This window comes from Ensifer sp. 1H6 (genome assembly GCF_001976035.1).
In the GTDB taxonomy this organism is placed as follows: Bacteria; Pseudomonadota; Alphaproteobacteria; order Rhizobiales; family Rhizobiaceae; genus Ensifer; species Ensifer canadensis.
The window spans coordinates 1-43899 of the sequence record NZ_MOAI01000043.1 but is presented as its reverse complement, the minus strand read 5'-3'; the positions used below and the strand labels follow the sequence as shown (position 1 = coordinate 43899).

Below are 43899 nucleotides of genomic sequence, written 5' to 3'. Positions count from 1 at the left end.
GGCCGAGGATCGCCGGGAACAGACCTTCGGGGTCGGCGCCGGAAAGCGTGAAATCGTCGGTGTGGCAGATGCCGGTCGCCTTGACCTCGATCAGCACCTCGCCGGCCCGCGGGCCTTCGAGCTGAACAGTCATCACTTCCAGCGGCTTACCTGCCTGAACGGCGACGGCGGCGCGTACATCCATAGACATTTCTCTTTCCTTTTAAGGATTTCGCCCGCTTCAGGCGGTAGGCCTATCGGGGCAGGTAGCGCGTAAGATGGGCTTCCAGGAGCCGTACGAGCGTGATCAGCACCAGATTGATCAGGAGATAGAGCACACCGGCGATGGCGAATATTTCGAGGATTGCATAGGTCTGGCTCATCAGCCGCTTTGCATGGCCGGTGATTTCGAGGACGGTGATGGTGGAGGCAAGGCTCGTTCCCTTGACGACGAGCACAAGCTCGTTGCCGTAGGCCGGCAGCGCTTGCCTGATGGCGAGGGGAAACGTGATCCGGCGAAAGCGCAGGAGCCGCGACATGCCGCAGGCCTGAGCGGCTTCGACGAGCCCTCCGGGAATGGACATGAGGCCGCCGCGCAGGATTTCTGACGTATAGGCCGCCGTGTTGAGTGCCAGCGCCATAACAGCGCAATGGGCGCCATCGCCGACGATCCACCAGAGCATGGGGTTGTCGCGCACGAAGGAAAGCTGGCCGAGGCCGTAGTAGAAGAGAAAGAGCTGGACCAGCAGCGGCGTGCCGCGGAAAACGGTGCTGTAGCTTTTGGCAAAACTGCTCAGAGCCGTGTTTTTCGACAGGCGCATGACCGCAAGCGCCAGACCGAGATTGAAGCCGATGACGATCGAAGTGACCGTCAGGACAGCGGTGAGCCACAGCCCCTTGGCAAGGGTCGGAACTGCGAGGCGAACGAGTTCGAAATCCATGGCCTATTTCCTCGTACGGGGACGCAGAAGGCGTTCGATCCAATCGAAACCACCCTGGCTGATCAGCGTGATTGCGAGGTAGACGACAGCGGCGATGAGATAAAAGATGAAGGGATGGCGGGTCGAACCCGCCCCGACGAAGGCCGCGCGCATCAGTTCCTGCAAACCGACCACGGAGACAAGCGCGGTGTCTTTGATCGTGGTCTGCCAGACATTGTTCATACCCGGTACCGCGATCCGCAGCATCTGTGGGGCGATAATGCGGCGGAAGATGCGCCTGCCTGGAATCCCAAGCGCCCGCGCCGCTTCGATATGTCCGGCCGGTATGGCAGCCAGAGCCCCCCGCACGACCTCCGTCGAATAGGCCCCCGATATGGCTGCGATTGCAACGACTGCGATGGTGAAGGCGTAGCCGTTGCCAGCCAGACCTTCATAGCCAAACGCCGCGGCGACCTGGGCTACGAATTCCACGGAGGAAAAGAAGAGGAGATAGATGATCAGGAGTTCCGGGACGCCGCGCACGATCGACGTGTAGACGTCCACGACAAGCGTGAGCGGAAACAGCCGCGCCCATTTCATCAGGCCGCAGGCAACGCCGATGACGATGCCGAAGGCCATGCTCGTGACCCCAAGGGCGACGGTGATCGCCGCGCCGCGCAGGATTGCGGAGATCCAGCCGCCGTCCCATACCTGCCATAATCCAAGTTCCATCGAACCCGCCCAACCTTCGCATTGTCCTGTCGGATGAAGCCCCCCGAAGAAGGATCGACCTGACGGCCTTTCCTCACCCGGGAGACGTCGTGTTGGTGTTACTGGCAGGGACGGGAGATGTCCGTCTTGAACCAGGTCTGGCTCGTATTGCCGATCGAGCCGTCAGCGACCAACTCGCAGAGCGCCTCGTCGATGCGGGCCTTCAGCTCGGTATTCTCCTGCGAAATGCCGACGCCGATGCCTTCGCCAAGCGTCGGATCGAAAGTGCTGAGCACCTTCACATCGACGAACTGGAAGTCCTTGCCATCCGGGCGCGCCAGGAAATCCTGAAGGGCGGAGGCATCGGCGAAGGCGGCCTCGACGCGGCCGCTGGCGAGATCGATCTGCATCTGGTCGAGCGTGTCGTAGGTCTTCAGGACGGCGGAGGAGGCGCGCTTTTCCACGAAATGGGCATGGGTCGTGCCGGCCTGGACGCCGACCGTGCGGCCGTCGAGCGATTTCAGCAGCGCATCGATGTCCTTGATGCCGGCGAGATCGGAATCCTTCTTCACCACGAACATGTTTGCGAGTTCCGCATAGCCGACCGAGAAGTTGATCTGCTTCTTGCGTTCAGCCGTGATCGACATGCCGGAAATGATGATGTCGAAACGTTTGGCTTTGAGCGCCGGAATGAGACCGTCAAAGGCCTGCACGACGAAATGGCACTTCATCTTCAGCTTGGCGCAGAGCAGGGTCCCGACATCGGCGTCGAAACCCGTCACGTTACCGGCGGAGTCTGCCATGCTCCATGGCGGATACTCGCCTTCCGTCCCGATCGACAATTCGCCCTCGGCGGCCTGGGCCGCGGCGAGACCGGCGGCGAAGAACGTGGCGAGCAATAGACTTTTGAGCTTCATGTTTTGGTTCCCCATGTTGAGCTTTCTTGTTGGGTCTCGTCCGGAGAGATCCCCGGACGGGTGATGGCGCAGGAATGTCAGAGCGTACGGGCCAGGAACTGGCGCATGCGTTCGGAGCGCGGGTTGGTGAAGACCTCCGCCGGGGCACCCTCCTCCTCCACCTTTCCCTGATGGAGGAAGAGGATCTTGTGCGAGACCTCGCGCGCGAACTGCATTTCGTGCGTCACGAGGATCATCGTATTTCCTTCTTCGGCCAGTTGCCGGATCACGCGCAGCACCTCGCCGACAAGCTCGGGATCGAGCGCGGAGGTCGGCTCGTCGAGGAGGATGAGCTTGGGGCGCATGGCGAGCGTTCGGGCGATGGCGGCGCGCTGCTGCTGACCGCCCGACAGCTGGCCTGGATACTGGTCGTGCTTGTCGGAGAGGCCGACTTTCTTCAGGAGCGCATGGGCATGGTCGACAGCCGCCTGCCGCTCTTCCTTCAGGACATGCCGCGGCGCCTCGATGATGTTTTCGAGAACTGTCATGTGCGGCCAGAGATTGAAGTTCTGGAACACCATGCCGACGCGCGAGCGGATGCGCTCGACCTGCCGCATGTCGGCCGGCGCGGCGCTGCCGTCCGGCGTCTTCTTCATGCGGATTTCCTCGCCATCGATAACGATGCGTCCGTCGTTTGGCTGTTCGAGCAAATTGATGCAGCGCAGGAACGTGCTCTTTCCCGAACCGGAGGAGCCGATCATGGACACGACCTCGCCCGGTTGCGCGGAGATGTTGACGCCGTTGAGCACGGGGAGGGGACCGAAGCGCTTGTGGATGTCGTGCACTTCGATCGCCGCCCTTTCGTCAAGCCTTGGACCGCAAGCTTCCGGGTGGGCGACGACTGTGACGGCCGGCGCCGCAGGAACTGGCTTTTCGGCACCTGCGCCGCCGACCGACTTGAGGTCTGCGAAGGCACGGTCGAAATGGCGCAGCGAAGCGGCAAGACAAGTGCGTTGCCAGTCAGCGTCCTCCGGAATGAAGGCGGCGCGCAAGGTCTCCTTGATCCTGCTGCCGAGCGGGGTATCGATCTTGCCGAACAAATGAAGCCAGTTGTCCGCCTGAACCGCATCCGCGACCGTGGCACCGTCGAGGGTTCCGCATTCGACAACCAGTGGCAGGACGCGCGCCTTCGGCAGCGCGTCTCGCACCGCGGCCGAGACATAGCCGGTGGCCGTCGCGGCAATGCCGGTGTCTGTACTTGCATTCTCGCCGGTGACGACGACCGAGAGCGTCGGACCGAAGATGCGCCGCCCCCAATCCAAACCGTCGTGCTCGTTCTCAGCAACGGAGAGGAGAGCAGGATAGCCGTAAGGGCCTGCGCCCGTGTGCAGGTCGAAGACGACGACCTCAGTGGCCTGTTGCGCGAATGTCGACAGGATCTCGATGAGGGTGCGGTTGGACCAGACAGGACCGTCGCCGCCATAGAACAGGCCATTCGGAAAGTCGTACTGGCCGGCTTCAACGATCGGGGCGATGCCGGCATAGCCGCCGAGCCGTTGTTTCGCGGTCTCGTAGGCGTCCGCTGCGGCATCACGCTCTGGCCCCTCCCAGGCGCGACAGACGAGGGCATCGTGCAGGGCGGCATAGCGTTCGTTTTTCGGCGGGCTCTTCAGCCAGTCGATGAAGTTGCGGTTTAGGTCGACGTTGTCTTCGTTCACCCGGCGCGTCCAGGCCGTGCCCCAAGGGTTGATGAGGTGGATGGCTAGGACCGCGGTGTCGTCGGGGAGCTGCCAGGGCGAATTTTGTGAAAGCCAGGCAGTCTGGCAGGCCGAGCCGAAAGGACCCTCGACGCCATGGGTGCCGGAGATCAACACCAGGAGCTTCTTGGCATCATCGCGTCCAAGATAGGCAACGTCGGTCGCCAGACGCTCGCCGTTCGGTCCGTGCAGCGGATGCAGGTATTCGACGACACTAGCCCCAGCGGTGCGCGCGGCGGAGAGAAACCGGGCGCGCAGGGCCGAGAAATCGCCGGCGAAAAGACCGGATGGCGTTGAAGGGCACATGCGAGGGGGCTCCCGGTTTGCTTTGTGCTGACCTGCGTTTGCGCTCATTGTTCGTTCCCGTGGGGTCGTGGCCCGACCCCTTGTTGTGTGTTGGATTGGAGAGGACGTCGCAGGCGTCTCCTCATCCTTCACGCTTTGCGAGGGCGCGGAGCGCGTCGAGAAAGCGGTCGTTTTCCGAGGGCGTGCCGATCGTCACACGGATGAAGGTCTCGTAACCCTCTTCTTTCCACGGCTTGACGATGATGGCCTTCGACAGGAAGTGATTCAGCGCCGACCGGCTGTCCCGGCCGACGTCGATGAACAGGAAGTTCGTCTGCGATCGGGCCGCCGAAAGCCCCATCGCGGCAACGGCCTCGGACACACGTGCCCGCTCGCGTTTCAATGCGGCAACCGAAGAGCGCATCCATGCCTCGTCCGCCAGTGCGGCGACGGCTGCGACCTGCGCGGCAGCATTGACGTTGAACGGTGTCTTGGCCGCGGTCACGGCGCGCGCGAGCCGCGCATCGGACATCACGGCATAACCGACACGCAGGCCGGCAAGGCCGTAGGCCTTGGAAAAGGTTCGCAATACGACCCAGGACAGGTCCGTGGCCGAGAGCGCGGCGAGGCCGTCAGGCATGTCTTCGTCCGTGAACTCGAAATAGGCCTCGTCTAGAACGAGAAGCGTCTGCGGCGTGACCGCCGCGAGAATGCGCTCCAGGCTTTCGCGGTCGAGCGCCGGGCCGACCGGATTGGAGGGGGAGGAGAGGAAGAAAATCACCGGCGCCCGCTCGAGCATGGCGACGATCGCCGGTATGTCGAAGTTCAGATCTGTCCGCATGCCGACCTTCTCGACCTTGGCGCCATTGGCCAGCGCCTCGATCTCGTGCAGCCCAAAACCGGGACAGACTGTCGCCGCGAGGGCACCGGGACGCAGTACGGCGCGACAGACCGCGGCGATCATCTCCTCCGAGCCGTTACCGGCCACGATACGTTCGGCGGGAACGCCGAGCTTTTGGCTGAGCACCGCCCGCAGCACCGTGCAGGCCGGGTCGCTGTAGCGCGACGGATTGAGGTTGGCGAGCGCCGCCGCGACATCCGGCGAACAGCCATCCGGGTTTTCATTGCTGGCAAGGGCAGCGATGTCCTGCCGACCGCTGTGCTTTTGTGCGGCGGCGATGCTCATGCCGGCATTGTACGGCGGCAGGCCTGCTACATGCGGATTGAGCGGGATTTCGGTATGGAGCGGTTTCGTCACGGATCCTCCTTCGGGGATTGGACACCCTGGTTCAGGCCGCAGCCTCTTGTTCTGAGCGCGTCAGAGATCGAGCACGATCGAGGATTTCGGCCTAGTGCAGCACAACAGCACCCGGCCGTCCGGCATCGCGTCGAGCGGCTCCTCGAAATAGTCGACCTCGCCTGAGACGAGACCCTGTTCGCAAGTCCCGCAGACCCCCGCCCTGCAGGAGAATTCAGGCTCGATGCCCTGTGCCTCCAGGAAGGCAAGGATGGATTCGCTCGTCCCGTCCCAGGCAAGGCTGCGCCCCGACTTCTGGAGAACGATGCGTGGGCCGTCCCCCTCGGTGGCTGGCTCGGCGGCGCGCGCCATCGCGGGCCGCGCCGTCAACTGCCCGGCCTCCGACAACAGGCTCGCCGGCCCGAAGAATTCGTAGGCAATGCGTTCCTTCCGCACTCCGAGACCAGTCAGAATGCCGTAGATGGCCCGCATGAAGGGCGGTGGCCCGCACATGTAGATGTCGTAGTCGTCGAGCGGCAGAAGGCTCTGAAGCGTGGTGCGCGTCAGGAAACCCGTCGAGTGGCACCGGGCGACCGCGAGATCGCCGGTCTCGGCGAAACGGTAGCAGAAGTGTACGGCGATGCCGGACCGCTGGGCGGCGAGATGCTCGACTTCCTCTCGCAACGCATGAACGGCCGCGCTGTCGCAGGCGTGGATGAACCAGACGGGGCGGTCGCTTTCCCTTGCCAGCACATTCAGCATCGAGACCGTCGGCGTCAGCCCGACGCCGCCAGAAAGAAGCACCACGGGCCCCGAACTCGCGCTGTCGAGCTTGAAGGCACCGCGCGGCGGGTCAATCTCGACGACGGCGCCGGGCTCGATCTCGTCATGGAGCCAGCAGGAGCTCAGGCCATCCGGCACGTCCTGCGACGGTGCGGCTTCACGCTTCACGGTTATCCGGTACGTGCCTTCCTCGCGCGGGGACGAGGAGACCGTATAGTTGCGCAGGACATGGCCACCCTTGCGGTCGGGAACGCGCATCGTCAGGAACTGTCCCGCCTCGAACGGCCGCCAGTGCTGCCGTTCGAGAGGGGCAAGGCGGAAAGACGTGATCGTGGTGCTTTCGCGCACCTTCGAGACAACTTCGAAGGGGCGAAAGCGCGCGGCCGCGGCATCGAGCATCCGGATTGATCCTTATTCAGCGGCTTCGCTGGTCGTGCCGGCTTTCGCCTCGGCGGCAATCAGTTGGGCGAGCTTGCGGCGAAAGCGCATCGGGCCGACGTCGATCTTCAGGTCGAGGTTCGGTGTCTGCATGTTGGCCATTGCGTGATGGACCGCCTCCAGCACGACGCGATCCTCTTCGAAGGCGCCTCGTACGGATTTTGCGAAACTCTCGGAAACCTTGGCGTCGTCCGGCGCGAAGTTGCGCATCTGGAACCAATAGTATTTGGTCCGGTTTTCATCGACCGGCGTCATGAAGTTGTAGCTGTCCATGAGGAAGGTGTTTTCTGGCAGGACGCGGCCTTCCCCGCCGGTGTGGGCCGGCGCGAAGATGGCCTTAATGATCGCGTTGCTCGGATAGCGCACCTCGTAGTGCTGCTTGCGGTCGGTGTTGCCCTCGAATTGCAGGAAGGGCGCGTAGAACGGGGCCGGTTCGGAATCGATCATCCAGCGCCAGACGGTGACGCCGTCGTCCTTCACGGTCGTCTCGAGCGGCGTTTCCTCACAGGCCGAGCTTGCGAAGGATGACTGATGGACCCAGGCGACATGGGACGGGTCGAGCAGGTTGTCCGTCATGTAGAGGTAATTGCAGTTGAGCGTCATGGACTCGCCGCGATTGATTCCCCAGGCGGGATTGCCGAAATACTCGACTTCGAAGATTTCCTTCGGATCCGCCTTCTCTGCATCGCCCATCCAGATCCAAAGCAGGCCGTAGCGCTCGTGGACTGGGTAAGATCGCACCTTGGCGACATGCGGAATGCGCTCGGCGCCCGGAACCCGCGTGCAGGAGCCCGAACAATCGAAGGTCAGGCCGTGATAACCGCATTCCACGTCGTCACCTTTGATGCGGCCCATGGACAGCGGCAGCTTCCGATGGGGACAGGCATCCTCGAGCGCGGCGGCATGGCCGTCCTGCTTGCGGTAAAGAACGATGTGTTCGCCGAGGATCGTGACGGATTTCAGCTCGCGGCCGACCTCTTGATCCCAGGCTGCGACATACCAGGCATTCTTGAGAAACATTTCGCTCTCCTTGCGTTTTGTTAAGCGAATGTCCGCCGTTTTTTTTTGTGCCAACAAGTTGCCAGCTCCTGCGTTCTTTTTTAGATTTTCTAAATTGAGCGACCTGTCCGAGGAGTGCCTAACGATGTCGAACCCGTCCTTGCGCGGCCTGCAAGCCTTTGAGGCGATCGGACGATGTGGCTCGGTCAGCGCCGCTGCGGAGGATCTCGGTGTAACGCCCGGCGCCGTCAGCCAACTGGTACGAAACCTGGAGCAATGTCTTGGGCTCACGCTTTTGGAGCGACGTGGGCGGCGGGTCGAATTGTCGTCATGGGGTCGGCTGTATTACCGGGAAGTCGCGAAAGGCTTTCAGCAGCTCTCCCATGCCGCCAATATTCTCACGCGCGCCAGGAACGAGACCGGGATCGTCCTCAGTGCCTTGACCTCGGTCGCCAACAGGTGGGTCGGTCGCAAGATTTTCGACTGGCAGTCCCTCTGTCCGGAATCCAGTGTGCGCATTCTCGGCCAGGAGCAAGAGCCCCGCATCGGTATCGAGCAGGTGGACTTCCGCATTACCTACGGCCGGCGCGCCTATGCGCACGAGCATGTCGCAAATCTGTTCACCGACTGGGTCGTACCGGTCTGTTCGCCCGCGTTGATCGCCAACCGTGTCCTCGACAGTCCGCAGGCCATTCTCAAATTCCCGCTGCTAAACGTGGAATGGGAGGCGGATTACAAGGCTTCGCCGCAATGGAGGGACTGGGCCTCCTTGGTGCATGCCGATGGCCGCCAAACGTTCTCTGGCCTTTCCTTTGCCTTGTCGAGCAGTGCCATTGACGCGGCGGTGAACGGTAGGGGATTCGTTCTCGCACAGGTTTCGATGGTACTGGATGAGGTTGCCTCCGGCGCCTTGATGGTTCCCTTCGACATTCGCATGCAACTGTCCGAAAGCTACTACTTAGCCTGGGACCGGACGGCTCTCGAAAAGCCGTTCGGGCAAAAATTTCACAAATGGCTAATCGGGGTAGCGAGACAACAGGAGCTGCTGTCCGCTCCGGCTAAAGGCGCAGCCACCTGACGTGAAGTATTGTCACGGCTGCTATACGCGGGCTTGCCCGCCATCAATCGACGAGCCGCATCACTTGAATGCTCCTTGGATCTCACCCGACGGGGACTTCCCGAGGCGCAAGTTCAATGGGGAGGCTTCAACGAGAGTGTCGGTTTCTATCAGGGGACGACTTTCTCAAGCACCGCGCAAAGCTGATCGATGCGGTGACTACGACTACTCCAAACCAAACAACTCGACGGAGAGCAGCCGTATAAAGCTCCGCTTCGCGGTGCGCTACCAGATTGGCTTCCCTGGACCGGACGACCCCGGGGAAATTGGTATCCATCGTCGCCTTTGAGATCCGCTATCAGATCGTCGACGTTCTCTACCGTCAGGCCAACGTTAGCCTTGGCAGCTTTCCCACAGCCAATAAGTGTTACCGCCTTGAGGCGCTTTCCCGACCTGAGGCGTGACCTGCAGCAGAATAGGTAACGACGGTCACCGAGCAGTGCCGACTTTCTTAGCCGGCTTGAAAAGCGGTTGACAAAGCGCGACCATGTATACTTTATAAATACAAGAAGTATGCAGTAGGAGGAGGCGTGCGATGTCATCGACCGGGGAGCCACGAAACCAACCGCTCTGGGCGGAGAAAATAACAGGATTGTCCCAGGCGCTCCTGCGCGGTGAGAAGTTCCTGGCCGGGATTTTCATAACGGTGCTGCTGGCGCTGATTTTGGTGAATGTCGTCACCCGATTCGCCAAGGTGCCAATCTACTGGATCGACGAGGCCTCGATCTTCTCCATGATCTGGCTTGGCTTTATCGGGGCTTCGGTCATGACGCGGCTGCGGATCGATTTCGCCGTCACGCTTCTGTCGGATCAACTGTCACCCAAATGGGTCGCGCGGCTGCGCGCCTTTTCCACCGCAATATCGCTGACTTTTGCGACCGGCTTTGCGGTGGTGTGCTGGATCTGGCTGGATCCGCTGGGCATCGCTTCCCACGGTTTCGACGCTCAGGCTTTTGCCGCCGAAACGTTCAACTTCCTCTACACCGAGCGAACCCAGACGCTGGAATGGCCGACCTGGATCGTCAACCTGATTCTGCCGATCTTCGCTCTCACGCTCATCGTCCACAATGCTGCAAACCTGCTTGAAGACCTCGGCATCGCGCGCAAACGCGTACAGGTCTCGCTGACGACTGCAGAAGGAGCCGCCTGATGTTTACCTTCGGCGCATTCGTTGCCCTCATGCTAGTCGGCCTGCCGATCTCCATTGTGCTTTGCCTCACGGCGGCGGCGTATATCTGGCAAAGCGACAATACGGTCCTGTTCGTCTCCTTTCCCACCCAAATGTTCATGGGTCTCGACAGCTACGGCTTGATCGCCATTCCGCTGTTCATTCTCATCGGCGAGATCATGAACGGCGGCGGCATCACGCGGCGTATCATCGACATGGCCATGGCATTCGTCGGCGCGCTCAAGGGCGGCCTTGCCTATGTGAACCTGCTCGCAAACATGTTCGTGGCGTCCATTCTCGGCTCGGCCGCGGCCCAGGTTGCGCTGATGTCGCAGATGATCGTCCCGGAAATGGAAAAGAAGGGCTATGACAAGACCTTCGCTGCCGGTCTGACAGCCTATGCCGGCATGCTGGGGCCGATCATTCCGCCTTCCATCATGTTCGTTGTCTACAGCGTCATCGCGCAGGTTCCCGTCGGAACCATGCTGGCCGCCGGCATCATTCCCGGCATCATCCTTACCATCTCCTTCTGCGTGGTCATCGCGCTCATGGGATACGTCTACAACTACCCGCGCGGCACCAGCCTGCCGATGCGCGAGCGTGTGACCATCACGTTGAAGGCCGCGCCGACACTGATCATCCCGCTGATCATCGTGGGATCGATCGTGACCGGGCTCGCCAATCCGACCGAAGCCGCGGCCATGGGCGTGGTTGCCGCAATCCTCGTCGGGCGTTTCGTGACCGGCGATCTCCGCCTGAAGCAGCTTCCCGAGATGTTCGTCAAGGCAGGGGTCCTGTCGGCCGGCATTCTGTTCCTGATCGCTGCGGCTGCCGTATTTTCCTGGGTTCTCGTCTACGGAATGGTTCCCCAGCACGTGGCGGAATGGATCCAGACGATCGCGAAAGACCCGGTCACGTTTATGCTGCTGGTCAATGTGATCCTGCTCGTCATCGGCACGGTCATCGATGGCGCGCCGGGGCTGATCATGACCGTTCCGATCCTGCTGCCGATTGCGACGGAAGTCTACGGCATCGATCCGGTGCATTTCGGCGTCGTTGCGGTGATCAACCTGGTCCTCGGCTTCCTGTCTCCGCCGGTCGGCTTGAATTTCTTCATTGCCGCTGCAGTAACGGGGGCGAAGCCCGGCAAGATGTTCATCGTAACGCTGCCGTTCTTCCTGATCTGCTGCGTCATCCTCGTGCTGCTTTCGATCTTCCCGGCACTGTCGACCTACTTCTCCTAACCCATAAACTCACAACAGAGGGAACCTGCCATGAACATTACGCGTCGAACTTTGATGAAGAGCGTCTCGCTGGGAGCCGCGGCGGCTGTCTCCGCACCGTCGATCCTGCGTGCACAGACTGCAAAGATCTATCGTCTCGGCATCACCACGCCACCGGGCCACCCCTGGAACCTTGCGGCTGAAGCCGTCGGCAAGCGTCTTTCCGAAGAAACAAACGGGCGCCTCGCGATCCAGGTCTTCCCTTCGAACCAGCTCGGCAACGAAGGCGCCATGCTGCAGCAGATGCAGTCCGGTGCGTTGGATCTCGGCTGGATCATGACCGCGGAACTCGGCTCGCGCATTCCCCAGATCGCGGCCATCAATGCGCCGTGGCTCGTCAAGAGCACCGAGAAGGTCGCTGCGCTCGTTCGTCACCCTGCCGCAATCAAGCTGCTGGACGTACTGCCTGCCCAAACCGGCACGATTGGACTTGGTTACGGCATCACCACCCTGCGCGTCGTCTTCACCGGCCAGGAAACCGGCGGCATTGAAGATATCAAGGGTATGAAGCTGCGTATCAACACGACGCCGGCCTACCGTGACTTCTATCAGCTGCTCGGCGCAGCGCCGACGCCAATCCCGACGCCGCAGGTGTTTGACGCTATGTCCAACGGGCAGGTGGACGGACTTGAAGCCGACCTGGATCTCTCCTGGAACCAGCGATATGACAAGGTCGCCAAGACCATGCTGCGCATGAACGCCATCTTCATGCCCTGTGTCGCGCTGGCTTCCGGCCGCATATGGAAGGGCGTTCCCGAAGCGGATCGCGAACTTATCGCCCGCCTGACCCGCGAGGAGCTCGACAAACAGATCGACGCAACCGTCGCAAAGGAAGCCACCCTCCTGCAGAACTTCAAGAATACCGGTATCAAGATCGTCGATATAGACCTGCAGAACACCGCCGAGATCATCGCCGCCTATGACGAGATCTGGCTGCCGAAGGCGCCGGTTCTGAAGGAGCTGCGGGAAGTCGGCGCAAGCCTCTGACGGAAGCAGTTTCACGTAACAATACGGCTTTCCCTCGGGGGAAAGCCGTATTGGCAAAGTCTGACATACCGCCGCCCTTGAGCACGGAACGCCGGAGGCTGAAGGCGGGGATCACACCATTTGCCTGAGACCGTCGGCAACTTGCCGCACCGAACTCATCCATCGAGCATCGCGCTATATTCCGGATGCTTTACCGCGAAGGCGGCCATGAACGGGCATTTGGCGATAATGCGAGCTTGTCTTTGGCGGAGCGTCTCGAAGACCCCACGCGCCAGCCGTGCGCCGATGCCTTGCCCGGAAAGTGCCTGTGGAACCTCCGTGTGGGTGAGAACGACCCGGCCGTCTTCGTTGTGGTAATAGGCAACGGCAAGCTCATCGCCGACAGCAAGCTCGAAGCGTGATGCCGCGACATTGTCGGTGATCGTGCCGTTCATTGTCTCACTCCAATCGTTCTCTTCGGCGGACGGTCGCCTGGGGCGGATCTCGCTCAATTCAGCGTGCGGCCAAGATGGATCGTCAAACACGACAGGGGAAGGGAATTTTTGCCTTTGCGATCGGCAAAAACTGGCTCCTCGTCGGTCAAATCCTCCACACGCAGGCCGGCGATTTCCGATTGTCTACGTCCACCTGCCTGATCGCGCAGATCAATCAGGCGGTTACTGGCGCAGGTCGCCAGCAACAGGACGAGAGTATCACCCGTAACAGCCTTTTTGCTCTTTCGCTGACGTGGGCGATTGCCGGCTCTCACGGCCAATCTGAGTGCACTTTTAAGCGATGGTGCGTCGAAGTACCCGGTGAGGCCACGCCAGTCCTTCCTTGCCGAGCTCGGCATGCAGTGCTGCGGCTGTTTCAGCCAAGAAAGCATTCTGCGCGGGCGGCCCGACGACGCTGACGCGAGGCAAGGCTGTTGCGGAACCGGCCGAGGTATCCGCACTTACGCAAAGGACTGTCGGCATCGACTTGATTAGCGTAAGCTAACGTTAGGGGTACAGTGATGCACCGCGTGGTCACCATAGCTGTTGCCGCGCTTGCGGCTATCTACATCTGCCCCGCGCAGGCGGAGGTAGTGATCGGGGTTTCGGCCGCGATGACCGGACGGCTCGCGTGGATCGGCGAGCAGGGTCAGCGTGGGGCAGAGATGGCCGTAGCCGACATCAATGCGGCGGGCGGCGTCCTTGGCCAGCAGGTGCGCGTCATCAACGTCGACGATTTCTGCGATCCCGAGCAGGCCGTGGCGGCAGCCAAGAAACTGGTGGCTGACGGAGTGGTGTTCGTCGTCGGACATTACTGCTCCGGCGCCTCGATCCCGGCATCAAAGATCTATGAGGAGGCGGCGGTTCTGCAGATTTCACCAGGATCGACCAATCCGCTGTTGACCGAACAGGGCCGTGACAACGTTTTTCGAGTCATAGGTCGCGACGATAAGCAGGGGATCGTGGCCGGCAACTACCTGGCCGATGAATGGGGCGAAAAGAAAATCGCGATCCTTCACGACGGCACGACCTATGGTATGGGTCTCGCCGGTGAGACAAGAAAGCAGTTGAACAAGCGGGGCGTAACCGAAGCTGTCTACGACGCATACACGCCTGCTAAGAACGACTATTCGGCGGAGATCGCTGCGTTACAGGCCGCTGGTATCGCCGTTTTGTTTGTCGGCGGGTATCATGCCGAGGTTGCGTTGATTGTACGCGCTGCACGCGACCGCGCCTACGCGCTTCAGGTCATCTCCGGCGACGCCCTGGCTACCGAAGAGTTTGCGCTGATCGCCGGCCCGGGAGCCGAGGGGACCCTCTTTACGTTCTCCGCGGACCCGCGGCGAAACCCCGAAGCTGCCCCGGTGGTGGAGCGGTTCCGTGCCGAAAACTTCGAGCCCGCAGGTTACACACTGCTGAGCTACGCTGCCGTCCAACTCTGGGCGCAAGCGGTCGATAAGGCAGCCTCGCTCGAACTGCCGGCGGTCATCGCGACACTGCGCGGACAGGAGTTCGACACTGTGCTCGGCCCGGTCGATTTCGACGACAAGGGCGACCTCACGAACCAAAGCTGGGTGTGGTACGTCTGGCGGGGTGGAGAGTATGTGCCGGTTGAATAGCAGCCCGCCACACGCCGCCGCGTCACTTCAGATTAAGTGTCGCCGCGATGCTTGAACGCCTAGGCATACGCGGCCGCCTGTTGCTGGCTTTCTTCGGCATCAGCACCTTCGCGGTGCTCGCGACGGCAGCTGCTCTTTATGCCTTCCTCCAGGTAGGCGAGGTTGTCGACAGCATAACCAAGGATCGGGTGCCGTCGGCGCTGGCGTCCCTCCAACTGTCGCGTCAAGCCGAGCGGGTCGCGGCAACTGCTCCGTCTGTACTGAATTCAACGAGCAAGGTACGGCACAACGAGGTCTCGGCTGCGATCGGGGTCGAGATGGCGCGCCTAGAGGAACTGCTTGCCGCGCTCAAGGGGGGCACGCTTGGCACGGCGGCGGTGGCCGAGATCGAGGCGGCGGTGCTTGGTCTGCGGCGAAACCTCGACGCACTCGACGACCTTGTCGCCGCCAAGCTCACCGTAGTCGCGCGCAAGGAGGAGTTGTTACGTCGCTTATCGGCTACGACAATTGCAGGCCAACGCCTTCTGGCGGCTGGCATCCTGGTGATGAATTCCAAGCTTGCGCAATGGAGAACTGTCGCGGCCGACGCGTCGCTCGCCTCAGACCGACGTGCGGCGGCGACTTCCGACCTGGTCGAGGCGATTAAGGGCTACATCCCCCAGCAGAGGGCACACCAGGAGATATCCGCCGTCAACGACGCGCTGGTTAAGTTGGCGAACGCGCCGACGCCAGGCGATCTTGCATTGATGCTCTTTCCGCTGCGCCGGTCGCTCGCCGTCCTCGAAACGGTTTCAGCCGAGATCGACGAGAAGCTACGGTCCCGCTTCCAACAGCGGGTGGGCGAGTTCAAGGCGCTGATCGATGGTGGCAACAGCATACCGAAGGCTAGACAGGACGAGTTTGCCGTCCTGGCTGAGGGCGAAAAACTTCTGGCCGAAAACAATCGGCTGTCCCGCAGTCTCACCGCTGCTGTCGATCGCCTTGTCGCTGCGGCAAACCGTGAGATCTCCTCGTCCGGTCTCGAGGCCGCGGTCGTCCAGCGCTACGGCACCGGCGTTGTCCTTGGCTCGGCCGTTCTCAGCCTGTTGAGTTCGATTCTGATTGTCTGGCTCTATGTCGACCGCAGTCTTCTCGCCCGTCTGGGAAGCGTGAGCCAGGGCATGCTCGCGATCGCCGACGGCAATCTTTGTGCGCCATTGCCTGCCGCGGGCCACGACGAAATCGGCCGCATGGCTGAGGCGCTCAGGCTGTTCCGGGACACGGCTGTCGAGATCGAGGAAAAGAATCTGCGCGAGGTTGCTGAAGCACGCCAACGGCTCGTAGATGCCATCGAGAGCATCTCGGAGGGGTTCGCTCTCTATGACGTGGAGGACCGGCTCGTTCTCAGCAACAGCCGCTACCGCGAACTGCTCTACAGCGATGTTGCGATCGAATTGACGCCCGGCACCACATTCGAGCACATCATCCGCCGGTCCGCCGAGCGCGGCTACATCAAGGATGCCGAGGGGCGCCTCGAGGAATGGGTCGCCGAGCGGCTCTCCCGGCACCGCAATCCTGGTGAACCGTGGGTGCAGCGGCGAAGTGACGAGCGATGGATAATGATAGGCGAGCGCCGCATCACAGGCGGCGGCACGGTGGCCGTTTACTCGGACATCACGGAGTTGAAAAAGCGGGAGGAGAACCTCGCGGAGAAATCCGCAGCCCTCGAGGCGCTGTCGAGCAAGCTGGCGAAGTATCTGGCACCACAAGTATACAACTCGATATTCACCGGCCGTCAGGACGTCAGGATCGCCAGCCAGCGGAAGAAGCTGACGATATGCTTCTCGGACATTGCCGGCTTTACCGAGACCACCGACAAGATGGAGTCCGAGGATCTCACCCAGCTCCTCAATCACTACCTGACGGAAATGTCGAAAATTGCTTTGGAACACGGCGCCACCATCGACAAGTATGTCGGCGACGCGATCCTGATGTTTTTCGGGGACCCGGAGACCCGCGGCGTCAAGGAGGACGCGCTCGCCTGTGTTGAGATGGCTCTCGCCATGCAGAAACGGATGAGCGAACTTTCAGAAATCTGGCGCGACATCGGCATTGAAACGCCGCTACGATGCCGCATCGGCATTCATACCGACTACTGCACGGTCGGCAACTTCGGCAGTGAAGATCGGATGGACTACACGATAATCGGCGGCGCCGTGAATCTCGCCTCGCGCCTCGAGCAGGAGGCGCCGGCGGGGGCAGTGCTCATTTCCTATGAGACCTTTGCGCAAGTGAAGGACACAATCGCTTGTGTCGAGCTGGGGCATGTCCAGATCAGGGGTATCGCCTATCCCGTCGCCACATATCGTGTCCTCGATCTGAAGACCAATCTGGTCGCCGCACGCAGCGCCGTTCGAACCGAGCTGCCGCATCTCAGACTAGAAGCGGAACCCGAGTTGATGTCTGCTGGCGAGCGAGATGAAGCCGCGACTGCGCTTCGCGACGTGCTCGATCGACTTTGCCACAAGCCTGGGTAGCGTGGTTCGCTCGCACCCGGATCGACGACTACTACTGCGGTCACTTCGTCGACCAGCAGTGATGTATCGTCCCCATCGGGAGCTGAACTGCCCGGGTCTGCTACAGCCTGAGGCCCCCAGCATCGGCGGCTCCAATTCGGGCAGGATCTGCCATGGCCTCAGACGAGGCCTCGGGGATGCGCACAATCTGTGCTGTTCTAGCGATCTAATGATCGATTTTCATTCCCGGCCCATCTGAAACCGTGATGGTGGAACTCCCGTCCAGCGTTTGAACGTGAGCGTGAAGTGCGCGGAATCACCTTTGATGTGGGCAGAGATAACGAATCCGACCACCGCCTCACCGGAGACGAAGCCAATCTATCGCGTTTTTGAGGCCGCCGGGAATGCTGCGGACATATTATGATCCGGATCTCGGCCGGCACAGTCCCTACATTCCTATCAATTGAGATCACATTCCGACGTGGGCGAACATACGACGGTGTTCGGGAATTGAGAATTGTGATCACGCAATATGCAATAGTAGCGAATGCTAATACAGACTCTCAAAATAATGCTCCTGATGTGGTAAAATCGGCTTTGGGAGCAGCGCCGGCTCGAGGAGATGCCGGACGGCGTTTCAAGTTGTCGCGTGTCTGTTCGCATGGGCGTCGAGCTCGCATCTCCGCCGTACCGGATAGGGTAGGGCCCCCTACGAAAAAGCGGCCTTTGGATATCAACTCGGAATGGGAGGTGTACGATGGTTCGCAAACTGTTTCTCGTCTTAGCTGCCGCGGCGTCCGCGCTGGCGATCAACGGGGTCGCATGGGCCGATTTCACAGTCCTCGTGCCATCGAGCAGCGAGGGTGACGGCCTTAGGGCTGCTGCCGACGACTACTCGAAGATGAAGGGCACGAAGGTGGAGATCGTGCAGGCGCCTTATGCCAATGTGTTCGAACAGGGCGCCAATGCGGGGGCAACCAAATCCGGCGTGTTCGACATCATCTTGATGGATGACCCGTGGATTCCGTTTTTCGCCGAGAACGGACACCTCGAGGATTTGACGCCATACTTCAAGAATGCGGGCATGGAAGGCCCGGACAACGACTTCCTGTCGAAGTCGCTGGCGATCTGTCGCACCCCTTACAATACGGGACCTTATGTGTGCCTGCCGTATGTGGGAAACGCCCAGATGTTCTTCTATGACGCCGCCAAGTACAAGGAAGCTGGCGTCGAGGCTCCCAAGACCTGGGATGACGTATTGAAGGCGAGCCAGACCCTAACCAAGAACGGCGGAGGTCGCTATTTCGGTTATGTCTTCCGGGGCGGCCAGGGTAACCCGGTCGTGGCCGACTTCATGCCGATCTTCTGGTCCTACGGCGCCAATATGTTTAACGAGGATCGCACGAAGGTGACGATCGATACGCCGGAAGGCGCGGCCGCGATGAAGATGTTCATGGCGCTCCGCGACGTTTCTCCAAAGGGGATCGAGAGCTACAATGCCAACGAAGTGGGTACGGCGCTTGCTGCTGGTGCCGCCGCCTCGTCTATCAACTGGCCGAACTGGGTTGCGACCTTTGAGGATCCGAGCCAGTCGAAGATGGTTGGCAAGATTTCCTACGCCCCAATTCCGGCGGGCACGAAACCGGGCAGCTCCGAAATCGGCCATTGGACCATGGGCATCATGTCGGCCTCCAAGAATAAACAGGAGGCCTTCGACTTCATGGTCTGGGCGACCTCGGCTGAGCAGATCAAGATTTCCGCCACCCGCGGCAATCCGCCTGTCCGAGCCTCGGTCTTTGCCGATCCGGAACTGACCTCGCAGGAACAGTTCCGACACTATCCGGTGTTGATGGAGGCGATCCAGGCCTCGACGCCTCGTCCACGCCATCCGAAGTGGCCGGAGATCGAGAATGCCTTCGGTATAGAGCTTTCCAAGGCCGTCGCAGGCACGATTACGCCAGAGGAGGCGCTGAAGAGCTCACAGGCAGCAGTCGAAGAGATTACGGGCCTTAAATAGGCGGCGATGCGATCTGCGCGGAGCGGGGTTTTTGGGCCCCGCTCCCATGGTGGTGACGGCAATTACCCGTAGCGCTCGCGGGGTTTGAGGTGCGTATGGACAAGCTGTTCACGGGAGGGAGATGTTGACGCCCGATCAAGGCACATTGACCACGCCGCTTCGCATGGGCGGCGGTCTGGAGCGTTGGGCAGAGCGCCATTTGCGGATCCTCATGCTTGCGCCAACGGTCCTCATATTGCTCGGGCTGACGATCTTTCCCAGCCTCTATATGTTCTATGCCGCGGTTCACAAAATCAGCCCGAACCCCGATCTGCCCTGGGAGTTCGTCGGCACCGACAATTTTGCTCGACTGCTTTCCGACACGCAATTTCACGTCGCACTCTGGAACACGACTGTCTTTACAGTAGTGGCAGTGACGACCGAATTCCTCCTCGGTCTCGGCCTGGCGCTGCTCCTCGATAAATTCATCCGCCGACTAGCCTTTCTCAAAACCGTCCTGATGATCCCCATGATGCTGCCGCCGGTCGCCGTCGCGATCACCTGGAAGATCATCTACGAGCCACAGTTTGGCGTTCTCAACGAAATCATGTTCCGTCTCGGTCTTCCACTGCAAGCCTGGGCGGGCGACGTGAACCTCGCGATGTTTTCGATCATCGTTGCCGATGTTTGGCAGTGGACGCCCTTCATTTTTCTTCTGATGTTGGCGGGGCTGGCAAGCCTGCCGGTCGAACCCTACGAGGCCGCAGCGCTCGACGGCGCCTCGTCATGGCGGCAGTTCTGGGATCTGACGCTGCCCTTCCTGAAGCCGGTCATCGCCATTGCCTTGCTCCTGCGCGTCATGGATGCGCTGCGCCTTTTCGACCTGGTCTTCATCCTGACGGGGGGAGGTCCGGCAGACCGAACGAAGGTCTTGAGTCTATACATCTATCAGGTCGCCTACCGCTTCGCCGATCCCGGCTACGCTGCGGCGATCTCGCTCTTCGTGCTGTTCGTGACGATCGTGCTGAGCACCTGGTTCATGAAGCGCATGCGGCTGGCGGAGTGAGGCGACGATGGCGACGATAAGAACACGCAGCCGGGTCCGGGAGATGCTTCTCAGACTATCCGCCTATCTGGCGATCCTCATCGCGCTGATCTTGACGCTGTTTCCCGTTTATTGGATCGCGGCGAATTCGTTCAAGTTCGACATCGACATCTTCGCAGTACCGCCCGAATGGCTGCCGCGCAACCCGACATTGAAGCACTACGACGAAGCGTTCATCCAGCGGCCGTTCCTGCGCTACGCATTGAACAGCTTGCTCGTTGCGGCCGGAACCACGATCATTTCCGTAGGCTTTGGCACGATGGCTGGCTATGCCTTGGCGCGCTTCAGCTATCCGTGGCAGTGGCGAAAGCAGATTTCGTTCTGGATCCTCTCGACGCGCATGATGCCTCCTATCGTCAGCATCATTCCGCTGTACCTGTTTTTCAACTACTTCGACATGCTCAACACGAAGTCGGCGCTCATCGTCGCCTATACCGCCTTCAACCTGCCGTTCGCGACGTGGATGATGAAGAGTTATTTCCAGGACCTGCCGGTCGAACTGGAAGAGGCCGCGATCGTCGACGGGGACACGCGCTGGGGCGCATTCCTGCATGTCGCTTTGCCGCTCGCGCGTCCAGGGCTCGCGGCGACGGCCATCTTCTGCCTGATCATCTCGTGGAACGAGTTCCTGCTTTCCCTGATCATCACGCTCACCGAGCAGTCGCAGACGCTTCCGATCGGCATCGCCGGGCGGGTGACGCAGTACAAGACCTATTGGGGGGAAATCAGCGCCGCCGGGTTCATGGCCTGCGTGCCGATCGTCATCTTCGCTTTCATCGTTCAGAAGCATCTTGTCCGGGGGCTGTCTCTCGGGGCCGTCAAGGGGTGAGACCATGGCGTCCGTCACGTTCACCAATGTCTCCAAGAAGTTCGGCGAATTCATCGCGGTCGCCGACTTCAATCTAGAGGTCCGGGACAAGGAGTTTCTCGTCCTGCTCGGCCCCTCCGGTTGCGGCAAGACGACGACGATGCGCATGGTTGCCGGTCTCGAGGAGGCGACATCGGGCGATATCTACATCGATGCGGAACGCATCAATGGCGTCCTTCCAAAATATCGCGACGTCGCGATGGTCTTCCAGTCATATGCCTTGTATCCGCACCTCAGTGTCGAGGACAATATCGGCTATCCACTGAAGATCCGCAAAGTGCCCCCAGCCGAATACAAGCGACGAATAGCCGAGGTCGCGCGGCGCGTTGAACTCGACACGATGTTGTCGCGTCTGCCGAAGGAACTCTCCGGCGGTCAGCGCCAGCGCGTGGCACTCGCCCGCGCCATCGTCCGCACGCCACGTGTTTTTCTGATGGACGAGCCGCTTTCCAATCTCGACGCCAAGCTTCGTACTCAAATGCGCGCCGAGCTGAAGCATCTCCAGCATGAACTGCAGGTCACGACGATCTATGTCACCCACGATCAGATAGAGGCGATGACACTCGCCCACCGCGTGGCCGTGATGAACAAGGGCGTGATCGAGCAGCTCGGAACGCCGAGGGAAATCTACAACGATCCGCGCACCCTCTTCGTTGCCGGATTTATCGGCTCGCCGCCGATGAATCTGATCCCCGGGGAGGTGACAAACGGCGTGTTCGTTAGGGCCGGCCTAAGGGTGGCGGGTCTTGGGCGGGCAAACATCTCTTCCGCCGTTCTCGGTGTGCGTCCAGAGGACGTCCATGCGGCCGGAGCCGAGGATGCCGACGTCAATCTGGTTGCGCCGATCTATTCGGTGGAGCTCACGGGCGAGAACACGCTTGTAAGCCTGCAGTTAGGCGGCCAACTGATGACTTTGCGCGCCGACAAGAACTTCGCTGGCCAGATTGATCAGCGGATCGGCGTGAAGGTTGCGACAGATCGCGTCTTTCTGTTCGATGGAGGGACACAATACCGTGTCGACTTCTGACATCTGGACGGCGGCGATTGCAATCACAGTGGCATTCGCCGCGGCCGCCGCCGATGCCGGTCCCATCGACGGCAATCCGCTGATCGAGATCCCTGCCGGCGCGTTCGTCTTCGGTCGTGACGACGGCCCCGAAAATGAACACCCGCGCCGCGTTCTGTGGGGGCGGGCCTTTGCGATCAACCGTACCGAGATCACGAACCGACAATACGGACGCTTCATCGATCAGACCGGTCACCGCCCCGCCTTCTACGCAAATCACCCGGTTCTGGGATTGGACGACCGGCCGGTCGTCGGGGTGAGTTGGGGAGACGCCGATGCTTTTTGCAGTCACTACGGGTTGGCGCTGCCGTCGGAGCAACAATACGAGAGAGCGGCACGCGGAACGACGGGCAGCGCATTTCCGTGGGGCACGGCCTCTGGGGACTTGGTGCGGGCAAATTCCGGCGCGGATATCTGCTGCTCCGGCGACGCGCGCGACGGTTATCCGATGACCGCGCCAGCAGAGTCCTTCGCCGATGGTGCAAACAGCGATGGCGTCCTCAATCTTGTCGGCAATGTCTGGGAGTGGACCAGCGATGTTTACGCGCCCTATGACGGTGGGGCTGCGGCAAACGTTACGGGGCTATACCGCGTGCTTCGCGGTGGCTCCTGGAACAGCGATGCACGCCACCTTACGACGACCTATCGCCTCGCCTACAATCCGGAATTTCGTTTCTCAGCCAATGGTGGCTTCCGATGCATTCGCTCCGCGGCTTGACAATCGTTGCAAGTCTTCTGTTCCTGGCAGTCGGCGCTAGCGCAGAGCCGGCAGTCGCACCCGGCTACCGGCTAGAGACCGTTAACCTGCCGGGTGCCGCGTTCGCCGGCATGTCCCGCGACGGCGAGGTTCTGCTCGTCACCGATCTGGCCAGCGGCCGTCTTTATCGCCGCGACGCGGAGGGTAAGCTCGTCGCATTCGGTCCGGTCTTTTCGCATGGCCTCGATGTGATCGGCGACCCGACCGGTCCCTACCGTGTCGTGCGTGCCGGTAACGTTCTTGTCGTCGCCCAAGGGTGGACGCCGGCCAACTCCGACGCAGGCCCGTATGATCACGCCCTCATTGCGATCGATGGGGCTGGCGCGGTCCGCGTCATCAGCAGCGATTTCTGGAATCCGTTCGACTTCATCTTGGCGAACGGCGTTTACTACGTGATCGATGCCGCGCGAAACAGCGTCGAACGGGTGCAAACGGACGGGCAGAAGAACACGATCATGACGTTCCGCCGTATGGCCGAGGCGGCGACGGCACTGCAGGATCTTTCGCCGACAGAGTTTGCGACCGGGAACAGCTATGAAGTCGATGCTGTGCCGACAGGGATCGGGCTGCGCGACCGGCGCCTTTATGTCGCGCTGTTCGGCGGCTTTCCCTTCCTTGCCGGTGCTGGAAAGATCGTATCGATCCCCGAAACCGGTGGCGCGTCAAATCCGCGACTTGACGTCGATGGCCTGAATGCGCCCGTTGCTATCGCCTTCGACAATGATGGAGCGATGCTTGTTCTCGAACATGGTATCCACGATCAGCCGGAAGGTTTCCGGAAGGGTAGCGGTCGTTTGCTCAGACTCGACACAATGACGGGCAGCCGAAAGATCATTCTCGACGCTTTGACACGACCGGTGTCCGTCCTCGTCTGGGACGAGCGGCGGCTCGTCGTTTCCGATCTGGGCGGCAACCTCCATTTTCTGACACGTGAATAGGCGCACACCAGTGCGATGGCTTATCGAGTCGAAGACGGTGTCGGGTCGCACTTCAAATGGGCAACGAGTGCTTCACCGCTGACAACTGCGCGAATGCCGCCGCAACCGTAGTGACCGCATATGATGATGTGTTTAACGCCAAGCTGATTGACAGCATATTCCACGACGGACAGCATGGGTCAGTCGGATCGATCAAGTTGGGACGTTGCGGTGCAAGAACACCTCGCCAGACTCGAGGCCGGCGATGACGTCGGCCGGCACGCTGCTATCGGAACACCCGATCCATAGATACTCTGGCCGCGACACCGATGGTAGCGGAGCGTCAGGACATCGGTATCAAAGCGGCGGTTGTGGAACACGTCGAGAATCAACTCTCTCGTTCGCTGCGCTCCGAATCGCCGACGGGGGCGCAGGGGCGGGGGCAACTCTCCGAAGCATGCCGTCCTCTCGTCGTCCTGGTGCTAGTCCTGCTGGGCGCGTGAACTGACCGATGCACCCTGATCGTTCACAAAGATTGTCAATCCTTGTAGGATTGGGTGGCGAAAGGATGCACACATGCATGTCTCTTTGACCGAAAAGCTTGATGAATATGTCCGTGATAAGGTGGCGTCGGGTCTCTACAACAATGCCTCGGAGGTGATCCGCGAAGCGCTGCGTCTCAAGATTGCGGCGGAAGAATCGGATGCGGTGAAGCTGCCGCAACTGCGCGAGGCGCTGGAAACTGCCTGGCGTCAGGCCGACGCGGGCGCTTGTGTCCCCTTTGATCTGACTGCGATTTTCGACGAAATCGACCAAGAATCGGCGCATGCCTGAATTGGCGATCACGCCGCTTGCTCGTGAGGATGTGAAGGAAATCGGCCGCTACAACCAGCGAACTTGGGGAGTGGCGCAGCGCGATGTGTATCTGCGTGGGTTCGCCGCTCTGTTTGAGCGCCTGCGCACCGGCGCGATCGTCGGCCGGTTTGAGCGGCATCTATAGCCTCTCCAATGCGACAGCCGGTCGTAGCCAGGTTAAATGTGAGAATGCGGCTGAACCTCGGTCTGATTGGGGCTGTCTGCGGAGTGGGTCATTCCCTGCCGGCGATATTGTTCCGTGTAAGAAATTGGTGCGGGAAAGGGCAGACGAAGGGGGTGATGCCAACCGGCAGCGATCGCATGAAACGTCCAATGGTTGCCGCCTTCACGATTGTCATACGAAGGACGAGCGCGGCAACCGCCGTTGATGCCGGGGAACCTTACCTGGCCTTTGTCGTTCAGTTCTCAATAGGCTCAACTGAACTCTATTGAGGAGGCGGACATGCAAAAGTCCATTCATAATCTTTTGGCGGCAGGCCTGCTCTCGGTCGGCGCCCTCTCAGCCGTTTCATCCACGTCGTCGGCGCAGTCCCTCGACCTCTACATCGGCCCGGACGGACGTCCTGAGTTGCGCGATAGAGATCTAGACCGTCGATACTACGAGGACGAGTACGAGCGGCCCGGCTGTAGCGAGCGGCAAGCGCTTCGTCGTGCATCGAGACTTGGACTACGTGATCCGGAAATTCAGGCCGTGACACGCAGACAAATCGTCATCGATGGCGAACGGCGCGGGCGGTTCGTGACAGTCGCATTTGCCAACCGGCCCGGCTGTCCGCGCCTCGGCTAAGCGCGCTGCGTCATTGAACAGGCTGGACCGCCGCGAGTGCTCTATCATCGGCCAGTCAGCCAGTTCGTCGCAGGCTTCATCGGCCTGGACCGATGGCATCATGCCCCCGAGCGCAGTCATGTCGTTCACGCAAAGGGCTGAGTTGGGCCGGTGGCGGGTTGCGTGAACCAGCGCGGTCCAGTGTCAGACATGAATATGTGGTCTTCGAGCCGGATACCGAACTGACCTGGTACGACGATCATCGGTTCGTTGGAGAAGCACATGCCGGCACGAAGGCGCGTGTCGTTACCGCGCACGATGTAAGGTTCCTCGTGGATCTCGAGGCCCAGACCATGACCGGCCCGATGGGGTAAGCCCGGTAGTCTATAATCCGGACCAAGGCCTGCGCGCACGAGCACCGCTCGGGCCGCGTCATCCAGCAAGCGGGCTTCCACGCCGATCTGCGCGGCTTCGAAGACCGCCTGTTGTGCCTCACGCTCGATCGACCAGACGCGCGCAAACTCTGCATCCGCCTCGTCCAGCATGTAGGTGCGGGTGAGGTCCGAGTGATAGCCGTCGATGCGTGTGCCCGTATCGACGAGGATCGCCTGTCCCTTCTCAAGCACCTGGTCGCCATCTGCCCCATGAGGCAGGGATGTGGCGGTTCCGAATGATACGATACAAAAGGTCGAGCCACCGGAGGCGCCGAGCGCGCGATGCTGTTCATCGATGTAGCGCACGACATCGGATGCCCGTATGCCAGGCTCCATCATGATGTGCGCGCGTTTGTGAACCTCGAGGGTGAGGTCCATCGCGTACTGGATCAGCGCGATTTCGGCTGCTGACTTGCACAGCCTGAGATCACGGATCAAACGAGCACCATCGCCGATGCGATCAACGCCGAGATCCCTGACGAGTTCATGATAGGCAAACAGCGGCAGCGCATCGTCGAGCGCAAGCTTGTCAGTGGCTGCAAGCAGTGAAGCAATGAGCCGAGCGGGGCTTTCCTCTTCCTCCCAAGTGGCGATTTCGCCAGGCAAGTGCGGCAGTGTTTCCACGCGACTGCGCTCGAAACCCGGAACGATGTACGTAAGTGTCGTGGGTGTCACCAGCGCACCGAGGAGACGTTCGCTTTGATGCCAGAGAAGGCCGGTGAAATAGCGAAGGCTTTCTGTCGCTCCGATCAGAACGGCTGAGAAACCGGCAGCCTCCATGTTTTCGCGCAATCTTCCCAGTCGCGCATGTCTTTCCGTAGCGGAGATCGAGGCAGGGCGGGATGGCAAAGGCATGTCGGCTCCTGTGTCAGAATCTTTGAGGCGTTGCCAATGTACGAGGCTAAAACCCATCTGTCGATTTTATATATTTTATATGTAGGCAATTTGTCGACAAAATTGGCGCGCGACACCCACCAAACGAAGCGAAGGGAACAGTGCAGCCGATGTTCTTGTTCTGTGCTGAAAATTTCGCTGAATGTACAAGGGGAACGCTAGCGTTCGCTTTCATAAGAGCGAAAGAACTCGAGATGCCCGAAGTCTTTTGCGCTCAACCGCAATGCTGTAAGTGTACAGCCATCGACCTAAGCGGGAATCATCGGGGAGAACAGCGCATGGAACTTCTGACGCTTCAAAATTTTGCGGGTTGTGTCGGCCAGGCGTTTGATCTGTCTCTTGGCGAGAGCACCGTGCCGCTGACCTTGGCGGAAGCTTCTCCGGGCACAACACAGATCCTGCCTGGCATGCGGCGCGCGCCTTTTTCCCTGGTGTTCCGCAGCAATTCGGCGATCGTCCTGCCGCAGCAGATCTACCGCCTGAGGAATGCGTCGCTCGGCGCGCTGGAGATCTTCCTCGTACCGGTCGCCAGGGACAAGCAGGGCATCGTCTACCAGGCCGTATTCAATTGATGAGGTGAAAGGCGGTCAGAGACGCCCAGTCTCGGCGAGGTTGCAGCAAGACCATTCCATCTGGACGTGTGAACCACCATTCTCCTCGGCTCGAAAACCAAGACGGTGGTAGAGAGCCTGCGCCCGGAAGTTATGCTGCTCGACATGCAGGACGACGGCCTCGCAATCGGACACCGTCGCCTCGTGCTGGATGGCCGCCAACAGCGTGGTTCCGTGGCCTTGACGGCGCCATTCCGTCAGCAGTCCGATGTCGACGATGAGCCAGCGCTCCTTCGTCGCATCAAGATAGACGCGGCCGACTGGCTCGCCTTCGATCTCGACAACGAGAAAATCTGCATCGGGAAACGTCGCGATGTAGTGGCGATGCTGGAACAGGAACTGCTGTTGGAGAAAGGCGTGTTTCTGTTCGATTGACCAAGGCACCGCCGCCAGTTCGTCCGCTCGAAACGACCGGTAGAGCTGTAGCAGAAACGGAAAATCCTCGGATGTGGCGCGGCGCAGGGCGATGTTTGCCACCGACAGGCGGGAAGGATCGCGCCGCGCCGGAAAGCCAATCTCGGCGATCTCGACGGGCGGCATCATCCGAACGACGGGAAGGCGCCCGCGAGGGAAATGCAGAAATTCACCGCGAGATAGGGCTGTCGATTTTCATGCGGCTGGCCGTTGCCGGCAGAGCCAATCATCGTCGGAGCAAACTGCGCATACGGCTGGGCGTCTATAGCCATAATCTGGCTCTGGGTGGGCAGGGTCAGCGAATTGCCGGCAGAAGGCGTGTTCGCCTTTTTTGAAGTGTCGGGCTGATTGTAGATCGTGAACGCGTGGGAATGTGCCGGCATTTCAGCCGAGTTCAGCGTGACATTGTTTTCGCCGAATGCTTCCCCAATCTCGCGCGCACTCAGGCCGGGTCCTGCGCCCTGGGTGCATGCGGCGCGTCCGGTAAAGTTGGGCAACTGGTAATTGGTGGTGCCATTGCCTCCATAGGTCACACCCAGCAGAGAGAACAGCGCCGGATTCTGCTGGATCGGAAACAGCGCTCCGTTGCAAAATGCCCAACCAGTGGGCGCGAAACCAAAACCGAATAGCTGAATTTCACCCATGAAAGGCTCTGACATTCTTTATTCCCCTTATCGTGAAATGGCGGTTCGGCTCAGCCTTGTGACGGAAAAACGCCGTAGGTGGCGATGCAGAACTGCGCCGTCAACGTCGGCATTGCATTGTCATGGGGCAGGGTGTTGCCTGTAGGCAGGGTGGAGTTCGAAGAGGTCTTGGAACCGACAAGGTTGGACGTATCGGTGGCATATAGCGTATCGCTCGCCACGTCCCGAGTTCGACCGTTGAAGCGACCTTCGTGGCCTCGGCCGTCGCCGTCGTCGCGAACATCGGATGGCTGTGTGACGGCAGCTGCGTGCTTAGAAGGGTCACGCTCTCGGAACCGCCAACTTGGCCGAGAACGCGCGGTGTCAGGCCTTGTCCGTTGCCCCAGTGAAGAGGCACGCGGCCGCGCAGATCCGGCACGGCGAAGGTACTTACCCCGTCCCCGCCATAGGTGGTGCCAATCAGCGTGTACAGTGTCTCATATTCCGCTATCGAAAGCAGTGAGCCGTCGCAGGCCTGCCACCCGGTCGGCACGCGGTGGAAACCGAACATCCGTATTTCCCCGACATAGGGAGTGCTCATTCTTGATCTCCGGCGGCTGGGTTCAATTGCGGGACGGGTAAATGCCCGAAAGCGCAATGAAGAAATTGATGACGTTGTATGGTTGGACGTTGGAATGCGGCTGTCCGCCGCCTGTCGGCACGACACTTTGCGGGGACAGTAGCACCTGCGCTCCACCAGTCTGTGCATAGATCGGCACGGAAGTGGTGCCGAAGAGTTTGCCTTCCGGGTTCCGCTCCTTGCCGTCGGCCGTCGCGCCGTTGCCGATATGCGTGTGGGCCGGAATTTGTTGCGAGTTCAGAGTCACGGTCTCGGTGCCGCCGACCTCGCCGATCCCATAGGCCGGAGGCCGCCAGCTCGGATCGGCCGACTCGCCGAACGCTACCGGCGTACGGCCCTGCAGATTTGGCAGAGCAAATGTGGTGGTACCGTTGCCGCCGTATGCCGTCCCCAACAAGGAGAACAAGGCCTGGTTCTGGTTGATCGCCAGGATCTGACCATTACAAAGCGCAAAAGATCGCGGCGCGAAGCCGAATCCGCCCATCATGATCTGTCCAACAAATGGTTCGGCCATGGTTGTCCCCATCCCAACGAAGCTTGACGACTCTGGATTTATCCCCGCGGGCACTCTCTCCTATAACGGGCATATTAGGAAGGGGGGTCCAAGGGACTTTTTTTTAGACTTCCCGTAGAAGTGGTGCGATTCTGGGTTGTGTGACTCAAAATTACATGTCAGTCAGTCGGCGAGGCGGTGAACGGACTGATCGTGACGATGGACTCCGTCATGTGGCGTGCAGTGCGCACGGGGGCGAGATATGTTTCAGCAGTCGTTTGGTCGGGCAGGCCTGGTGCGCGGTGACCGCGGGCCATTCGCCTTTTTTCTCGGTTTCCTCGTGTTCCTATGCCTGGCGACGCTGTGGCCCGTGTCCGCCGCGCGAGCGGGGGCCTGCGGGACAACCCAGAACATCTCGGTGGTATCGGGCGGGACCAGCATCATTACCTGCTCGGTATGGGGCTTCATTCAGCCCGCAGTGACGCCTCCGGCTCATGGCAGCCTGACATTCGGTATGCCGACGAACACCAATGCTCTCATCTACACCAACAATGGGGATGGGGCGACGTCCGACAGCTTTGTCGTCTACGATGAAAGTGTCACGTCGCCGGTTACCTTTAACGTGACGGTGGCGCCGTCGAGTTCGCCGTTGACGGTAACGCCGGCAAGTCTGCCGACGCCCGCGATCGGTGTCCCCTACAATCAGACGCTGAGCACCACCGGTGGCACCGGCCCCTATACCTATTCTCTGGGTGGCGGGACGGTATTGCCGCCCGGCCTCACGCTCTCGGCGGCCGGTGTTATCTCGGGAACGCCGACCGGCTCTGGAGGCTATAGTTTCACAGTGCATGTGGTCGATTCGACAACCCCCGCGACCAACGCGGTCGACAAGAGCTATAATCCGGCGATTGCAGCGCCGACGATCGTTGTCACTCCGAGCAGCGTGCCAGATGGAGGGGTCAACGTTCCCTACAGCCTGCAGTTTTCTGCTTCCGGCGGCACCGCGCCTTACACCTACACACGCGACAGCGGCACCCTGCCGGCCGGGTTGGGCCTTTCGACCGGCGGGCTGCTGTCCGGTACGCCGACGGCGGCTGGCAGCTCGACGTTCATCTTGAAGACGCAGGATAGCACGACGATCTCGACCGGCGGCGTGCACTTCAAGACACAAAGTATAACGATCACCATCAATGCCTTCCCACCCGTGAGCCTGTCGCCGGCGAGCGGTTCGGCGCTTTCCGGCGGTACGGTGGGCACAGCCTATTCTAACACGTCCATCTCGGCCAGCGGCGGCTCGGGTACGATCACCTATGCGGTGACGGCAGGTTCATTGCCAGCTGGCCTCGCGCTGAGCGGATCGACGGGCGCGATCAGCGGGACGCCGACCGCCGCAGCGACCGGCACGGCGAACTTCACGGTGACAGCGACCGCCGCGACCGCCGGTTCGGCTTCTGCAAATTACTCCATCACGGTGGCCGCGCCGCCGGTGGTGCTGTCACCGGCGAACGGAGCCCTGTCGGCTGGAACGGTCGGCGTTGCCTATGCGAACAGTTCGATTTCGGCCACGGGCGGCGTTGGCGCGATCACCTACGCCTTGACATCCGGTTCGTTGCCGGCGGGCCTCAGCATCAATGCCTCGACTGGCGCCATCACCGGCACGCCGTTGGCCGGCGCGTTCGGAACCGCAAACTTCACGGTGAAGGCCACCGCGGCAACCGTCGGGTCGGATTCGAAGAACTACTCGATCACGATCGCAGAGCCGCCGGTGGTGCTGGCGCCAGCGGGCGGTGCCTTGGCGGGAGGCGTCGTTGACGTGGCCTATCCGGGGGCATCGGTGTCTGCGAGCGGCGGCTTGGGGACGATCACCTATGCGGTGACGGCGGGTGCGCTTCCCAATGGCCTTGTTCTGGACCCCTCGACGGGCACGATTTCCGGCACCCCGACGGCGGCCGGGTATGGCACGGCAAACTTCACGATCAAGGCGACGGCCGCAACCGCAGGCACGGCAGCTGCCAGTTACTCGATCACGATCACGGCACCGCCGATGACGTTGACGCCGGGGGGCGCGTTGACCGGTGCTACCGCAGGTGTCGCCTATTCAGAGACGTCGATCACGGCGACGGACGGACTGGGCACGGTCGTCTATTCGGTAGCGTCCGGAACCTTTCCGCCGGGCTTGACACTGAATGGATCGACCGCTGCGATCAGCGGCACGCCATCGCTTGCGGGTACTTTCAACTTTGCGGTCACAGCGACCGATGCGCATAGCCGGACCGCCACTGAGAGCTACAGCATCACCGTGGCTGCTACGGTTCCTGACGCACCGACCGCCGCTGCGGCGACAGGCGGTGACAGCAGCGCAGATGTGAGCTTTGCTGCACCCGCTTTTAGCGGCGGCACGCCGATCACCAGCTACACCGTAACCTCAAATCCGGACGGCATCACCGGAACGGGACCGTCGAGCCCGATCACGGTGCCCGGCCTTTCCAACGGCACCAGCTATACATTCACTGTGACCGCGACCAACAGCACCGGCACGGGCCTTTCGTCAGGCGCTTCCAACGCGGTTACACCGAAGGCGCCGCAAACCATCACCTTCGCCAATCCGGGCGCACAGAACTTCGGCACAACACCCACATTGACGGCAGCATCGAGTTCCGGACTGACGGTTACCTTTACGTCGTCTTCCGCCGCGGTGTGCGAGGTCAGCCCGGGCGGGCAGTTGACCTTCCACCTCGCCGGTCCTTGCTCCATCAATGCCGACCAGGCGGGCGACGGCAGCCACTTGGCCGCGCCGCAGGTCACACAGACTTTCACCGTCAACGCGGTCGCCCCTGGTGCGCCGACAGGCGCGAGCGCAACGGCCGGTGTCGCGGCCGCCACTGTCTCGTTCACCGCGCCCTCGAACACGGGCGGTGCGACGATTGCCAGCTATACCGTCACCTCAAGTCCGGGCGGCTTCACGGGAACGGGACCGTCGAGCCCGATCACGGTGCCCAGCCTTTCCAACGGCACCAGCTATACATTCACCGTGACCGCGACCAACAGCGCTGGGCCGGGTCCGGCGTCCAGCGCATCCAATGCGGTCACGCCGAGGTCGTCCCAGACGATTGCCTTCGGCAATCCGGGCGCGCAGAACTTCGGCACCGCTCCGACTTTGGCGGCGAACGCGAGTTCCGGTCTGCCCGTTGCCTTTGCGTCCTCGACCACGGGGGTGTGCACGGTTACTCCCGGCGGAACGCTGACCTTCCAGCAGACCGGTATATGCACCATTGAAGCCTCTCAGTCGGGCGATGGCACCTACCTCCCCGCACCGGCGGTCGCACAAAGCTTCGCCGTCAATCCTATCGTGCCGGGTGCACCGACGGCGGCTTCTGCGACCGCCGGCGACACTCAGGCGATGGTATCCTTCGCCGCACCGTTGAGCACGGGCGGTGCGACGATTACCGGTTATACCGTCACGTCAAACCCTGGCGGCATCACGGGGACCGGCGCATCGAGCCCGATTGCCGTGAGCGGCCTTACCAACGGCATCAGCTATACATTCACGGTGACTGCGACCAACAGCGCTGGCACGGGTCCGGCGTCCTCTGCCTCCAACGCGGTCATCCCGAAGGCGTCACAAACCATCACCTTCGCCAATCCCGGCCCGCAGAACTATGCGGCACCCGTGACGCTGAGCGCGAGCGCCGACTCCGGGCTCACCCCAGTCTTCCAATCGCTGACGTCAAGCGTCTGCGTGATCACGCCAGGCGGCGCCTTGACCTTCCGCAATGGCGGCACCTGCACCATCGAAGTATCGCAGCCGGGCAACGGTTCCTATCTGGCTGCCCCGAATGTCAGCCAGTCCTTCCTGGTTTCGGCGCCGATTTTCGCCTTCACGCCGGCCGCCGGCGCATTGCCGGTCGCGACCGTGGCGACGGCCTACACTCAGAGCTTTGGTGTCAGCGGCGGAACGGCGCCCTATAGCTTTGCGATCGCCGGCGGTGCGCTTCCGGGCGGCTTGATGCTCGACACTTCGACCGGTGCGCTTACCGGTACCCCGACGGCTGATGGCGCGTTCAATTTCACGGTGCAGGCGACCGACAGCTACGGCGCGGCCGGGACCAGCAGTTATAGCCTGACCGTTCGCATCCAGGCACCGATCGCGGGTGCCACGACTGCAACGGTTGCGGCCAATTCGTCCGCCAATACTATCACGCCCAATCTTTCCGGCGGCGCAGCCGCGTCTGTCGCTATCGTCGCGGCGCCATCGCATGGTGCAGCTAACGTAACGGGAACCACAATCAGCTATACGCCGGCGACCGGTTACTCGGGCGCCGACAGTTTCACCTACACTGCGACGAACGCAACGGGCACGTCGGCGACGGCGACGGTTACCGTCACGGTGTCGCCGCCGACGCTCGCCTTCACGCCGGCGCCAGGCGCGCTTGCCGGTGCGACGGTCGCGCAATCGTACGATCAGACGATCACGGCTGCGAATGGAACGGCGCCCTATAGCTACGCGATCACTGCCGGAGCGCTTCCCGCGGGCTTGACGCTCGCCGGCGATGGCCGCCTTTCCGGGACGCCGACAGTTGACGGACCGGCGACCTTCACCGTCACGGCGACCGACGCGAACGGCGCCACGGGCGATGCGGCCTACAGTCTGGCCGTGGCCGTTCAGGCACCATCTGCCGGTGCGGTTTCTGTCACCATCGCCGCGAATTCGGAAGCAAACGCCATTACGCCCAATCTTTCCGGCGGAGCGGCTGTGTCCGTCGCGCTTGCGAGCGCGCCGGTCCACGGAGCCGCGTCGGTGTCAGGCACCTCGATCCTTTATACGCCGGCGGCCGGCTACTCGGGCACTGACAGCTTTACCTATATGGCGACGAACGCAACGGGGACGTCTGCGCCCGCGACGATCACAGTGACGGTCTCGCCGCCGGTCCTGGCGTTTTCGCCACCTGGCGGCACACTCGCCAATGCAATCCCCGGCGTTTCCTACAGCCAGAGCATAACGGCGAGCACGGGAACGGCGCCCTACAGCTACACGATCGCGTCCGGTGCTCTGCCGGGGGGGGCTGACGCTGGACGGGTCGAGTGGAACCATTTCCGGACGGCCGACCGGCGATGGCGACTTCCGTTTCACCGTGACGGCGACGGACGCCAACGGCGCGACAGGTCAGGCGAGCTACCAGATCGCCGTCGTCTCCAGCAATTTCGTCTTTAGCCCGTCCGCCGGCGCACTGCCGGATGCGATGGTCGGCGAAGCCTATTCTTCGCGCATTTCGACGACCGGCGGGGTTGGCGCTCTGGTCTACAGCGTCAAGAGCGGCGACCTGCCGAAAGGCATGGTTCTCAACGTCTCCACCGGCGAACTGACCGGGCCGCTCGCCAATGATGCGACGCCCGATACCTATCGTTTCACCATCGGGGTAGCTGACAGCCGTGGTGCCAGCGGATCGGCGGCTTATAGCCTGCAACTGAAGGCCCGCGCCGTCACCGCGCCGGATATCTTCGTCGAGGTCCCTGCCGGCTCGACACCGAATAACGTGTACCTCAACAGCGGCGCCACCGGAGGCCCGTTCATCGGCGCCGCGGTCGCCTCGGTCTCGCCGCCGATCGCCGGCGCGGCCGAGATCATCGAGGGTGAACTCGCCGCTGCCGGCAGCTTCACGCCGGTCGGCTTTTACCTCAAGTTCACGCCGAACCCTTCTTATTCCGGCCCTGCCGTTGTTGGTTACACGCTGCAGAGCGCGATCGGCTCCTCCAATGTCGGGCGTGTCACCTACAAGATCGCGCTCGATCGTGTGGCGGCCGGGGAGGAGATCGACAGCCTCGTGCGCGACTTCGTCCGAAACCGGCAGAACCTGCTGTCGTCAACGGTCAAGGTGCCGGGCCTTCTCGATCGACGCCGGGCTGCGACGAGTACCGATCCGGTGACGACGGCTGTAACGCCCTCGGACAAGGGCGCACGGCTCGGCTTCTCCTCCAGCCTCGCCCAGATCCAGGCAGCGCGTGATGCAGCCGAGGCGGCTGCAGCCGGCCAAACCTTCGTGAAGACTGACCGGCTCTTTGACATCTGGGTGAACGGTAGCTTCCTGTTCCACAAGGACGAAGATGACAAAAGCGACAAATGGGGTAATTTCGCCCTGTTCTCCGCCGGCGCCGATTATCTCCTCAGTGACCGCGCGCTGGTCGGCCTCTCGGTCCACTACGATTACATGACGGATCCGACCGACGAGGACGCTGAACTGACCGGCAACGGTTGGCTCGCCGGTCCCTATGCCTCGTTCGAAATCGGGCAGAATGTTTTTCTCGATGCGAACCTGCTCTACGGCGGCTCGTCGAACGACATCAACACCGGCATTTTCCGTGGCGGCTTCGATACAAGCCGCTGGCTGGCGGATGTGAAGCTCACCGGCGAATGGCAACTCGACGAGATCACCGTTTTGACGCCGAAACTCAGAGCCGTCTATTTCAACGAGGAGACTGACGATTACACCGTGAAGAACGCGATCGGCGAGACGATCGATCTAAAGGGCTTCATCGAGGAACAAGCCCGCTTGAGCATCGGCTTCGATGTCGAGCGGACGCTGGAATTGGAAAACGGGTTGACCCTGTCGCCAACGGTCGGCGCGGATGTCGGCTTTGCCTCGCTCGATGGCGAAGGTCTGTTCGGAAGGGTCTCGGCCGGGCTTGCGCTTTCCAACAACGACAACTGGGACCTCGACTTCTCGCTGCTGTTCAACATCGAAGGTGACGGCTCGCAGTCGGCCGGTGCCAAAATCGGCGCGCGCGTCAGCTTCTGACAAACCGCGCGATGACACGCGATGATCGGTGATAGCGGTCAGCTGGCGGCAATAAGGCGGCGCTGACTAGTGACGGATTGTGCGGCGATTGCTGAGACGATCACGTGGTGAGTGGGCCTGAGGCACTGACGATCGCAAAAGGGCGGGCCACCCCAACCTCGCAGGCGACGCGTTACATCGCCTTATTCCTCAAACCTGTGATTGCTCTTGTTCTGAATACCAGGTCGCATAATGTATCGATCGCATCAATTCTTGGCCGCAGCACTCGATTTCACCGACTGGCAGAACAATACCCAGAAACCGTGGTTCTGCTATTTTCAGCTCCGCCCGCATGCACGTCAACACGAACTTGAAACCCTTGGCAAATCTCGTGCAGGCAATGATGCTGGCTTTTGGTTCAAATCCCCTCACATCAGGATTTTTGTCAATCAGCCGAGCGTCTGCATGGGCGTGGTAAACGATCCTCGGAACAGTATGTGAGGGGTCTACTGCGCCAGATGGCCACACTGGCATCAGACCGTCTCGAGCCGGCCGAACCGAACCGGGATGAATTGCCGCGTCTCGAGTTGTCCCGCCGAATCCTTATCAATGACAGTCAGGAACTGTTGTTCAGAGCCCATAGGAAGAACCAAACGGCCCATTGGCTTGAGCTGCTCAATCAAAGCCGGCGGCGCCTCCTCGGCCGCCGCCGTAACCAGGATCTTGTCGAATGGCGCGCGCTCGGGCCAACCGCCAGACCCATCGCCGATACGAATGCCGACATTTGAGATGCCGAGGCTTCGGAGGAGAGCCTCGGCATGGCTTGCAAATTCCTCGATGATTTCGACGCTCCAAACCTGCCCGGCGAGCTCCGCGAGGATTGCGGCTTGGTAGCCCAAGCCGGTGCCGATCTCGAGCACTGCCTCATGCGGTTGGGGATCAAGGAGATCGATCATGAGAGCGACCATGAAGGGCTGCGACACGGTTTTATCGAAGCCGATCGGCAGCGGCATGTCCTGATAGGCAAAGGGCGCAGCCGGTGCGGGCACGAAGAGATGCCGGGGCACCCGCAGCATCGCTGCCATCACCCGTTCATCGAACGCCGCCTTGCCCAGTTCTTCGCTTTCAAGGTCGGCATAGATCGCAATCACCTCGACCATGTGCCTGCGCAGAACCGCGAGGTGCTTTTCGTTCATTGGCCTCATGAGCGCGGGCCCTCCTCAGCCAAGTGGGTGCCAGCTAGGTTTCTCACATTAAACGGCCATGGGTATGCGATCGCAAGATCAAAAGGCCAACAATGGCCCCAGCGATCCGGCGCCTCACAGGCAAAGTCTCAGAAGTGTGGAACTGCGGACCTAGCAGTGATGTCGTCCATTGTTCCACTCGGCCCCTTCTCTTGCGTGGACTGTCGTGCGTGGCGCAGTCTCGCTCAATTCAATGGAATTCCCATCCACCATAAAAGGCTCACCGAAGCCAGGTACAGGATGGCATCTGCAAGCAGCCTCTGACCGGGCTTCAAAGTGGCAGCGACCGTTTCATTCCGGCAAGGCCATTGCCGCGCGTCTTCCTGCATCATCATTTCACACCTTCCCGTGGGTTCGCGCTCCAGCCCGCTCGCCGCGGCGGCGCGCATCTGACTGGCGGGATATGCGAAGCCCGGCTACATTAATCAAATGAAGTAGGGCCATGTCGAATATGCGTGACGTTCATAATCTCGATCTCAATCTCGTGCGGATCTTCAATGCGGTGCTGGACGAGCGTGGCGTCACCCGGGCAGCCGAGCGCCTGCATCTGACGCAATCGGCCGTCAGCCATGCCTTGGCGCGACTGCGCGAGATCATCGGCGACGAACTGTTCATCCGCGGTCCAGATGGCATGCACCCGACGCCCCGGGCGGCCGAATTGGCGCAATCGTTCAAGCCGGCTCTCGTCCAGATCGAGGCTGCGGTGTCCGAGCCGGTTTTCACTCCGGCAACGTCCGAGATCGAGTTTTCGATCTCGACCTCGGACTACATCACCGCAACGATTGTCCCGGATTTGATGTTGCGCATGCGCAAGGCGGCGCCGAACGCCCGCTGCCGCGTGCGCGCACTCAGTGAAATGAACATCACCGAGGAACTCGATCGCGGGACAATCCATGTCGCCATCGGCGTTTTCGGCAAGACGCCCTCGCGCTTCGTCAGCGAACCGCTGTTTTCGGACCAAAGCGTCTGGCTGATGCGCCGGGATCATCCCGCAGCCTCGGGCGCCTTCGGCCTGCGCGAACTTTCGCTCTATCCGCAGATCGACATTCTGATCTCTGATCAGATCCAGGCGGGTGCCGGCGCGACAATCGATCAGGGCGGACTGGAGCGCGCCTATATCACCAGCAATCCGCGTCATATCGAGGCCTTGCTCGGTGCCGAAGGCCTGGTGCGCAAGGTCGGAGCCACCGTTTCTCACATTTTGGCCGTGCCCTCGCTGGTGGCCGCGACCGATATGCTCGCCTTCACGCCGCTGCAATTTGCCAAGCGCGCAGCCAAGGCACTCGACCTGACCTGGCGGGAGCCGCCCTACCAGGCGCCGGCGTTTCAGATCTCCATGCTGTCACATCGCACCATGGGCGCACATCCGTCGGTGCAATGGCTGCGCAATGAGCTGATCGAAAGCGCCAGGCGCTATGGCGTCGAAGAATGACGCCGGTATCTTTGATCTGCATGAATGGCATTCATTTCTCAAATGCTCAATGATCATTTCATTCATTGCCGCTCAGGGCTCATATTGTCGAAATCTTGATCTGGTCCAACGGACCCAAAGGATTTACGGCAATGAACGCAGTCGTCACGGAACTCCCCGTTCAGGACAAGCGAACGGCTCCGATGCAGACCCCAGCAACCGGCCGGTCGCAGAGCGAAGAGCCGAGGCAAACGAAAAAGCCGCGCCGCAAGCGGAGCTATCTCGCCCTTACGCGCGCCGCCGTCATCGTCATGGGCATAGGTCTTGCCACGGTGATACCGCTCGGCTGGGGGCAGTGGGTGGCCGGTTTCACCGACCAATCGACTGACAACGCCTATCTGCGCGCCGACATAACGCCGGTTAGCACGCAGATCGGCGGACATGTCCGCGCCGTTCTCGTTGGGGATTTCGAGCGGGTGCACGCCGGCGATATTCTGGCCGAGATCGATCCTGCCGAATATCTGGCAAAGGTTAGCCGTGCGCGGGCAGCGGTATCGGCGGCTGAAGCTGCGATCCGCAATGTCGATAGCCGCGTACAGTTGCAGCACCGCATCATCGCGCAGGCGCAAGCGAGCATTGAGGCGACGGCCGCAGACCGCGATCGCGCGGCCGCCGAGCATGGGCGGCAGAAGACACTCGCCCGCGACGGTTGGTCGACCGGCCAGAGGCTGGAAGAGGCGCTTGCCGCCATCCGCCGCTTCGAAGCCCAGATGATCGAGAAGCAGGCCGAAGTCGATGCCGAGCGGCAACAGTTGGACGTGTTGGGCACGCAGCGCGAACAAGCATTGGCCGAGCTTGCCAGTCGGCGCGCCGAGCTTCAGCTTGCCGAAATCGAACTTGGCTATACCAAGGTCATCGCGCCGACCGACGGCGTCGTCAATGTGAGCAGTGTGCGTGCCGGCCAGTATGTGTCGGCTGGGACGCGCGTGATCTCCGTCGTTCCGCTGCCGAATGTCTATGTGGTGGCGAACTACAAGGAAACGCAACTCGGCAAAGTCCGGGTCGGCCAGGCCGTCACGATCGCCGTCGATATGTTTCCGGGCGAACGCCTTGCCGGCCGCATAGAGCAGATCTCGCCCGCGAGCGGTTCGGAATTCGCCCTGTTGCCGGCCGACAACGCCACCGGCAACTTCACCAAGGTCGCCCAGCGCATCGCGGTGAAGATAGCGCTGACCGATGTGCCCGAGGGGCTGCGCCGGCAGTTGCGACCCGGCATGTCCGTCGTATCGACCATTCAAACCGATACGCCCGCGAAGCTCTGAGGACGGGGAGGGCTGACGATGACATCCGTTGCGATCGCAAAGCCTAGCGTACCGTTTCCGGGCCTGAAAACCATCGTGGCGATCGGAGCCGTGCTTCTCGGCACCTTTACCTCAATCCTCAATTCGCGACTGACCGAGATCGGGCTGGCGGATATCAGAGGCGCTCTGGGTCTCAGCTTCGACGAGGCGTCGTGGATCACGACGGCCTATGTCGTCGCCGAGGTCGCGGCGATCCCGGCAGCGGTCTGGCTGCGTGGCATTCTCTCGCCGACGCGCGGGGTCATCATCGGCGCGGGGCTGTTTTCGATCTTTTCGCTGGTCATCCCGCTCAGTCCCAACCTGCAGGTGCTTTTGACATTGCAGGCGCTGAGGGGCTTGAGCGCCGGCATCCTGATCCCGATGGCTTATGCCGTCATCATGCGCCACTTGCCGCAGCAGCAGCGTCTCTATGGCTTGTCGCTCCATGCGCTCGTCTCGGCCGCCACGCCCAGTCTGTCGGTCTCGCTCGAGGCCTGGGTGATCGATCGCCTGTCCTGGCAGTTCCTCTTCTGGCTCAATGCCGTCCCCGGTGCGCTGACGGTCTTTGCCGCCGGTTATGGCCTGGCGCACGAGCCAATCAAATATATGCGTTTCCGCAAGGTGGACGGTTTTGGGCTCCTGGCACTTTCACTTGGCCTGGCGGCGTTGGTAACGGCGCTCGACCAGGGCAACAGGCTGGACTGGCTGCACTCGGGCCTGGTCGTCGGGTCGCTTCTGGCCGGCGTGTTCCTGATCGGCGCCTACCTCGTCCACGCCGTGCTGCATCCGAACCCGGTCGTCAGTCCGAAGCTGCTTTGGAGGCGCAATGTCGGGCTCGGACTGCTGATGATGTTTGCCGTCAGGCTCGCCATCATGTCATCCGCCTTCCTGATCCCGCAATATCTGATCCGCGTTCAGGGCTACCGGGCGCTCGAAAGCGGCGAGCTGTTTCTCAATGCCGTGATCCCGCAACTGCTGTTGACGCCCGTCGTCGCCTGGCTCTGCTACAGGGTCGACCCGCGCAATCTGTTGGCTGCGGGCGGGATCCTGACCGGCGGCGGCATCCTGATGGCGGTCAATCTCAGCAGTGTGTGGGCGGCCGACGATTTCCTGTTGCCGGTGATGCTGCAGGCGCTCGGAGCACCCCTGTTGGCGGTGCCGACCATGGTGTTGATCACCGAAGACATTCAGTTTCAGGAAATACCCTGGATCGCTTCGCTCGTGCATATCGTCAGGACCGTCGGGTCGGCCGTCGGCATGGCGCTTGTTGCGACGGTCGTGCGCGTGCAGGAGCAGATTCATTCCAACCTGATCGGCCTTCATGTGCACAGCGGCAACCCCGAAGCGCTCATTCGTATAGAGACGCTCGCGAGCACGCTCCGGCCACGGGCGTCGGGCGAACAGGATGCGATAGGGCAGGCGACTGCAATGGTGGCCAGGGTGGTTCAACGGGAAGCCTATACAATGAGCTACGCCAACGCGTTCTTCCTGCTCGGCATCATCATGCTGCTGGCGACGGTGACGTCGCTCGCCATGCGTCGGCCATCGCTGCCGGGGCGGTTCCTGTAGCGGAAAAGCCACGTCTCCTTCGGCGTGTGGGGCGCGTCTGCTCTCTACCCGCGAAGCTTTCGCTCTGGCCCTGCGGCACAACCGCCGATATCGCTTCGTTTTGCCAACCATCGACCCAAAAAGGGGGGCTTGGGCGAAGCAGATGGCTCTTGCATTTTTCTCACGTTCAACCTCAACTGGCGGCCGTGGGCGGATGCTGCGTTGCGAAACGCTGCTGCATGACGATGGAGGGGGCCATCGGAACGCGCGCGCTTGAGTAATTATCGATTTCAGAGCTCCGCTTGTCGCCGCCCCTCGGCGATCATCGGACGTGTCCGTCGTTGTCACGCCATGGTTTCCTGGGGCGGCAACGACACATTGCGAAGCCTGCCCCATTCCTTATTCACATATTGGTCGCCATGAACGAACAGTTTCAACCGTCCGACCTTTCCGACACAGCGCCGCCCTACGAGTTGATAGAAATTGCCGAGTGTTTCCAGCCAATCGTGGGACAGCCTTCGTATGACTGGGCCTATCTGGCGGCCACTCACCTCATCGGCTCGCCTGCCAACGTCGCGATTTCGGCAATCCTGGAGGAAACCGGCAGGCTCGCCGGCGCCGATCGCGCCTGGATGTTCGAATACGACGACGATCTTCTGCGGTTCCGCAATACCCAGGAATGGGCCCGCGAGGGCGTGTCGTCGCACGTAGAAGATCTGCAGCAGACGCCGGTGACGATGATCGGCTGGCTGCATCAGTGGCTGGTTGCCGGCAAGGCGGTCATGATCAATGACGTCGCCAACCTTCCGCGTCCCGCGCGCGTCCTTCAGGCGGAAATGCTGCGTCAGAACGACAAGAGCGTCCTGTGCGTGCCGGTCTTTCATGACGGCACCTTGCGCGCCTGTATCGGCTTTGATGCGACGCGCGCGAAACGCCGGTGGCCGGTGCCCGAGATCCACCAACTTGCCCGCTGTGCAAAACTGATCGGCATCGCTCGCTATGGGCGAGCGCCGAAGGACGGTCAACGCGACGGAAGCACCGTCAGCGCACTCACCGGCACCGAGCCCCTCGTGCATCTGCATATGCCGGGGCGCACGCGCGGCGTTCCGCTGGCAGCGATCGTCGGATTGCGTTCCGCCAAAGACTACACGCAGATCTGGTTGAGAGACGAAGCGGCGGTGCTCGATCTACGGCCGTTGTCGTTTTGGATCGGCCTGCTTCCGAAGTCGAACTTCCTGCGCATCCACCGCACCACGGTGATCAACATTTCTCATGTGACCGAGTTGGACCGTCACGCAGGCCCGACCAGGCAGGGTTGGGTTGTGCGCCTGCGCAAGCTCAATACGCCATGGGCCGTATCACGGCCCTACAGGCAGGAATTGCGCAGCCGGCTGGGGATCTGAGATTGTCCACAATCGCCGACCTCCCGCTTTGTCGTTTCGTCGAACCTGTAGGTTGTTTCGTCGATTGGCCGTTGCCGCTTTAGGGTTGCCGTGCAAGCCAGCGTCCTGGGATATTCTGGACGATGGCGAGGGGCAAGCCTTTGAAAAAGATCAATTGTATGAACAAGGGCTTGGCTGGCGGGCTTGAGGGTGAGGAGAGCCGGGGTAATCGGCCGTTGGCGAGACGTCGCCCGGTGGGCGGCAGGCAACGCCTCTTGCTGAGTAGCACAGCGCTATGGCTGTTTGCCGCTTCTGGTCTTGCCCTCGGCATGGTCGCGATCACGCCTTCGTCTGCTGAGGCGGCAGGAAAGGGCGGCAACGGCGGTAGCACAGGTGGTGCCGGTGGTGGCGTGGACGGAAACCTGCAGGGCACACCTGGCGCCGATGCGACCTATTCCGGAAATGGCGGCGGCGGTGGCGGGCCGGGTGCCGCCGGCGGCGCGGGAAGTCAGCTCGGTACCGGGGTTGCCGGCACTGGCGGCGCAGGCGGTACCGTTGGCAGCCCGAATGGAACGTCAGGCGGTAATGGCAGCG

General features: G+C 61.4%; 37 protein-coding genes and 4 pseudogenes. 23 read left to right on the top strand and 18 right to left on the bottom strand.

Annotated features, from left to right (window positions below; all coding sequences use genetic code 11):
* The 9 genes and pseudogenes from BKP54_RS31610 to BKP54_RS31575 all read right to left on the bottom strand — a co-directional run.
* Window positions 1–184 (bottom strand): alcohol dehydrogenase catalytic domain-containing protein (locus BKP54_RS31610; RefSeq protein WP_158071688.1); only part of this gene is annotated, 184 nt, incomplete at its 3' end.
* Between the two features lie 49 nt (window positions 185–233).
* Window positions 234–920: an ABC transporter permease gene (locus tag BKP54_RS31605; RefSeq protein ID WP_057204800.1), complete on the bottom strand. Its 687-nt coding sequence runs from the start codon at window positions 918–920 to the stop codon at window positions 234–236.
* A gap of 3 nt (window positions 921–923) precedes the next feature.
* Window positions 924–1631, bottom strand: coding sequence for an ABC transporter permease subunit (locus BKP54_RS31600; RefSeq protein ID WP_057204798.1), 708 nt, complete (start codon window positions 1629–1631; stop codon window positions 924–926).
* 98 nt (window positions 1632–1729) lie between these two features.
* Window positions 1730–2527, bottom strand: coding sequence for a transporter substrate-binding domain-containing protein (locus tag BKP54_RS31595; protein WP_057219023.1), 798 nt, complete (start codon window positions 2525–2527; stop codon window positions 1730–1732).
* Window positions 2528–2604: 77 nt separating this feature from the next.
* Window positions 2605–3357, bottom strand: a complete 753-nt coding sequence (locus BKP54_RS36925) for an ATP-binding cassette domain-containing protein (RefSeq protein ID WP_245317970.1) — start codon at window positions 3355–3357, stop codon at window positions 2605–2607.
* 162 nt (window positions 3358–3519) lie between these two features.
* Window positions 3520–4569, bottom strand: a pseudogene (locus tag BKP54_RS36920) (M14 family metallopeptidase); the annotation flags it as partial.
* Between the two features lie 121 nt (window positions 4570–4690).
* Window positions 4691–5806, bottom strand: a complete 1116-nt coding sequence (hisC, locus tag BKP54_RS31585) for a histidinol-phosphate transaminase (protein WP_280951693.1) — start codon at window positions 5804–5806, stop codon at window positions 4691–4693.
* A 60-nt stretch (window positions 5807–5866) separates the two neighbouring features.
* Window positions 5867–6967: an FAD-binding oxidoreductase gene (locus BKP54_RS31580; protein ID WP_084815448.1), complete on the bottom strand. Its 1101-nt coding sequence runs from the start codon at window positions 6965–6967 to the stop codon at window positions 5867–5869.
* A gap of 12 nt (window positions 6968–6979) precedes the next feature.
* Window positions 6980–8026, bottom strand: coding sequence for an aromatic ring-hydroxylating dioxygenase subunit alpha (locus BKP54_RS31575; RefSeq protein ID WP_084815447.1), 1047 nt, complete (start codon window positions 8024–8026; stop codon window positions 6980–6982).
* A gap of 124 nt (window positions 8027–8150) precedes the next feature.
* Between BKP54_RS31575 and BKP54_RS31570 the strand changes: the two genes are divergently transcribed.
* The 4 genes from BKP54_RS31570 (at window position 8151) to BKP54_RS31555 (ending at window position 12560) form a co-directional block, all read left to right on the top strand.
* Window positions 8151–9083: a LysR family transcriptional regulator gene (locus BKP54_RS31570; protein WP_057204791.1), complete on the top strand. Its 933-nt coding sequence runs from the start codon at window positions 8151–8153 to the stop codon at window positions 9081–9083.
* A gap of 574 nt (window positions 9084–9657) precedes the next feature.
* Window positions 9658–10272, top strand: coding sequence for a TRAP transporter small permease subunit (locus BKP54_RS31565; RefSeq protein ID WP_057219018.1), 615 nt, complete (start codon window positions 9658–9660; stop codon window positions 10270–10272).
* Window positions 10272–11534, top strand: coding sequence for a TRAP transporter large permease (locus BKP54_RS31560; RefSeq protein WP_057220362.1), 1263 nt, complete (start codon window positions 10272–10274; stop codon window positions 11532–11534). Before BKP54_RS31565 ends, BKP54_RS31560 begins: the two co-directional genes overlap by 1 nt.
* A 30-nt stretch (window positions 11535–11564) precedes the next feature.
* Window positions 11565–12560, top strand: coding sequence for a TRAP transporter substrate-binding protein (locus BKP54_RS31555; RefSeq protein ID WP_057220361.1), 996 nt, complete (start codon window positions 11565–11567; stop codon window positions 12558–12560).
* A gap of 155 nt (window positions 12561–12715) precedes the next feature.
* Here BKP54_RS31555 and BKP54_RS31550 read toward each other — a convergent pair whose 3' ends face one another.
* On the bottom strand, window positions 12716–12994 hold the full coding sequence (locus BKP54_RS31550; protein ID WP_084815446.1) for a GNAT family N-acetyltransferase: 279 nt from the start codon (window positions 12992–12994) through the stop codon (window positions 12716–12718).
* 62 nt (window positions 12995–13056) lie between these two features.
* Window positions 13057–13368, bottom strand: a pseudogene (locus BKP54_RS31545) (integrase); the annotation flags it as partial.
* 186 nt (window positions 13369–13554) lie between these two features.
* On the opposite strand from BKP54_RS31545, the gene BKP54_RS31540 reads away from it, so the two are divergent.
* The 8 genes from BKP54_RS31540 to BKP54_RS31505 all read left to right on the top strand — a co-directional run bounded on the left by BKP54_RS31540 (window position 13555) and on the right by BKP54_RS31505 (window position 23877).
* Window positions 13555–14652, top strand: a complete 1098-nt coding sequence (locus tag BKP54_RS31540; RefSeq protein ID WP_057220358.1) for a branched-chain amino acid ABC transporter substrate-binding protein — start codon at window positions 13555–13557, stop codon at window positions 14650–14652.
* A 47-nt stretch (window positions 14653–14699) separates the two neighbouring features.
* Window positions 14700–17168 carry an adenylate/guanylate cyclase domain-containing protein gene (locus BKP54_RS31535; protein ID WP_057219009.1) on the top strand — a complete coding sequence of 823 codons (2469 nt, stop codon included), beginning with the start codon at window positions 14700–14702 and terminating at the stop codon, window positions 17166–17168.
* 736 nt (window positions 17169–17904) lie between these two features.
* Window positions 17905–19164, top strand: coding sequence for an ABC transporter substrate-binding protein (locus BKP54_RS31530; RefSeq protein WP_057219007.1), 1260 nt, complete (start codon window positions 17905–17907; stop codon window positions 19162–19164).
* A gap of 121 nt (window positions 19165–19285) precedes the next feature.
* Window positions 19286–20209, top strand: a complete 924-nt coding sequence (locus BKP54_RS31525) for a sugar ABC transporter permease (RefSeq protein WP_025429156.1) — start codon at window positions 19286–19288, stop codon at window positions 20207–20209.
* A gap of 7 nt (window positions 20210–20216) precedes the next feature.
* Window positions 20217–21077, top strand: a complete 861-nt coding sequence (locus BKP54_RS31520; RefSeq protein WP_025429155.1) for a carbohydrate ABC transporter permease — start codon at window positions 20217–20219, stop codon at window positions 21075–21077.
* 4 nt (window positions 21078–21081) lie between these two features.
* Window positions 21082–22143, top strand: coding sequence for a sn-glycerol-3-phosphate ABC transporter ATP-binding protein UgpC (gene ugpC, locus BKP54_RS31515; RefSeq protein WP_057219003.1), 1062 nt, complete (start codon window positions 21082–21084; stop codon window positions 22141–22143).
* 16 nt (window positions 22144–22159) lie between these two features.
* Window positions 22160–22900, top strand: a complete 741-nt coding sequence (locus BKP54_RS31510) for an SUMF1/EgtB/PvdO family nonheme iron enzyme (protein WP_245317968.1) — start codon at window positions 22160–22162, stop codon at window positions 22898–22900.
* On the top strand, window positions 22879–23877 hold the full coding sequence (locus tag BKP54_RS31505) for a ScyD/ScyE family protein (protein ID WP_084815444.1): 999 nt from the start codon (window positions 22879–22881) through the stop codon (window positions 23875–23877). The genes BKP54_RS31510 and BKP54_RS31505 overlap by 22 nt, the downstream gene beginning before the upstream one ends.
* 74 nt (window positions 23878–23951) lie before the next feature.
* On the opposite strand, the pseudogene BKP54_RS31500 reads toward BKP54_RS31505, so the two are convergent.
* Window positions 23952–24183 (bottom strand): annotated as a pseudogene (locus BKP54_RS31500) (carbonic anhydrase); the annotation flags it as partial.
* Window positions 24184–24444: 261 nt separating this feature from the next.
* Here BKP54_RS31500 and BKP54_RS31495 point away from each other — a divergent pair.
* The 3 genes from BKP54_RS31495 (at window position 24445) to BKP54_RS31490 (ending at window position 25519) form a co-directional block, all read left to right on the top strand.
* Window positions 24445–24690, top strand: coding sequence for a type II toxin-antitoxin system ParD family antitoxin (locus BKP54_RS31495; RefSeq protein ID WP_198956895.1), 246 nt, complete (start codon window positions 24445–24447; stop codon window positions 24688–24690).
* A complete protein-coding gene (locus tag BKP54_RS35535) occupies window positions 24683–24856 on the top strand; it encodes a type II toxin-antitoxin system RelE/ParE family toxin (RefSeq protein ID WP_128090541.1) in 174 nt (57 codons plus the stop codon). The genes BKP54_RS31495 and BKP54_RS35535 overlap by 8 nt, the downstream gene beginning before the upstream one ends.
* Window positions 24857–25174: 318 nt before the next feature.
* Entirely contained in the window at window positions 25175–25519 is a 345-nt protein-coding gene (locus BKP54_RS31490; protein ID WP_084815442.1) for a hypothetical protein, read from the top strand.
* A gap of 125 nt (window positions 25520–25644) precedes the next feature.
* On the opposite strand, the gene BKP54_RS31485 is transcribed toward BKP54_RS31490, so the two are convergent.
* Window positions 25645–26787 carry a Xaa-Pro peptidase family protein gene (locus BKP54_RS31485; RefSeq protein WP_084815441.1) on the bottom strand — a complete coding sequence of 381 codons (1143 nt, stop codon included), beginning with the start codon at window positions 26785–26787 and terminating at the stop codon, window positions 25645–25647.
* Window positions 26788–27104: 317 nt separating this feature from the next.
* Between BKP54_RS31485 and BKP54_RS31480 the strand changes: the two genes are divergently transcribed.
* A complete protein-coding gene (locus tag BKP54_RS31480) occupies window positions 27105–27398 on the top strand; it encodes a hypothetical protein (protein ID WP_084815440.1) in 294 nt (97 codons plus the stop codon).
* Between the two features lie 15 nt (window positions 27399–27413).
* Here BKP54_RS31480 and BKP54_RS31475 read toward each other — a convergent pair whose 3' ends face one another.
* The 4 genes from BKP54_RS31475 to BKP54_RS31460 form a co-directional block, all read right to left on the bottom strand.
* Entirely contained in the window at window positions 27414–27977 is a 564-nt protein-coding gene (locus BKP54_RS31475; protein ID WP_158071739.1) for a GNAT family N-acetyltransferase, read from the bottom strand.
* Window positions 27977–28495, bottom strand: coding sequence for a tail fiber protein (locus BKP54_RS31470; RefSeq protein WP_245317964.1), 519 nt, complete (start codon window positions 28493–28495; stop codon window positions 27977–27979). The genes BKP54_RS31475 and BKP54_RS31470 overlap by 1 nt, the downstream gene beginning before the upstream one ends.
* Before the next feature lie 100 nt (window positions 28496–28595).
* Complete coding sequence (locus tag BKP54_RS31465; protein ID WP_245317966.1) at window positions 28596–29045, bottom strand: tail fiber protein; 450 nt, start codon at window positions 29043–29045, stop codon at window positions 28596–28598.
* A gap of 52 nt (window positions 29046–29097) precedes the next feature.
* Window positions 29098–29628 carry a tail fiber protein gene (locus BKP54_RS31460; protein WP_057222961.1) on the bottom strand — a complete coding sequence of 177 codons (531 nt, stop codon included), beginning with the start codon at window positions 29626–29628 and terminating at the stop codon, window positions 29098–29100.
* A gap of 241 nt (window positions 29629–29869) precedes the next feature.
* On the opposite strand from BKP54_RS31460, the gene BKP54_RS36915 reads away from it, so the two are divergent.
* On the top strand, window positions 29870–34819 hold the full coding sequence (locus BKP54_RS36915; protein WP_084815437.1) for a putative Ig domain-containing protein: 4950 nt from the start codon (window positions 29870–29872) through the stop codon (window positions 34817–34819).
* On the top strand, window positions 34740–36401 hold the full coding sequence (locus BKP54_RS31450; protein WP_245317962.1) for an autotransporter domain-containing protein: 1662 nt from the start codon (window positions 34740–34742) through the stop codon (window positions 36399–36401). Before BKP54_RS36915 ends, BKP54_RS31450 begins: the two co-directional genes overlap by 80 nt.
* A gap of 512 nt (window positions 36402–36913) precedes the next feature.
* Here BKP54_RS31450 and BKP54_RS31440 read toward each other — a convergent pair.
* Window positions 36914–37585 (bottom strand): protein-L-isoaspartate(D-aspartate) O-methyltransferase, encoded by a 672-nt coding sequence (locus tag BKP54_RS31440; RefSeq protein WP_084815434.1) that lies wholly within the window; start codon window positions 37583–37585, stop codon window positions 36914–36916.
* A 481-nt stretch (window positions 37586–38066) separates the two neighbouring features.
* On the opposite strand from BKP54_RS31440, the gene BKP54_RS31435 reads away from it, so the two are divergent.
* The 5 genes and pseudogenes from BKP54_RS31435 to BKP54_RS31415 form a co-directional block, all read left to right on the top strand.
* Complete coding sequence (locus BKP54_RS31435; RefSeq protein WP_084815433.1) at window positions 38067–39056, top strand: LysR family transcriptional regulator; 990 nt, start codon at window positions 38067–38069, stop codon at window positions 39054–39056.
* 131 nt (window positions 39057–39187) lie between these two features.
* A complete protein-coding gene (locus tag BKP54_RS31430; RefSeq protein ID WP_245317960.1) occupies window positions 39188–40357 on the top strand; it encodes an HlyD family secretion protein in 1170 nt (389 codons plus the stop codon).
* A gap of 18 nt (window positions 40358–40375) precedes the next feature.
* Complete coding sequence (locus tag BKP54_RS31425; protein ID WP_084815432.1) at window positions 40376–41944, top strand: DHA2 family efflux MFS transporter permease subunit; 1569 nt, start codon at window positions 40376–40378, stop codon at window positions 41942–41944.
* 485 nt (window positions 41945–42429) lie between these two features.
* Window positions 42430–43326 carry a GAF domain-containing DNA-binding protein gene (locus BKP54_RS31420; protein WP_064742379.1) on the top strand — a complete coding sequence of 299 codons (897 nt, stop codon included), beginning with the start codon at window positions 42430–42432 and terminating at the stop codon, window positions 43324–43326.
* A gap of 254 nt (window positions 43327–43580) precedes the next feature.
* Window positions 43581–43899, top strand: a pseudogene (locus tag BKP54_RS31415) (hypothetical protein); the annotation flags it as partial.

Excerpts from the sequence above, each read along its gene's own strand:
- BKP54_RS31555 (WP_057220361.1), top strand. The coding sequence starts at position 11,565 with ATGAACATTACGCGTCGAACTTTGATGAAGAGCGTCTCGCTGGGAGCC.
- BKP54_RS31465 (WP_245317966.1), bottom strand. The coding sequence starts at position 29,045 with ATGTTCGGTTTCCACCGCGTGCCGACCGGGTGGCAGGCCTGCGACGGC.
- BKP54_RS31595 (WP_057219023.1), bottom strand. The coding sequence starts at position 2,527 with ATGAAGCTCAAAAGTCTATTGCTCGCCACGTTCTTCGCCGCCGGTCTC.
- BKP54_RS31535 (WP_057219009.1), top strand. The coding sequence starts at position 14,700 with ATGCTTGAACGCCTAGGCATACGCGGCCGCCTGTTGCTGGCTTTCTTC.
- BKP54_RS31430 (WP_245317960.1), top strand. The coding sequence starts at position 39,188 with ATGAACGCAGTCGTCACGGAACTCCCCGTTCAGGACAAGCGAACGGCT.
- BKP54_RS31480 (WP_084815440.1), top strand. The coding sequence starts at position 27,105 with ATGGAACTTCTGACGCTTCAAAATTTTGCGGGTTGTGTCGGCCAGGCG.
- BKP54_RS31560 (WP_057220362.1), top strand. The coding sequence starts at position 10,272 with ATGTTTACCTTCGGCGCATTCGTTGCCCTCATGCTAGTCGGCCTGCCG.
- BKP54_RS31485 (WP_084815441.1), bottom strand. The coding sequence starts at position 26,787 with ATGCCTTTGCCATCCCGCCCTGCCTCGATCTCCGCTACGGAAAGACAT.
- BKP54_RS31550 (WP_084815446.1), bottom strand. The coding sequence starts at position 12,994 with ATGAACGGCACGATCACCGACAATGTCGCGGCATCACGCTTCGAGCTT.
- BKP54_RS31575 (WP_084815447.1), bottom strand. The coding sequence starts at position 8,026 with ATGTTTCTCAAGAATGCCTGGTATGTCGCAGCCTGGGATCAAGAGGTC.
- BKP54_RS35535 (WP_128090541.1), top strand. The coding sequence starts at position 24,683 with ATGCCTGAATTGGCGATCACGCCGCTTGCTCGTGAGGATGTGAAGGAA.
- BKP54_RS31470 (WP_245317964.1), bottom strand. The coding sequence starts at position 28,495 with ATGGGTGAAATTCAGCTATTCGGTTTTGGTTTCGCGCCCACTGGTTGG.
- BKP54_RS31570 (WP_057204791.1), top strand. The coding sequence starts at position 8,151 with ATGTCGAACCCGTCCTTGCGCGGCCTGCAAGCCTTTGAGGCGATCGGA.
- BKP54_RS31505 (WP_084815444.1), top strand. The coding sequence starts at position 22,879 with ATGCATTCGCTCCGCGGCTTGACAATCGTTGCAAGTCTTCTGTTCCTG.
- BKP54_RS31460 (WP_057222961.1), bottom strand. The coding sequence starts at position 29,628 with ATGGCCGAACCATTTGTTGGACAGATCATGATGGGCGGATTCGGCTTC.
- BKP54_RS31490 (WP_084815442.1), top strand. The coding sequence starts at position 25,175 with ATGCAAAAGTCCATTCATAATCTTTTGGCGGCAGGCCTGCTCTCGGTC.
- BKP54_RS31580 (WP_084815448.1), bottom strand. The coding sequence starts at position 6,967 with ATGCTCGATGCCGCGGCCGCGCGCTTTCGCCCCTTCGAAGTTGTCTCG.
- BKP54_RS31605 (WP_057204800.1), bottom strand. The coding sequence starts at position 920 with ATGGATTTCGAACTCGTTCGCCTCGCAGTTCCGACCCTTGCCAAGGGG.
- ugpC (WP_057219003.1), top strand. The coding sequence starts at position 21,082 with ATGGCGTCCGTCACGTTCACCAATGTCTCCAAGAAGTTCGGCGAATTC.
- BKP54_RS31520 (WP_025429155.1), top strand. The coding sequence starts at position 20,217 with ATGGCGACGATAAGAACACGCAGCCGGGTCCGGGAGATGCTTCTCAGA.
- BKP54_RS31600 (WP_057204798.1), bottom strand. The coding sequence starts at position 1,631 with ATGGAACTTGGATTATGGCAGGTATGGGACGGCGGCTGGATCTCCGCA.
- BKP54_RS31530 (WP_057219007.1), top strand. The coding sequence starts at position 17,905 with ATGGTTCGCAAACTGTTTCTCGTCTTAGCTGCCGCGGCGTCCGCGCTG.
- BKP54_RS31565 (WP_057219018.1), top strand. The coding sequence starts at position 9,658 with ATGTCATCGACCGGGGAGCCACGAAACCAACCGCTCTGGGCGGAGAAA.
- BKP54_RS31525 (WP_025429156.1), top strand. The coding sequence starts at position 19,286 with ATGTTGACGCCCGATCAAGGCACATTGACCACGCCGCTTCGCATGGGC.
- BKP54_RS31425 (WP_084815432.1), top strand. The coding sequence starts at position 40,376 with ATGACATCCGTTGCGATCGCAAAGCCTAGCGTACCGTTTCCGGGCCTG.
- BKP54_RS31540 (WP_057220358.1), top strand. The coding sequence starts at position 13,555 with ATGCACCGCGTGGTCACCATAGCTGTTGCCGCGCTTGCGGCTATCTAC.
- BKP54_RS31475 (WP_158071739.1), bottom strand. The coding sequence starts at position 27,977 with ATGCCGCCCGTCGAGATCGCCGAGATTGGCTTTCCGGCGCGGCGCGAT.
- BKP54_RS36915 (WP_084815437.1), top strand. The coding sequence starts at position 29,870 with ATGTTTCAGCAGTCGTTTGGTCGGGCAGGCCTGGTGCGCGGTGACCGC.
- BKP54_RS31435 (WP_084815433.1), top strand. The coding sequence starts at position 38,067 with ATGTCGAATATGCGTGACGTTCATAATCTCGATCTCAATCTCGTGCGG.
- BKP54_RS31440 (WP_084815434.1), bottom strand. The coding sequence starts at position 37,585 with ATGAGGCCAATGAACGAAAAGCACCTCGCGGTTCTGCGCAGGCACATG.